The organism is Lactococcus sp. LG1267, assembly GCF_017309545.1.
In the GTDB taxonomy this organism is placed as follows: Bacteria; Bacillota; Bacilli; order Lactobacillales; family Streptococcaceae; genus Lactococcus; species Lactococcus petauri.
The window spans coordinates 57,672-115,342 of sequence record NZ_CP071295.1 but is presented as its reverse complement, the minus strand read 5'-3'; the positions used below and the strand labels follow the sequence as shown (position 1 = coordinate 115,342).

At 39.3% G+C, this 57,671-nt stretch carries 49 protein-coding genes, 16 tRNA genes, 3 rRNA genes and 1 pseudogene (2 of these 69 cut by a window edge); 56 read left to right on the top strand and 13 right to left on the bottom strand.

What is annotated here, in order from left to right; translation table 11 throughout:
- Positions 1 to 262, bottom strand: the beginning of a protein-coding gene (gene proC, locus J0J33_RS00615) for a pyrroline-5-carboxylate reductase (protein ID WP_017370559.1). It extends 530 nt beyond the left edge of the window; the window shows 262 of its 792 coding nt (coding positions 1-262); its start codon is at positions 260 to 262; its stop codon lies beyond the left edge, outside the window.
- Positions 263 to 419: 157 nt separating this feature from the next.
- Between proC and glmU the strand changes: the two genes are divergently transcribed.
- From glmU to ileS, 15 genes are all read left to right on the top strand, one after another.
- The gene (gene glmU, locus J0J33_RS00610; RefSeq protein ID WP_017370560.1) at positions 420 to 1,796 is read left to right on the top strand and encodes a bifunctional UDP-N-acetylglucosamine diphosphorylase/glucosamine-1-phosphate N-acetyltransferase GlmU; all 1,377 of its coding nucleotides are present in this window, start codon (positions 420 to 422) and stop codon (positions 1,794 to 1,796) included.
- A gap of 32 nt (positions 1,797 to 1,828) precedes the next feature.
- On the top strand, positions 1,829 to 2,413 hold the full coding sequence (locus J0J33_RS00605) for an NUDIX hydrolase (protein ID WP_017370561.1): 585 nt from the start codon (positions 1,829 to 1,831) through the stop codon (positions 2,411 to 2,413).
- Positions 2,406 to 2,684, top strand: a complete 279-nt coding sequence (gene macP / locus J0J33_RS00600; RefSeq protein ID WP_003133453.1) for a cell wall synthase accessory phosphoprotein MacP — start codon at positions 2,406 to 2,408, stop codon at positions 2,682 to 2,684. Before J0J33_RS00605 ends, macP begins: the two co-directional genes overlap by 8 nt.
- Positions 2,685 to 2,778: 94 nt before the next feature.
- A complete protein-coding gene (locus J0J33_RS00595; protein ID WP_206921738.1) occupies positions 2,779 to 3,459 on the top strand; it encodes a 5'-methylthioadenosine/adenosylhomocysteine nucleosidase in 681 nt (226 codons plus the stop codon).
- Positions 3,460 to 3,534: 75 nt separating this feature from the next.
- Positions 3,535 to 4,845 (top strand): aminopeptidase C, encoded by a 1,311-nt coding sequence (gene pepC / locus J0J33_RS00590; RefSeq protein WP_019294088.1) that lies wholly within the window; start codon positions 3,535 to 3,537, stop codon positions 4,843 to 4,845.
- A 49-nt stretch (positions 4,846 to 4,894) separates the two neighbouring features.
- Positions 4,895 to 5,623: a 23S rRNA (guanosine(2251)-2'-O)-methyltransferase RlmB gene (rlmB, locus tag J0J33_RS00585; protein WP_017370564.1), complete on the top strand. Its 729-nt coding sequence runs from the start codon at positions 4,895 to 4,897 to the stop codon at positions 5,621 to 5,623.
- Positions 5,624 to 5,633: 10 nt separating this feature from the next.
- Positions 5,634 to 6,506 (top strand): DegV family protein, encoded by an 873-nt coding sequence (locus tag J0J33_RS00580; RefSeq protein WP_206887933.1) that lies wholly within the window; start codon positions 5,634 to 5,636, stop codon positions 6,504 to 6,506.
- Between the two features lie 119 nt (positions 6,507 to 6,625).
- A complete protein-coding gene (gene ftsA, locus J0J33_RS00575; protein ID WP_017370566.1) occupies positions 6,626 to 7,987 on the top strand; it encodes a cell division protein FtsA in 1,362 nt (453 codons plus the stop codon).
- Positions 7,988 to 8,014: 27 nt separating this feature from the next.
- A complete protein-coding gene (gene ftsZ / locus J0J33_RS00570; RefSeq protein ID WP_019294090.1) occupies positions 8,015 to 9,289 on the top strand; it encodes a cell division protein FtsZ in 1,275 nt (424 codons plus the stop codon).
- Positions 9,289 to 9,960 (top strand): YggS family pyridoxal phosphate-dependent enzyme, encoded by a 672-nt coding sequence (locus J0J33_RS00565; RefSeq protein WP_017370568.1) that lies wholly within the window; start codon positions 9,289 to 9,291, stop codon positions 9,958 to 9,960. The genes ftsZ and J0J33_RS00565 overlap by 1 nt, the downstream gene beginning before the upstream one ends.
- Positions 9,961 to 10,000: 40 nt before the next feature.
- Positions 10,001 to 10,573 (top strand): cell division protein SepF, encoded by a 573-nt coding sequence (locus J0J33_RS00560; protein WP_206887931.1) that lies wholly within the window; start codon positions 10,001 to 10,003, stop codon positions 10,571 to 10,573.
- A 6-nt stretch (positions 10,574 to 10,579) separates the two neighbouring features.
- Positions 10,580 to 10,825, top strand: coding sequence for a YggT family protein (locus J0J33_RS00555; RefSeq protein WP_003133468.1), 246 nt, complete (start codon positions 10,580 to 10,582; stop codon positions 10,823 to 10,825).
- Positions 10,822 to 11,619 (top strand): RNA-binding protein, encoded by a 798-nt coding sequence (locus J0J33_RS00550; protein ID WP_206887928.1) that lies wholly within the window; start codon positions 10,822 to 10,824, stop codon positions 11,617 to 11,619. The genes J0J33_RS00555 and J0J33_RS00550 overlap by 4 nt, the downstream gene beginning before the upstream one ends.
- 26 nt (positions 11,620 to 11,645) lie before the next feature.
- Positions 11,646 to 12,503: a DivIVA domain-containing protein gene (locus J0J33_RS00545; protein ID WP_165720087.1), complete on the top strand. Its 858-nt coding sequence runs from the start codon at positions 11,646 to 11,648 to the stop codon at positions 12,501 to 12,503.
- 324 nt (positions 12,504 to 12,827) lie between these two features.
- Positions 12,828 to 15,614: an isoleucine--tRNA ligase gene (gene ileS / locus J0J33_RS00540; RefSeq protein ID WP_206887925.1), complete on the top strand. Its 2,787-nt coding sequence runs from the start codon at positions 12,828 to 12,830 to the stop codon at positions 15,612 to 15,614.
- Between the two features lie 58 nt (positions 15,615 to 15,672).
- Here the strand turns inward: ileS and J0J33_RS00535 are convergent, their stop codons facing one another.
- Both J0J33_RS00535 and J0J33_RS00530 read right to left on the bottom strand, forming a co-directional pair.
- Entirely contained in the window at positions 15,673 to 15,789 is a 117-nt protein-coding gene (locus J0J33_RS00535; protein WP_206887922.1) for a DUF4044 domain-containing protein, read from the bottom strand.
- Between the two features lie 61 nt (positions 15,790 to 15,850).
- Complete coding sequence (locus J0J33_RS00530) at positions 15,851 to 16,033, bottom strand: SPJ_0845 family protein (RefSeq protein WP_198494230.1); 183 nt, start codon at positions 16,031 to 16,033, stop codon at positions 15,851 to 15,853.
- A 181-nt stretch (positions 16,034 to 16,214) separates the two neighbouring features.
- Here J0J33_RS00530 and tuf point away from each other — a divergent pair, with 181 nt between their 5' ends.
- Positions 16,215 to 17,402: an elongation factor Tu gene (gene tuf, locus J0J33_RS00525; protein WP_003133474.1), complete on the top strand. Its 1,188-nt coding sequence runs from the start codon at positions 16,215 to 16,217 to the stop codon at positions 17,400 to 17,402.
- 116 nt (positions 17,403 to 17,518) lie between these two features.
- On the opposite strand, the gene J0J33_RS00520 is transcribed toward tuf, so the two are convergent.
- Both J0J33_RS00520 and J0J33_RS00515 read right to left on the bottom strand, forming a co-directional pair.
- Positions 17,519 to 17,863 (bottom strand): DUF1831 domain-containing protein, encoded by a 345-nt coding sequence (locus J0J33_RS00520; RefSeq protein ID WP_019294354.1) that lies wholly within the window; start codon positions 17,861 to 17,863, stop codon positions 17,519 to 17,521.
- Between the two features lie 3 nt (positions 17,864 to 17,866).
- Entirely contained in the window at positions 17,867 to 18,985 is a 1,119-nt protein-coding gene (locus J0J33_RS00515; RefSeq protein WP_206889263.1) for a cysteine desulfurase family protein, read from the bottom strand.
- A gap of 453 nt (positions 18,986 to 19,438) precedes the next feature.
- Here J0J33_RS00515 and J0J33_RS00510 point away from each other — a divergent pair, with 453 nt between their 5' ends.
- On the top strand, positions 19,439 to 19,801 hold the full coding sequence (locus tag J0J33_RS00510) for a holin (protein ID WP_165720089.1): 363 nt from the start codon (positions 19,439 to 19,441) through the stop codon (positions 19,799 to 19,801).
- Positions 19,802 to 19,992: 191 nt separating this feature from the next.
- On the opposite strand, the gene J0J33_RS00505 is transcribed toward J0J33_RS00510, so the two are convergent.
- Complete coding sequence (locus J0J33_RS00505; RefSeq protein ID WP_017370577.1) at positions 19,993 to 20,958, bottom strand: ribose-phosphate diphosphokinase; 966 nt, start codon at positions 20,956 to 20,958, stop codon at positions 19,993 to 19,995.
- A 428-nt stretch (positions 20,959 to 21,386) separates the two neighbouring features.
- Between J0J33_RS00505 and J0J33_RS00500 the strand changes: the two genes are divergently transcribed.
- The 33 genes and pseudogenes from J0J33_RS00500 (at position 21,387) to J0J33_RS00340 (ending at position 45,557) form a co-directional block, all read left to right on the top strand.
- Positions 21,387 to 22,328, top strand: a complete 942-nt coding sequence (locus J0J33_RS00500; RefSeq protein ID WP_206887919.1) for an ABC transporter substrate-binding protein — start codon at positions 21,387 to 21,389, stop codon at positions 22,326 to 22,328.
- Complete coding sequence (locus tag J0J33_RS00495; protein ID WP_206887916.1) at positions 22,306 to 23,325, top strand: iron ABC transporter permease; 1,020 nt, start codon at positions 22,306 to 22,308, stop codon at positions 23,323 to 23,325. Before J0J33_RS00500 ends, J0J33_RS00495 begins: the two co-directional genes overlap by 23 nt.
- A 1-nt stretch (position 23,326) precedes the next feature.
- Complete coding sequence (locus tag J0J33_RS00490; protein WP_206887913.1) at positions 23,327 to 24,103, top strand: ABC transporter ATP-binding protein; 777 nt, start codon at positions 23,327 to 23,329, stop codon at positions 24,101 to 24,103.
- A gap of 354 nt (positions 24,104 to 24,457) precedes the next feature.
- Positions 24,458 to 26,737, top strand: a complete 2,280-nt coding sequence (gene pnp, locus J0J33_RS00485; protein ID WP_206887910.1) for a polyribonucleotide nucleotidyltransferase — start codon at positions 24,458 to 24,460, stop codon at positions 26,735 to 26,737.
- A 63-nt stretch (positions 26,738 to 26,800) separates the two neighbouring features.
- Positions 26,801 to 27,400 carry a serine O-acetyltransferase gene (cysE, locus tag J0J33_RS00480; protein WP_003133482.1) on the top strand — a complete coding sequence of 200 codons (600 nt, stop codon included), beginning with the start codon at positions 26,801 to 26,803 and terminating at the stop codon, positions 27,398 to 27,400.
- The gene (cysS, locus tag J0J33_RS00475) at positions 27,384 to 28,736 is read left to right on the top strand and encodes a cysteine--tRNA ligase (RefSeq protein ID WP_206887908.1); all 1,353 of its coding nucleotides are present in this window, start codon (positions 27,384 to 27,386) and stop codon (positions 28,734 to 28,736) included. Before cysE ends, cysS begins: the two co-directional genes overlap by 17 nt.
- A complete protein-coding gene (locus tag J0J33_RS00470; RefSeq protein WP_017370584.1) occupies positions 28,729 to 29,130 on the top strand; it encodes a Mini-ribonuclease 3 in 402 nt (133 codons plus the stop codon). Before cysS ends, J0J33_RS00470 begins: the two co-directional genes overlap by 8 nt.
- A gap of 85 nt (positions 29,131 to 29,215) precedes the next feature.
- A complete protein-coding gene (locus J0J33_RS00465; RefSeq protein ID WP_017370355.1) occupies positions 29,216 to 29,587 on the top strand; it encodes a DUF1033 family protein in 372 nt (123 codons plus the stop codon).
- Between the two features lie 142 nt (positions 29,588 to 29,729).
- The gene (locus J0J33_RS00460; RefSeq protein WP_206887905.1) at positions 29,730 to 30,278 is read left to right on the top strand and encodes a hypothetical protein; all 549 of its coding nucleotides are present in this window, start codon (positions 29,730 to 29,732) and stop codon (positions 30,276 to 30,278) included.
- A gap of 154 nt (positions 30,279 to 30,432) precedes the next feature.
- The gene (gene mnmG / locus J0J33_RS00455; protein WP_206887902.1) at positions 30,433 to 32,307 is read left to right on the top strand and encodes a tRNA uridine-5-carboxymethylaminomethyl(34) synthesis enzyme MnmG; all 1,875 of its coding nucleotides are present in this window, start codon (positions 30,433 to 30,435) and stop codon (positions 32,305 to 32,307) included.
- A 304-nt stretch (positions 32,308 to 32,611) separates the two neighbouring features.
- Positions 32,612 to 34,160 (top strand): 16S ribosomal RNA (locus tag J0J33_RS00450).
- Positions 34,161 to 34,270: 110 nt separating this feature from the next.
- Positions 34,271 to 34,343, top strand: a tRNA-Ala gene (locus J0J33_RS00445).
- A 166-nt stretch (positions 34,344 to 34,509) separates the two neighbouring features.
- Positions 34,510 to 37,409 (top strand): 23S ribosomal RNA (locus J0J33_RS00440).
- A 198-nt stretch (positions 37,410 to 37,607) separates the two neighbouring features.
- A 5S ribosomal RNA gene (rrf, locus tag J0J33_RS00435) occupies positions 37,608 to 37,723 on the top strand.
- Together the 16S, 23S and 5S rRNA genes with 16 tRNA genes alongside form the textbook arrangement of a ribosomal RNA operon.
- A 4-nt stretch (positions 37,724 to 37,727) precedes the next feature.
- Positions 37,728 to 37,800, top strand: a tRNA-Val gene (locus tag J0J33_RS00430).
- Between the two features lie 2 nt (positions 37,801 to 37,802).
- Positions 37,803 to 37,875 (top strand) — tRNA-Asp (locus tag J0J33_RS00425).
- 38 nt (positions 37,876 to 37,913) lie between these two features.
- A tRNA-Lys gene (locus J0J33_RS00420) sits at positions 37,914 to 37,986 on the top strand.
- A 46-nt stretch (positions 37,987 to 38,032) separates the two neighbouring features.
- Positions 38,033 to 38,114, top strand: a tRNA-Leu gene (locus J0J33_RS00415).
- A gap of 11 nt (positions 38,115 to 38,125) precedes the next feature.
- A tRNA-Thr gene (locus J0J33_RS00410) sits at positions 38,126 to 38,198 on the top strand.
- A 70-nt stretch (positions 38,199 to 38,268) separates the two neighbouring features.
- Positions 38,269 to 38,340: transfer RNA gene (locus tag J0J33_RS00405), tRNA-Gly, on the top strand.
- Between the two features lie 17 nt (positions 38,341 to 38,357).
- Positions 38,358 to 38,431, top strand: a tRNA-Arg gene (locus J0J33_RS00400).
- Positions 38,432 to 38,472: 41 nt separating this feature from the next.
- A tRNA-Pro gene (locus J0J33_RS00395) sits at positions 38,473 to 38,546 on the top strand.
- A gap of 28 nt (positions 38,547 to 38,574) precedes the next feature.
- Positions 38,575 to 38,648, top strand: a tRNA-Met gene (locus tag J0J33_RS00390).
- Positions 38,649 to 38,663: 15 nt separating this feature from the next.
- Positions 38,664 to 38,737 (top strand) — tRNA-Ile (locus J0J33_RS00385).
- A gap of 6 nt (positions 38,738 to 38,743) precedes the next feature.
- A tRNA-Ser gene (locus tag J0J33_RS00380) sits at positions 38,744 to 38,833 on the top strand.
- 7 nt (positions 38,834 to 38,840) lie between these two features.
- Positions 38,841 to 38,913: transfer RNA gene (locus J0J33_RS00375), tRNA-Phe, on the top strand.
- Positions 38,914 to 38,916: 3 nt separating this feature from the next.
- Positions 38,917 to 38,987: transfer RNA gene (locus J0J33_RS00370), tRNA-Gly, on the top strand.
- 39 nt (positions 38,988 to 39,026) lie between these two features.
- Positions 39,027 to 39,100, top strand: a tRNA-Ile gene (locus tag J0J33_RS00365).
- Between the two features lie 38 nt (positions 39,101 to 39,138).
- Positions 39,139 to 39,226 (top strand) — tRNA-Ser (locus tag J0J33_RS00360).
- A gap of 73 nt (positions 39,227 to 39,299) precedes the next feature.
- Positions 39,300 to 41,186, top strand: a complete 1,887-nt coding sequence (gene dnaG, locus J0J33_RS00355) for a DNA primase (protein WP_206887898.1) — start codon at positions 39,300 to 39,302, stop codon at positions 41,184 to 41,186.
- Positions 41,187 to 41,221: 35 nt separating this feature from the next.
- Positions 41,222 to 42,604: an RNA polymerase sigma factor RpoD gene (rpoD, locus tag J0J33_RS00350; protein ID WP_017370526.1), complete on the top strand. Its 1,383-nt coding sequence runs from the start codon at positions 41,222 to 41,224 to the stop codon at positions 42,602 to 42,604.
- A gap of 217 nt (positions 42,605 to 42,821) precedes the next feature.
- A complete protein-coding gene (locus J0J33_RS00345; protein ID WP_206887895.1) occupies positions 42,822 to 45,068 on the top strand; it encodes an ATP-dependent Clp protease ATP-binding subunit in 2,247 nt (748 codons plus the stop codon).
- Positions 45,069 to 45,123: 55 nt separating this feature from the next.
- Positions 45,124 to 45,557, top strand: a pseudogene (locus J0J33_RS00340) (HD domain-containing protein).
- Positions 45,558 to 45,930: 373 nt separating this feature from the next.
- Here the strand turns inward: J0J33_RS00340 and def are convergent.
- Entirely contained in the window at positions 45,931 to 46,557 is a 627-nt protein-coding gene (gene def, locus J0J33_RS00335) for a peptide deformylase (RefSeq protein WP_017370260.1), read from the bottom strand.
- Positions 46,558 to 46,661: 104 nt separating this feature from the next.
- On the opposite strand from def, the gene J0J33_RS00330 reads away from it, so the two are divergent.
- Positions 46,662 to 47,117, top strand: coding sequence for an RNA pyrophosphohydrolase (locus J0J33_RS00330; RefSeq protein WP_019292956.1), 456 nt, complete (start codon positions 46,662 to 46,664; stop codon positions 47,115 to 47,117).
- Positions 47,114 to 49,102 (top strand): excinuclease ABC subunit UvrB, encoded by a 1,989-nt coding sequence (gene uvrB / locus J0J33_RS00325; protein WP_206887891.1) that lies wholly within the window; start codon positions 47,114 to 47,116, stop codon positions 49,100 to 49,102. Before J0J33_RS00330 ends, uvrB begins: the two co-directional genes overlap by 4 nt.
- A 26-nt stretch (positions 49,103 to 49,128) precedes the next feature.
- On the opposite strand, the gene fabZ is transcribed toward uvrB, so the two are convergent.
- Positions 49,129 to 49,587 (bottom strand): 3-hydroxyacyl-ACP dehydratase FabZ, encoded by a 459-nt coding sequence (gene fabZ, locus J0J33_RS00320; protein WP_003134189.1) that lies wholly within the window; start codon positions 49,585 to 49,587, stop codon positions 49,129 to 49,131.
- Positions 49,588 to 49,864: 277 nt separating this feature from the next.
- Positions 49,865 to 50,563, bottom strand: a complete 699-nt coding sequence (locus J0J33_RS00315; protein ID WP_117517677.1) for an N-acetylmannosamine-6-phosphate 2-epimerase — start codon at positions 50,561 to 50,563, stop codon at positions 49,865 to 49,867.
- A gap of 214 nt (positions 50,564 to 50,777) precedes the next feature.
- Here J0J33_RS00315 and fabI point away from each other — a divergent pair, with 214 nt between their 5' ends.
- The 4 genes from fabI (at position 50,778) to J0J33_RS00295 (ending at position 53,894) form a co-directional block, all read left to right on the top strand.
- Positions 50,778 to 51,530 (top strand): enoyl-ACP reductase FabI, encoded by a 753-nt coding sequence (fabI, locus tag J0J33_RS00310; protein ID WP_117517679.1) that lies wholly within the window; start codon positions 50,778 to 50,780, stop codon positions 51,528 to 51,530.
- Between the two features lie 217 nt (positions 51,531 to 51,747).
- On the top strand, positions 51,748 to 51,951 hold the full coding sequence (locus J0J33_RS00305) for a hypothetical protein (RefSeq protein ID WP_003134184.1): 204 nt from the start codon (positions 51,748 to 51,750) through the stop codon (positions 51,949 to 51,951).
- Positions 51,952 to 52,005: 54 nt separating this feature from the next.
- The gene (locus tag J0J33_RS00300) at positions 52,006 to 53,229 is read left to right on the top strand and encodes an MFS transporter (RefSeq protein WP_019299659.1); all 1,224 of its coding nucleotides are present in this window, start codon (positions 52,006 to 52,008) and stop codon (positions 53,227 to 53,229) included.
- Between the two features lie 8 nt (positions 53,230 to 53,237).
- Positions 53,238 to 53,894, top strand: a complete 657-nt coding sequence (locus J0J33_RS00295; RefSeq protein ID WP_165717135.1) for a Crp/Fnr family transcriptional regulator — start codon at positions 53,238 to 53,240, stop codon at positions 53,892 to 53,894.
- Between the two features lie 99 nt (positions 53,895 to 53,993).
- On the opposite strand, the gene yidC is transcribed toward J0J33_RS00295, so the two are convergent.
- The 4 genes from yidC to coaC all read right to left on the bottom strand — a co-directional run.
- Positions 53,994 to 54,947: a membrane protein insertase YidC gene (gene yidC, locus J0J33_RS00290; protein ID WP_003134180.1), complete on the bottom strand. Its 954-nt coding sequence runs from the start codon at positions 54,945 to 54,947 to the stop codon at positions 53,994 to 53,996.
- A gap of 207 nt (positions 54,948 to 55,154) precedes the next feature.
- A complete protein-coding gene (locus tag J0J33_RS00285) occupies positions 55,155 to 56,867 on the bottom strand; it encodes a phospho-sugar mutase (RefSeq protein WP_206921737.1) in 1,713 nt (570 codons plus the stop codon).
- 158 nt (positions 56,868 to 57,025) lie between these two features.
- Positions 57,026 to 57,607, bottom strand: a complete 582-nt coding sequence (locus J0J33_RS00280; RefSeq protein WP_003134176.1) for an ECF transporter S component — start codon at positions 57,605 to 57,607, stop codon at positions 57,026 to 57,028.
- Between the two features lie 4 nt (positions 57,608 to 57,611).
- A protein-coding gene (gene coaC / locus J0J33_RS00275) for a phosphopantothenoylcysteine decarboxylase (protein ID WP_019292961.1) crosses the window boundary here: on the bottom strand, positions 57,612 to 57,671 show its 3' portion. The gene runs 492 nt beyond the window's last position; 60 of the gene's 552 nt are visible here — the last part of the coding sequence; its start codon lies off the right edge, out of view — the gene reads right to left on this strand; its stop codon occupies positions 57,612 to 57,614.

Sequence of the window (57,671 nt, the reverse complement as noted above, 5' to 3'; positions counted from 1 at the left end):
GGGTTTTATCTTTCGTAAACAGAGGGGAAATTTCTTCCATGATGTCAGGCAAAATTTGAGGTTTGACAGCCATAACGATAAGATCAGATTGTTCAACGAGCTCACCATGTGAATGACTAGCAAACACACCCAATTTATCAGCTTGCTCCTGTGTCTTTCTCAAATCACGTCCCGAAATAAGCACGCGGACATTTGACTTATCAAGTCCAGTAATGATAGCAGATGCCATCTTACCGACACCTATAAAACCAATTGTTTTCATTTTATCTCCATTTTCTTTATAGTAGAACTTCCTTCATTTTAGCATATATTTTAGCATATTTATAGAAACAAAGACAATAATTAGAAATACTCTTAGAATGTGATATAATCGATGTATATTCTATTAGAAATTTAACAAGTTTTGGAGGCCATATAAAATGGAAAAATATGCAATTATACTCGCGGCTGGAAAAGGCACGCGCATGAAATCGTCTTTACCAAAAGTTCTTCACAATGTGGCAGGAAAAACAATGCTAGGTCACGTTTTACAAAGTGTGAATCAAGTGGATATGGAAAAACGTATCGTGATTGTTGGGCATGAAGCAGATAAAGTTATTGAAACTCTTCCTAAAGGAACAAACTTTGTGAAACAAGATGAGCAATTAGGAACTGGCCATGCGGTTCGTATTGCCTCAGATTTACTTGAAAATGAAGAAGGTGCAACTTTGGTTATTGCGGGAGATACACCTTTAATTACAGGCGAAACTTTAGAACAATTATTTGAGTATCATGTGGCGCAAAAAGCTACCGCAACTATTTTAACAGCTATTGCACCAAATCCTACAGGCTATGGACGTATCATCCGCGATGCTGAGGATTGTGTGGAAAAAATTGTGGAGCAAAAAGATGCTTCTGCAGAAGAACAAGCTATCCAAGAAATCAATACAGGTACTTATATCTTTGATAACAAGGCTTTGTTCTCAGCGCTTGAAAATCTTACAACGGATAACGCACAAGGGGAATACTACTTGACAGATGTTATCGAAATTTTCAAAAAGCAAGGAAAAACTGTTACGGCCCATATTTTAGAAGACTTTGATGAAAGTCTTGGTGTAAACGATCGTGTTGCTTTAGCACAAGCAGAAAAAATTATGCGTCGTCGCATCAACCATCAACATATGGTCAATGGTGTGACACTTATTGATCCAGAAACAACTTATATTGATGCAGATATCGAAATCGGTGAAGAAACGGTCATTGAACCAAATGTACAAATTATGGGTAATACCGTTATTGGTAAGAAAACCTTGATTACAAGTGGAAGCCGCATTGAGAATTCAGAAATTCATTCTCATTGTGAAATCCGTTCGTCATGGATTGAAAGCAGTAAAATGAACATTATGAGTAATGTTGGACCATATGCTCACTTACGCCCAGGAACGGTTCTCAGCGAAAAAGTTCATGTGGGTAACTTTGTTGAAATCAAGGGCTCAACACTCGGTAAAGGAACAAAAGCCGGTCACCTTACTTACATTGGTAATGCAACAGTTGGTGAAAAAGTGAACTTCGGTGCTGGAACAATCACTGTAAATTATGATGGTCAAAATAAATACAATACGGAAATTGATGATTTTGCCTTTATTGGTTCTAACTCAACATTAGTAGCACCACTTCGTGTGGGTAAAAACGCCTTGACTGCTGCCGGCTCAACTATTACTAAGGACGTTGCACCAGAAAGTATCGCAATTGGACGTTCACGTCAAGTTGAAAAGTCAGGTGCTGCACGTCGCTTGCCGCATTTTCGTGGTGAGTAAAATATAAGAAAATAAAGATAACGGAGATAAACATGCGAGAATTTGACGAGAAAAAGTTTGAAGAACCCACTTTGTCTCGTGAGCAAATTTTTCACGGACAAATTTTTCGAGTGGTAAAAGACTTAGTAAGTTTACCAGATGAAACAATGGCAACAAGAGAGCTAGTTTTTCATAATGGGGGTGTTGCTGTTGCACCAATAAGTGGAGATAAGCTTGTATTGGTAGGACAATATCGTAAAGCTTTTGAAAAATTTATTTATGAAGTGCCTGCGGGGAAACTAGAAGCCGATGAGTTGGATGACCCGAAAGCCGCCGCTTTACGTGAATTAGAAGAAGAGACGGGCTACACAGCAGAACAACTTGTCGAAATTACGAGCTTTTATGGTACACCTGGTTTTTCTTCTGAAAAAACATATCTTTATTTCCCTATTGGACTCACGAAGGTTGAAAACCCTCGTCCGAAAGACGAAGGAGAATTTCTTGAAATGATTGAAGTGACGCTCCCGGAAGCTAAGACAATGATTGAAGAAGGGCAAATCTGTGATGCTAAGACAATCATGGCTGTTTGGTACTGGGAGCTGAAAAATCTGAAAAAACAAGGAGATTTAGATGCCTAAACCACTTTTGACAGATGATATCATTGAGGATGCAGAGCGAAAAAGAAGGCGTTTAGAGAGAAGTCTCAAAGAAGAATTAGAGCAAGATCGAGAAATATCAGAGAAATACGATAAACTTGAACGTGATTTATCAAAAAATGCGGTTTATAAAAGTCGTCGCATTGAAAATGCCAAGCAGAAAAAACGAAGTAGTCGTGTAAACAAATGGCTCCTTATTACTTCGCTTGTTGTAATTGGGATAGGAATTTTGTTTTTCTGGTACTATTTCTAAATGATATCTATACCTCACATATATGTGGGGTTTTATTTTAAACTTTTATACTATATAATGTACTTACCACAATGAAAGAAAAAGGAGAATAAAAATGAAATTAGGAATTATTTGTGCAATGGAAGAAGAGCTACGTACTCTTGTAGAAAATCTTGACAATGCAAGTAAGATTACACGTCACGGTTATGTCTTTCATACCGGCTCAATAGGTCGTCATGAGGTTGTACTGGTCCAATCAGGAATAGGTAAAGTGATGTCTGCAATGGCAGTTACTTTGTTGGTTGAAGTTTTTTCCGTTGATGGGATTATTAATACAGGTTCTGCTGGTGCGGTTAATCACGAATTAAAAATAGGCGATGTTGTTGTTGCTGACAAGCTTGCTTATCATGATGTTGATGTTACAGCTTTTGGCTATGCTTTTGGGCAAATGGCGCAACAGCCGCTTTATTTTGAGAGCAGTAAATATTTCGTTTCGGAGCTTAAAAAAGCGATTGAGGATCCTGTTGTTGGTCTGATTACAAGCTCTGACAGCTTTATTTCTAGCGACGGTCGCATTGCTGAAATTAAAAAACACTTTCCAGATGTTTTGGCCGTTGAAATGGAAGGGGCTTCGATTGCCCAAGCAGCAACAGCCTTGAAAAAACCGTTTGTCATTATTCGTGCGATGTCGGATACAGCAAGCCACGATGCAAATGTGAAATTTGATGAATTTATTATTGAAGCTGGTCGCAAATCTGCGCAAACATTAATGAATTTTCTGAACAATATGGAATAAACGATAATTAGCTGACTTTTTCACCAGAAAAAGTTATAATAATAAAATCAATACATGGAAGTGGAGAAGAATGAAATGACTATTACTCAAGATTTCACACAAAAACTTTATGACAACTTTGCGGAAAACCCTAAATTTCGTGCTGTAGAGAATGCAGCGACGAAAAATGGGCTCCTGAATGCTTTGGAAGTTCGTAGCTCACATGCCAACAATATTCCAGAGTTTTCAATTGACCTTACCAAAGATAAAGTAACGAATCAAAAACAATCAGGTCGTTGTTGGATGTTTGCTGCTCTGAATACTTTCCGTCATAAAATGATTGGACAATTTAAGTTAGAAAACTTTGAACTGTCACAGGCTTACACTTTCTTTTGGGATAAATACGAAAAGTCAAATTGGTTTATGGAACAAATTATTAACCATGTAGATATGGACGATCGTCGCTTGAAATTTTTACTCCAAACACCACAACAAGATGGTGGACAATGGGATATGGTTGTGGCGCTTTTTGAAAAATACGGTGTTGTTCCTAAGGATATTTATCCTGAATCAGCAGCATCTTCTAATTCGCGTGAACTCAACCAGTATTTAGACAAACTGTTGCGCCAAGATGCTCAATTATTGAGAGAAGCACTGGCAAAGGGCGAAGATGTACAAGTTCTTAAAGAAGATTTGTTACAAGAAATTTTTAACTTTTTAGCAGCAACTCTTGGACTTCCTCCGCAACATTTTGAGTATGCATTCCGTGACAAAGAAAGCAAATTAGAAAAATTCTCAGGCACAGCCCAAGAATTTTATGCTCAATATGTGGATATCAAACTTGATGACTATGTTTCAGTCATTAATGCACCAACAGAAGATAAACCTTACAACAAATCATACACAGTTGAATTTCTGGGAAATGTGGTTGGAGCTCGTGATGTTAAGCACTTGAATCTTGACATGGATCGTTTCAAAAAACTCGCCATTGCACAAATGCAAGCAGGTGAAACAGTTTGGTTTGGTTGTGATGTTGGACAAGTTTCAAATCGTAAGGATGGTTTGTTGACTCTTGATGCATATGATTTTGAGACAGCGCTTGATATTCACTTTACACAGGATAAAGCCTCACGCTTAGATTATGCTGAATCTTTGATGACACATGCTATGGTTTTAACAGGTGTAGATTTGGATGAAAATGGAGCACCTACGAAATGGAAAGTTGAAAACTCTTGGGGGAAAGATGTTGGTAAGGAAGGCTATTTTGTGGCCTCTGATGCGTGGATGGATGAATATACCTACCAAATCGTAGTACGTAAAGATTTGCTCACTCCTGAAGAACTTGCAGCCTACAATGCTGAACCTCAGATCCTCTTACCTTGGGATCCTATGGGAGCTTTGGCTTAAAAGAAGAGAAGATGTCCCATATGGACATCTTTTTTGCTATAATAATATTATGGAAAATACGGATATCATATACGGCTTACATGCTGTAACAGAGTCACTCAATGCAGGAGTAGTCAATAAACTCTATGTCGAGGAAAAATTACGGGGTAAGAACGTTGAGAAAATCAAGGAACTTGCGCGTGAAAAAAAAGTAAACATCTCTTGGACACCCAAAACTGAATTAAATAAAATATCAGAAAATGGAGTTCATCAAGGTTTTGTTGCCCGTGTGGCAGAATTTGCTTATGCAGAATTGGCAACAATTTTAGCGCAAGTTTCGGACAAAGAAACTGCGACAATTTTAATTTTAGATGAGCTGACAGACCCCCACAATTTAGGATCAATTGCCCGAACAGCAGATGCAACAGGAGTAGATGCGATTATTATTCCAAAACACCGTGCGGTAGGCATCACGCCAACAGCAGTAAAAGCAAGTACAGGTGCTTTGCAACATGTGCCCGTGGTACGTGTTACTAATCTTTCTCAAACGTTAGATAAACTAAAAGAAGCTGGATTTTGGACTTTTGGAACCGACATGGACGGTACCACTTATTCTAAATGGAATACCTCAGGTAAAGTTGCCTTGGTGATTGGAAATGAAGGAAAAGGTATTGGTCAAAATCTGAAAAAACAAGTGGACGAGATGATTACTATTCCGATGGTTGGCCATGTTCAAAGTTTGAATGCAAGTGTTGCTGCCAGTATTTTGATGTACGAAATTTTTAGAAATAAGATGTAAGGGGGAAAAGATGACTTTTCGCATTGTTACCGATTCAACAGCGGATTTGAGTGAAGATTATTTACAAAAATACGACATAGCTGTATTAGGAATGACTGTCACTATTGGTGAGCAAACCTATCCAACTATTGGCGAAAATAGCCTGAGTAATGAACACCTTCTCCGAGAAATTAAAGCAGGCAAAACTGTTCAAACATCACAAATTAATTCTGGCCAGTTTTCCGAGTTATTCAAAAAATTTATAAGCCAAAATCCAGAAGAAGAAATTGTGTATCTGGCCTTTTCATCAGGCTTATCAGGGACTTATCAATCTGCCGTTATTGCTCGAGAGATGATTCTAGAAGAATATCCGAAAGCTAAAATTACGGTAGTGGATACATTGGCCGCAGCTTCTGGAGAGGGTTTCTTGGTCCAAGAAATGGTGAATCTACGAGAATCTGGGAAGAGTTTGACAGAAGCGTTGCCTATTTTTGAAGCACTTATTTTACGCCTCAAGAGTCTTTTCATGGTTGACGACTTGAATCACCTTGCACGAGGAGGACGTATTCCCAAAGCTGTTGCTATGGTTGGAACGATGGCCAACATCAAACCTCTCCTTACCGTAGATGCAGAAGGCAAGTTGACACAACTGACTAAAGTACGTGGCAAGAAGAAAGCAATAAAAAGTTTAGTTGACATGACACTTGAAGAGATGGACCCGGCTTATTCACGTGTAATTGTGGCATATTCTGGGAGCGAAGCCACTGCTCAAGAAGTGAAACAACTCTTCTTGGAACAACATGTTGACAAGGTTGACATCCGTCCTCTGAGTCCAACGATTGTCACTCATACAGGTTCTGGTACTTTGGCGATTTTTTCAATTACTAAAAAAAATAGAAAATAATATAAAAAATCACAGTTGAACTCTTGTTTTACTGTGATTTTGTGTTAAAATATAGAGTGAGTGTAAACTCGATAAATTGAAAATATGAATTGTGATATGTGAGGAAAGGGGTCGCTTTTATGCTAAAAAGTGGACTTTATACGGGCGTTGACATCGGTACAAATACTATTAAAGTGTTGGTTGCGGAGTACGTCTCAGACGAAATGAATATAATTGGCGTCGGTAATGCAAAATCTGACGGTCTAAAAAACGGAATTATTGTAGATATTGAAAAGGTGGCAACAGCATTACGCAAGGCTGTTAACGCTGCTGAAGAACGTGCGGGAATTACGATTGACAAAATTAATGTCAGTATTCCTGCCAATCAACTCGAAATGGAAAACTGCCAAGGCATGGTTCCAATTATCGGGACTTCAAAAGAAATTACAGAAGATGATGTAATGCAAACTGTGCAAAATGCATTGATGCGCGGTGTAGTTCCTGAACGTGAAATAATTTCTGTAGAGACAACTGAGTTTACAGTTGATGATTTCACAGGAATATCTGACCCTCGTGGGATGTTTGGTGTGCGTTTAGGTATGCGTGGTATCATTTATACTGGTCCAAAAACATTAGTACACAACATTCGTAAAGTTGTGGAACGTGCTGGCTTGATTGTGGATAATCTCGTGATTGCTCCGCTGGCTATGAGTCACTACGTACTTTCAGAAGGAGAACGTGAGTTTGGTACAGTAATGATTGATCTTGGTGCAGGCCAAACAACAGTTTCCGCTGTTCGTGATCAACAGCTGAAGTTTGCACATACAAGCCCAGAAGGTGGCGATTATGTGACACGTGACATTTCTACTGTACTCAATACTTCATTGAGTGAAGCAGAAGATTTGAAACTAAATTATGGTGAAGCAAGCACCGAGCGCGCCAGTCAAGAGGAATACTTCCCGGTTGACGTTGTTGGACAAACAGACCCAGAAGAAATCACAGAATATTACCTTTCACAAATTATTGAAGCACGTTTAACACAAATTTTTAACCGTGTGAAATCAGATTTGGAAAACACTCGTTCATTAGACTATCCTGGTGGAATTGTGGTGCTTGGTGGAGCTGCGGCAATGCCTGGCACAGTGAATCTTGCAACAAAAGTTATTGGGATGAACGCACGTCTTTTCGTACCAAGCGAAATGGGCTTACGTAACCCAGCTTTCGCACAAGTAATCAGTGTTGTCAACTACGTTGGTGAACGCACAGACATTGATCGACTTGTATCACAAGCCATTGCTTCTGACAGCACATATGTTGCTCCTGTTGCGCAATATGAAGAACCTGTTCTTCCGGCAACAGATACAATGGATTATGAAGAAAATAACTTCTACCAAACAGAAGCTCCAACTCGTCCAGTTGCTCAACCAGCAGCTGAACCTGAAGAAGAAAAAGAAGGTGTTGTGGATCGTATGCGCAACATGTTCTCAAACCTTTTTGACTAAAACGACTTAATAACGGAGAAATAAAACATGGAATTTTCATTTGATACAGAAATCGCTCAAGGCGCTGTAATTAAAGTTATCGGTGTTGGTGGCGGCGGTGGTAACGCAGTTAACCGCATGATTGAAGAAGGCGTTTCTGGCGTTGACTTTATCGTAGCTAATACAGATGTACAAGCTTTGCGCAGTTCAAAAGCAGATACAGTAATTCAACTTGGCCCAAAATTGACACGAGGACTTGGTGCAGGTGCACAGCCTGAGGTTGGTCGCCGTGCCGCAGAAGAATCTGCAGAAACAATTGCCCAATCTTTTGAAGGCGCAGATATGGTCTTCATCACTGCTGGTATGGGTGGTGGAACAGGAACAGGTGCTGCTCCGGTAATCGCTCAAATCGCAAAAGAAATTGGTGCTTTGACAGTTGCAGTTGTAACTCGTCCATTTGGTTTTGAAGGCTCAAAACGTAGCTACTTTGCAACAGAAGGTATTGAAGATCTTCGTGCAAATGTAGACACATTACTTATCATCTCAAACAACAACTTGCTTGAAATCGTTGATAAGAAAACTCCTTTGACAGAGGCATTGCGTGAAGCAGATAATGTTCTCCGCCAAGGTGTTCAAGGTGTTACTGACTTGATTACAAATCCAGGTATGATTAACCTTGACTTCGCCGATGTGAAAACAGTTATGGCGAACAAAGGAGATGCCCTCATGGGTATCGGTGTTGCAACTGGTGAAGATCGTGTCATCGAAGCAACACGTAAAGCGATTTACTCACCATTGCTTGAAACAACAATTGAAGGTGCTGAAAATGTACTCCTTAATGTTACAGGTGGTATGGATATGAGCCTTATTGAAGCTCAAGATGCTTCAGAAATTGTTATTCAAGCTGCAGGTAACGATGTGAACATCTTGTTGGGTACATCTATTGATGACTCACTCAGTGATGAAATTCGTGTTACTGTTGTAGCAACAGGTGTTTCACAAGATGCAACTGATGAATATTTAGGAACATCTACAGCTCCAGTTGTAGATGAACCACGTCGTCAACCTAACTTTCAACATACTTCGATGAAACAAGCCTCAACGCCAACTTCACGACCAGCACAAGCTTCACAGCCTTCACAAGCACAACAAGCTCCTACACAAAAATCAGGATCTGCTTTTGGCGATTGGGATCTTCGTCGTGATGCTTCACCGCGTCAAAACGGAAATCAAAACCGTGAAAACTCATCGAATGTTACAAGCTTCTCAGGTATCCCATCTACAGATGAAGATATCGATACTCCACCATTTTTCCGTAAATAATGAGTATAGCAGAAAATGTTAAAAATATTTTGAACAAGGTAGATGTGGCAAAAGCTACATCTCCTTATTCAAATCAAGACGTTCAGGTGATTGCCGTAACCAAGTATGTCGATACTGCAAAAGCAGCACAAGTAGTTGAAGCAGGTATTCATCATTTAGCAGAAAATCGTACAGATTTATTTCTTGAAAAATATAAGGCTCTTGAAAACAAAGATATTACTTGGCATCTCATCGGAAATTTGCAACGTCGTAAAGTAAAAGATGTCATTAATTTAGTTGATTACTTTCATGCTTTAGATTCGGTCAAGCTTGCCAAAGAAATTGAAAAACGTGCGGAACATATGATAAAATGTTTCCTCGAAGTCAATATCTCAGGTGAAGAGACAAAACATGGATTTGCGCCAGAAGACATAGATCAAGCTTTAGCAGAAATTTCACAGTTAGATAATGTGGAAATTGTGGGCTTGATGACGATGGCGCCGATTGATGCTGATAATGAGCAGTTGGATAACATTTTCGCTTCGATGAAGCAATTGCAAATCGAAATTGCGGCTAAAGAAATTACTAATATTCCTTGTACTGAATTGAGTATGGGAATGAGCCGTGATTATACAAGAGCAATTCAACAAGGAGCGACCTTTGTTCGAATTGGTACAGCATTTTTTGAATAAAATTTGTATAGAATCTTAAGCATTGAAAACGGAGGGAAGTATGGCCTTAAAAGATCAATTTGATAAATTAAAAAAATTTTTCGAAGAGGACGACGATGAGTATGATGAACCCGTTGTAGCGGCACAAAAGCCACAACCGCAAAAGTCTTCAACAGTAAACACAGAAAAGAAAGCCACAGGTATGAATCGTCCGGTTCAACCTCAAAGACAAGCGCAAGCAAAATCAACTGCTAAACGCCCAGTACCCTTTTCTTCAACAACAAATAACACTAAAACAACAGAGAAAAAAGTTCAAAAACCTATGATGAATCAAGCCACAACAAATGCAGGACAAGTTATTGCCATCAAAGAGCCACGTGCCTATTCTGATATTATGGAATCTGCGCGCATCGTTAAAAATGGAGAGTCGGTTTTGGTTAACTTCAAGTTTATGCCAGATAACCAAGCACGACGTTCAATTGACTTCTTGACTGGTGTTGTATTCACACTTGATGGTGATGTTCAAAATGTTGGCGGACAAATTTTCTTACTTACACCGGCGAATATCACAGTTGATGCTTCCCAAGAATTAAGTATCTTGGCAGGGCAAAACTTTGAGAACTTCGATATTTAATAAACTATGATTATATATATTTTAATTCGACTGATTGGTCTTTATACCTGGGTTTTGGTAGCTTATGCTCTGATGAGTTGGATACCAAGCCTTTATGATACAGCTGTAGGCCGTTTTATTGTCAAAATTTCAAGACCTTATCTGAGCTTATTTGAAGGTATTCCATTACGTTTTGCAGGATTAGATTTCACAATCGTGCTTGGTGTAATTGCTTTACAAGTTATTCAACAACTTCTTTTACGCTTCTTATGAGTCATGAAAATATATATCAACACTTTCATCCTGATGAAAAGCAATTTATTGATCGCGTCTTAGACTGGATGGATCGTGTGGAAAACAATTATTCTGTAGTTACTACTTATTTTCTAAATCCTAGAGAAGTTGAAATTCTCGAATCTTTAGCAAATAAGCGGGAACTTCAGATTTTTTCTACTCAGGATATTGCCCAGACCGAACTCACTAAGATTATTATTGCGCCTGAATTTTATCAGTTAGATGTCGCAGACTTTGACATAGCGTTGTTAGAAATTTTATACGCTAAGAAATTTTATCAACTCAAGCATTCCCAAATTTTAGGGAGTTTCTTAGGTCAAACGGGAATTAGGCGTTCAGAGCTTGGCGATATTATTTTAAGCGAAGGAAGGGCACAAGTTTTTGTTTCCAAACATCTTCTTGAAATCTTTCAGAATAATATCAAAAAAATTGGTTCTGCCTCCGTACAATTTGTTGAAAAACCATTTGAAGAGCTGATAGAAACAGAAGCTGCCTCAGTTATGAAAGTAGTCTTAGTTTCGAGTATGCGTATTGACAAAATTATTGCAAGCACTTTCGAGATTTCTCGCAATCTTGCCGTAAATATGTTACAATCAAGAAAGGTAAAATTAAATTACCTTGAAATTGAAAAGAAAGATTTTACTGTCGAACAAGGAGATTTAATCAGTGTTCGTGGCCTAGGTCGTATTAAGATTCTAAGAATTTTAGGTGAAACCAAAAAAGGTAAACAGAAAATCGAATGTGAAATTACTAAGAATCATAAGAAAAGTTAGAGTCTCTTGGGAGATTGGAGGTACTTATGGCATTAAATAGTTTAGATGTTCAAAATAAAACATTTAATACACAAATGCGTGGTTACAACAAACATGAAATTGAAGAATTTTTAGATATCGTTGTTCGTGATTACGATGAATTTGCACAAAAAATTAAAGATCAAGAGCGTGAGCTTAAGGCTTTACGTGAACGCGTAAAATATTTCGATGATATGAAAGATTCCTTGAATAAATCTATTGTCGTTGCACAAGATGCGGCCGACAATTTACGTGTTCAAGCACAGAGTGAATCAAACAGCATTATTGCTGAAGCTAGTCAAAAAGGTCAGCTCATTATTGAAGCCGCTAAAAAAGAAGCAGGAACAATCCTTAATCAAGCTTCGGATGATGCACGTCGTTTGGTTCGTGATACAGATGATTTGAAACGTAAAATGCGTCTTTATCACCAACGTATGACTTCAATTATTGAGGCTCAGTTGGCAAGTATTCATTCAGAAGATTGGCAAGATACTCTAGAAGCAACATCTTCACATATCACAAATCCTGAAGAAAAGCTTCAAGAAATTGTAGATATGCAGTTGAGTGATACATCTTTACAAGGAAATATCGCTAAAGATCAACTTTCTAAGGCTGAAGAAAACACTGTTGTAGAACCTACAGTTAAGGAAGAAACTGAAAAAATAGTTGAAGTTGAAGTTGAAGAAACTGAAATTCCACAGACTGTGAAAGAAGTTTTGGCTCCCGCTCTTGAAGAGGAAACTGAAAAATTACCCTCTGAAGACGGAAAAGTTGCAGAAACTGAAAAAAATGAAGAAACTTCTTATCCAGTTTTTCCAGAAATGCAAACAGAAGTTCCAGAAGTAGAAGCACCTGAACATAAATAATTTAATTTTAGGACAAGAAAAGAAAAATATATTTACAGCAAGTGAGAGTTGATGGAAGTCTCATATTCCCTGTTTTTCGGATTATCACCTAAATTATTCTAAGCCCAAGTCAAGTAAGTTTAGACGCTGTACACGTTACGTACGTAAGAGTTCTCACTTTTTGTGAGAAAAATTAAGGTGGTACCACGGTCTTTCGTCCTTTTTCGAAAGACCGTTTTTTATTATCATTCTTTCCGCTTTAGCGGATTAGAATGATAATACGCAAGAAACAGAGAGTTTAGAGATACTGGTAAACAGATAAAGTTTAAAAGAAAGGTAAAAATTATGAAAATTAAAGATACATTGAATTTAGGAAAAACGGCTTTCCCGATGCGAGCAGGCTTGCCAAATAAAGAAGCTGGCTGGCAAAAAAGCTGGGAAGAAGCTAAACTTTATGAAGCACGTCAAGAACTGAATGAAGGTAAACCATCGTTTATGTTGCACGATGGACCTCCCTATGCAAATGGAAATATCCACGTTGGACATGCTCTAAATAAAATTTCGAAAGATATTATTGTACGCTATAAATCCATGTCTGGTTTCCGTGCACCATATGTACCAGGATGGGATACTCACGGTTTACCTATCGAACAACAACTTTCAAAAGCGGGTATGAACCGTAAAGAAATGGACATGTTAGACTATCTTGAGGAGTGTCGCAAATATGCGCTTAAGCAAGTAGATATGCAGCGTTCAGACTTTAAGTCTTTAGGAGTTTTAGCAGATTGGGAACGTCCATATATGACACTTCTCCCAGAATATGAGGCTGCACAAATTCGTGTCTTCGGTAAAATGGCGGAAAAAGGCTATATCTACAAAGGTCAAAAACCAATTTACTGGTCTCCTTCATCAGAAAGTTCATTGGCAGAAGCGGAAATTGAATACCAAGATGTCCGTTCGGCATCAATCTTTGTGGCTTTCAAAGCAAAAGATGTTAAGGGCTTGTTACCAGAAGATGCAGAATTTGTTATCTGGACAACGACACCTTGGACATTGCCAGCAAATATGGGGATTTTTGTACATCCAGACTACGAATATTCAGTTGTAGAAGTAGGAAATCGTAAATTTGTTGTTGCTTCAGAAATGCTTAGCAAGGTGGCAGAGACTTTAGAGTGGGAAAACCCAACGGTAATTCAAACACTTAAAGGTTCTGAAATGGATATGATGACGGCTTATCACCCATTTTATGATCGTGAATCATTGATTATGAATGGGGATTATGTCACACTTGATTCTGGTACTGGACTCGTTCATAGCGCACCGGGTCATGGTGAAGATGACTACTTCTTTAGCCGTAAATATAAACTTGAAGTTCTATCACCTGTGGACAACCGTGGTTACTATACGGATGAAGCACCTGGTTTAGAAGGTATCTTCTACGATGAAGGAAACAAAATTGTAAGTAAATGGTTAGAAGAAAAAGGAGCTTTGCTGAAGCTTGACTTCTTTACACACAGTTATCCACATGATTGGCGTACGAAGAAACCCGTTATTTTCCGTGCAACACCACAATGGTTTGCATCGATTGATGACTTCCGTGAAAATATCCTAAGTGAAATTGAACAAGTGGATTGGATTATCCCTTGGGGGAAAACACGTCTCTATAATATGGTTCGTGACCGTGGAGATTGGGTCATTTCTCGTCAACGCGCTTGGGGTGTTCCACTGCCAATCTTCTATGCGGAAAATGGAGAGGCAATCATTACGCCGGAAACAACAGAACATGTTGCCCAGCTTTTTGCGGAACACGGTTCAAAAGTTTGGGTTGAACGTGAAGCTAAAGAGTTGTTACCAGAAGGCTTCACTCATCCTGGTTCTCCAAACGGTAAATTCACAAAAGAAAAAGACATCATGGATGTCTGGTTTGATTCAGGTTCATCATGGAATGGTGTTCTGAACGAACGTGATTACCTATCTTATCCTGCCGATCTTTATCTTGAAGGTTCAGATCAATATCGTGGTTGGTTTAACTCTTCAATCACAACTTCAGTTGCTGTTAACGGTGTTTCTCCATACAAAGCAGTTCTGTCACAAGGCTTTGTTCTTGATGGAAAAGGACGTAAAATGTCTAAATCTATTGGTAATACAATTTTACCTTCAGATGTGACAGGAAAATTAGGGGCAGATATTCTTCGTCTGTGGGTAGCTTCTGTCGATACTGAAGCCGATGTTCGTGTTTCTATGGAGATTCTTAATCAAGTTTCAGAAGTTTATCGTAAAATCCGTAACACAATGCGTTTCCTAATTGCAAATACTACCGATTTTGATAAAAACACAAATGCGGTTTCTTATGAAAACTTACGTAGTGTTGATAAATATATGCTTGTCAAATTCAATACACTAGTAGAATCAGTACGTGAAGCTTATGATTCATACAATTTCATGAGTGTTTATAAGCAAGTGATTAACTTCTTGACCAATGATTTGTCTGCTTTCTATCTTGATTTTGCTAAGGATGTGGTATACATCGAGGCAGCCAATGCTGCAGATCGTCGTTCAATGCAAACCGTGATGTATACAATGCTTGCAGATTTGACAAAACTTTTAGTTCCGATTCTGCCGCACACAGCAGAAGAAATCTGGTCATACCTTGAAGCAGAAACGGAAGAGTTCGCTTATCTTGCTGAAATGCCTGAAGTTAAAGACTTCACTGGCTCAGAAGAGTTACTCGGTGAATGGGAAGCATTCCTTGATTTCCGAAATAAAGTACTTAAAGCGCTTGAAGAAGCACGCGAAGCAAAATTAATTGGTAAATCACTTGAAGCAAAAGTTACTGTATATCCTAATGAAGTGGTTTCAAGTCTTCTTGTAAGTCTTGATGAAAATGTTGCTCAACTTCTCATTGTTTCAGAATTCTCTGTATCAAATGAAGGAGCACCAGAAGAAGCTCTTAAATTTGATGATGTAGCTATTCTTGTGGAACAAGCAGCAGGTCAAGTATGTGACCGTTGCCGCCGTACAGATGTGACCGTTGGGACTGATGAAAATGAACATTTACATGCCCTTTGCTCAAGCTGTGCTACCATTGTAAGAAATGAATTTCCTCAAGTATTAACTGATGGGTTTGAATAAAATAAAAAGCTTGGATATCCAAGCTTTTTATAATATAAAAAACTGCTTCAAGCAGTTTTTAAAATGCAGACAGAGCCATAGCTAGGGAGCTAAAGACAATAAGTAGCAGCATCGCAACGACAACAACCATCGTCACTTTTTGAAAAGTAGATTTTTGTTTCTTTTTGTAAGTCATAGTTTCCTCAATATTTATTATTCTCAGTTCTATTCTAGCAATAAATTAGTAAAATGTCACACTATTTACCAGAATCGTCCGTTTCCGATTTTGAAGACTCTTTTGGTTCTAAGAATTTCGCAAATGGATCTTCTTGCTTCTCAGTTTTTGCTGTTGCTTTATCAGTGTCTAAATTACCGGTTGAGACGCCTAAATCATCCATCATTTTATCGAAATCATCACGTTTTCTAAAAGTTAATCCCATATCGATATTACTCCTTATCATTTTTTATATATTTTACTACGAAAAGTCAAAAAAAGCCAGATAAATAGCAATAAAGTTTGCATTTAAAGCGAAAATCCAGTATAATGTTATGGAACGGTAGTTTGTGCAAAGCACTTCTACCTATAAAAAATATATTTTTTCTCAAAGGAGACATTTTAAAATGGCTAAAGAAGTTTACGACCGTAGCAAACCGCACGTAAATATTGGTACTATCGGACACGTTGACCATGGTAAAACTACCCTCTCAGCTGCAATCTCTAAAGTATTGTCTGACAAAGGTTACTCTAAAGCGACTGATTTCGCATCTATCGATGCTGCGCCAGAAGAACGCGAACGTGGAATCACTATCAACACTGCTCACATCGAGTACGAAACTGATAAACGTCACTATGCCCACATCGACGCCCCAGGTCACGCGGACTACGTTAAAAACATGATCACTGGTGCTGCCCAAATGGACGGTGCGATCCTTGTAGTTGCTGCAACTGATGGACCAATGCCACAAACACGTGAACACATCTTGCTTTCACGTCAAGTTGGTGTTAAATACCTTATCGTATTCCTTAACAAAGCTGACCTCGTTGATGACGAAGAACTTATGGAACTTGTTGAAATGGAAGTACGTGACCTCTTGTCAGAATACGACTTCCCAGGTGACGATACTCCAGTAATCGCTGGTTCAGCTCTTGGTGCTTTGAACGGTGAACCTCAATGGGTTGCTAAAGTTGAAGAACTTATGGACATCGTTGATGAATACATCCCAACTCCAGAACGTGACACTGACAAACCATTGTTGCTTCCAGTCGAAGACGTATTCTCAATCACTGGTCGTGGTACAGTTGCTTCAGGTCGTATCGAACGTGGTACTGTTAAAGTCAACGACGAAATCGAAATCGTTGGTATCAAAGAAGACACTAAAAAAGCTGTCGTTACTGGTATCGAAATGTTCCGTAAAACACTTGACGAAGGTCTTGCCGGCGATAACGTTGGTGTACTTCTCCGTGGTGTTCAACGTGACGAAATCGAACGTGGTCAAGTTATCGCTAAACCAGGTTCAATCACTCCACATACTAAATTCGAAGGTGAAGTTTACGTATTGAGCAAAGAAGAAGGCGGACGTCACACTCCATTCTTCGACAACTACCGTCCTCAATTCTACTTCCACACAACTGACGTTACTGGTTCAGTTAAACTTCCAGAAGGTACTGAAATGGTAATGCCTGGTGATAACGTTCACATCGACGTTGAACTTATCCACCCAGTTGCCATCGAACAAGGAACTACTTTCTCTATCCGTGAAGGTGGACGTACTGTTGGTTCAGGTATCGTAGCTGAAATCAAAGCATAATTCGTTAAGAATTATTGAAGTGGACTCACTTCTTAAAAAAACCTCACATTTTGTGAGGTTTTTTTGATGAATGTTTTTGAAATTAGGAAATAAAAAGCTCCCATTTGGGAGTTTTTTTAGACTTCATTTTTAATAAAGATTTCACGATCAACAAAAGTATCCATTTGGAAATAAAATTTTTCTTGGATAATTTCGCTAGCATTTTTAAAGATATTCACATTACGTAATCCTGATTTATCAGTAACTGATAGTTTAAAACCTGTTAAATCAGGATTAATAATAATTTTAAGGAGAAAACCTTGACCAGAATTTGGAACCTCTTCAAGTATACGTTTAAATTCAAAGTTTCCAATATTATTTTGAGAAAAAGTTGTGTCTTTGAGAGTAAATTTCTTAACTTTCGGTGATAATGAGTAGCTGTATTTGCAGCCCTCAAGTTTTTTTTCAGTAATAAAAGCCATCTTTTATAGTGCCCTTTCTTTTAGTGTTTGAACAAAATTGTGAATTTCTTCTTCAGTATTGAGTTCTGAAAAAGAAACACGAATATTTTCTTTAAGTTTTGGTGATTCACTACCATATACAGCTTCGAGAACATGGGAAGGATCAACTGTTCCAGCGGTGCAGGCGGAACCAGTTGAAATTGCCACACCAGCAAGATCAAGTTTTGCGAGTAATAAATCATGATTTTTCCCTGGGAACCCGATATTTACAACATGTGGCATACTCGGACCAAATTCGTGTGTATAATATTCAATTTCTGCAAGATCATCTAGAAGTGAAGCTTTGAGTTTTTCAACATGGGCATAATTAGCATTCATGTTATCTGTTGCAATTTGTAGTGCTTTTGCCATGCCCAAAAGAGAATGAAGATTTTCCGTACCTGCACGGCGTTTTTCTTCTTGTTCACCACCGTGGATAATACTGTCAAATTTTAGTCCAGAACGGTGATAAAGAAAGCCGACACCTTTTGGACCGTGGAATTTGTGAGCGCTAGCTGATAGAAAATCTATTTTTAGCTCCTCAGGATGTACGGGGATTTTACCCATTGTTTGTACTGAATCAACATGAAAAACAGCTTGATGATTTTCTAAAAGTTGCCCCACTTCTTTGATGGGAAGTAGTTGCCCAGTTTCATTATTGGCCATCATCATTGAAACAAGAATTGTCTCTTCCCGCAATTCATTTTCAATCAATTGGGTGGGGAAAGAGCCATCAGCTTGGGGTTGAACAAAAGTAACATCAAAGCCATGACGTGTTTTCAAGTAGTCAAGGGCATTAAGTACTGATGGATGCTCTAAGGCAGTGGTGATAATATGATTACCATTTTGACGGTTGGCTAAAGCGTAACCGACCAAAGCGGTGGAGTTGGATTCACTTCCGCCGGAAGTAAAAGTAATTGTTCCAGGCGAAACTTGAAGTGCCTTAGCTACTGTTTCTCGTGCCTGACGTACGAGTTGGCTCGCTTGGCGACCAAAATTGTGCGTACTGGACGGATTGCCAAAATTGTTAGCAAGAACTTCCGTCATGACATCAACAACTTCAGGAAGTATCGGTGTTGTTGCGGCATTATCTAGATATATAATTGTTCTTTCCTCTCTTTCGAGTTTCTATTAAAAGTCTTATTTCAAGGACATGTAAGGTTCTATTAACTTAACCTTTTTAATAAATGTGTGTATTTCATTTATGTACTCTATACGAAAGCTTAATGACAATCGTAAGTTTCCATTATCTCTATATTACCATGTTTTATATTTTTTTTCTGAAATTCGAACGCTTCCGCTAATTTTTTAGATAAATGAAGTTATGAGAGGAGAAAGAAGTGACTAAAGTAAGTACAGGTTATGAAAAAAGCCACCTAGGCAGAGAGGTGACCTTTGAAAGATGTATTAATTATATTATTGTAATCTGCCTATACCAATTATAACACTGACAAAGGCTAAAGTATAATTTTTTAAACGAAGTGGAACAATCTAAAAATGAAGGATATAATAAATTTAAGCTGGTAAGCAGTCTTATAGGAAAGGAAGAGCAGACAAATGGAATATAACTTATTAGGTATCTCGGCATTAATTGTAATTATTTTAGGATTAACATGGCTCAAGGATGGCGAAAAAATGGATCCGCCTTTGAAGAAAAGAATAGTGATTGATGGTGTAACGATAGCAATCTTTTGGGGTGTTTTCGAGTTTTATAAGTTTTCAAATGTAAAAATGTACAACCATGAAATAGAATTTGTTATCAATAGTTCTTTACTTTTTTTCTTTGCACGAATGCTTCAACTCATTTGTCAAATCAATCCATTATTTCAAGAACTCTTTCTCTATCTCAAATCAAAAGGATTTACTCTTGAGGACAAAAAAATAAAGGAAGAAAAGAATGATAAAAAAAGAGATAGCTAACCGTTTTTAGCTCTGTTAACAAAAGGTAACGTTATTGATAAGCAGAAATGATATATTGGATATGGCAAATCAAAATATCGATTAAAATTTCCTGAACATGAAGTCTCGTTTTGCCAGCGTGGCTTTTTTTCATATAAAAAACCAGCGAAAAGCTGGTGGTGAATGAACTTAAATATTGTTCAGAATAGACTTTAGTCTTGATTTTTATCAAATTTGAAGAGCGGAGATACAGGACGTCCTTCATGAATACGAAGAATTGCATCTGCCATATGTTTATCGACACTAAGGTATTTTACATTGTTAGGTTTACGATTTTTAGTAGCTACAGAGTCTGTGACGAGAACTTCACAAATTCCAGACTTTTCAAGTAAGTCAGCTGCCGTTTTAGTGAAGAGACCGTGACTTGCTACGGCATAAACGTCTCCAGCACCTGCTTCGCGCACGACAGAAGCAGCATTTGAGAATGTTACACCTGAGTTGAGGATATCATCAATAAGAATAACTTTTTTCCCTTCAACATTACCAATGATATAACCATTTTCACGTTTTGCATCGTCATCTTCATAGTCAACGATGGCAATAGGAGCTTCTAAATATTCCGCAAGACTACGCGCGCGTTTGATACCAGAGTTTTTAGGTGCAACAACAACAACGTCATCGCCAGACAATCCTTTATTCATGTAGTACTCAGCAAAAAGCGGTACAGTAAAGAGATTATCGACAGGAATATCAAAGAAACCTTGAACTTGAACTGCATGGATGTCTAAAGTGAGTACACGATCTGCTCCAGCTTTGACGAGCATATCAGCTACAAGCTTAGCTGTGATTGGTTCACGGCTTGAAGCAGTTCGGTCTTGACGCGCATAACCAAAGTATGGCATAACGATATTGACTGAATGTGCAGATGCACGGACGCAAGCATCAATCATAATCAACAATTCCCAAATGTTGTCATTGACTGGCCAACTTGTTGACTGGATAATATACACATCATGATTACGAACACTTTCTTCCATGTTAATCATGATTTCTCCGTCAGAAAATTGTTTTGAAGTTACTTTCCCCAAAGGAACATCCATAATTTTGCTAATTTTTTCAGCTAATTCAGGATTCGAGTTCAGTGAAAAAAGTTTAAGTTGTGCGTCAGAATAAGTCACAGTTTTTCTCCTATAATATTATGATATGTCTATTCTATCAAATTTGAGGGGGATTTCATAGCGCTATTTACGTGAAAGGTTTCACGTTATATAGGTAAGGGTTAAAATAAAAAAATTTTTAATGGAAGATGTTTGATATTTAGAGTTATCTCATTATCTTATATCCTCTGTAGTAAGCCAAGTGTTTTAGTTACCGAAGTTAAGTGTAGACATGGTAAAATAAGAGGAATATTATGTCTCAAGATGAGATAAATAAAAATAATACAAGAACAGCGGCAAGTATGGAAAGAGGGTAACTTCTTAGCAGCACTTAAATGACTGTGAGGGACCAGACTAAGTCATATTTGTGGGTGACACTGTTAGCAAGGGCCTTGGTTTCAAAAATAAGGGCTTTACATGATGAGAGCTTTTTTAGTGAGGGAGAACAAATGAAAAAGAAAACACTAACGATAATTGGTTTGCTGTTTATGGTGGTTAGTCTATCAGCATGTACAAAAAATAAACACGTGACTCAGGAAGCAAACTCATCTAAAGTTGAAATTACGACACCACAAGGTGAGAGAGTAAAAATTCCCAACAATATTCAGAGAGTTGTGTCACTCTCACCTGCGGTGACACAAGTGATTAACGATCTGGGGCAAAAAGATAAACTCATTGCTGTAGATACGCAAAGCCCCAAGTATGTTAAGGGTTTGGAAAATGTGCAGCAGACAGACCTTATGAACTTGGATCTTGAAAAAATAATGGCGCTCCAGCCAGAACTTTTATTTGTGAGTGATTTGACCCTGTTCCAATCGGAAGATAAAATTAAGAAGCTACAAGATAAAGGAACGAGTGTTGTCGTCCTACCTACTGAAAAGAACTTTAAAGAAATTGAAAACAATATTCGTCTCGTGGCGACAGTTTTAAACCAAAAAGAAAAAGGAGAACAACTTACTGGTCAGATGGAGAAGGATATCTCTGCTTTTAAAGAACAAGCTGCAAAAATAAATCATAAGAAAAGGGTTCTGTTTGAAATCGCGGCTTCCCCAGAAATTTATAGTATGGGAAAGGACACTTATATCAATGAAATGATTGAAACAATTGGAGCTGAGAATGTGATGGCCAAAGAAACAGGAGCCATCAAAGTTTCAGAAGAGGCAGCAATTATGGCTAATCCAGATGTAATATTAACAAATGTTGAATATGTTCCGGATCCTATTAACGACATTTTAAAATTGAAAGGTTGGGAAGAAGTGAAGGCAGTAAAAAATAAAGCCGTTTATTCTATTGATAACGAAAGAAGCTCGCTTCCTAATCAACATGTAATAAAAGCAATGACAGAAATGGCAAAAGCGGTATATCCTGATGTATTCAAAAACTTCAAATAAGAATAGAATAAGCATTATTGTGATGCTTTTGGCCCTGTCTTTACTGGCAATGCTTTTAAGCCTTCAAATAGGAAGTGCTCCGATATCAGTCGGTGATTTAATGAATATGATATTGGGCAGAGGGAAAGATTCTGCTCCTCTTTTGCAAAGTATTCTTCTTGAAGTTCGCATGCCTCGGATTTTGCTCAGCTTTCTTGTCGGCTTAGCCTTGGGTGCTAGTGGAACAGTGATGCAATCACTTTTACAAAATCCTTTAGCCTCTTCCTATACCTTAGGCGTATCATCAGGTGCTTCATTAGGCGCTTCGACTGTGATGTTACTCGGTATTAATTTTATGAGCACTTCGATTTCGATGAGCCTTGCGGGCTTTGCTTTTGGACTTGTAACTGTTTTTATCGTTTTACTCTTTGCTCAACAACTTTCCCAATCATTAGATAATCAAACTATCATTTTGGTGGGAATGATATTTTCTTTGTTTGTTAATTCTTTTTTAACCTTAATGATGACCTTTTCGCCGGATTATATGCAACGTATCATTTTCTGGCAATTGGGGAGTTTTTCAGGAGCTTCGTGGGAAAACGTACAGCTCCTCGCTTTGCTCTTTGTCTTTAGTTTCATCTGCTTACTTTACTTTCACCAAGAAATGGATATTTTGAGTTTTGGTGATACCTTTGCTTTGAGTCAAGGAGTAGAAGTCAAACGGACGAAAGTTATTTTAATTAGCTTATCGACTTTGCTCACAGGAGCCAGCGTAGCAATGACGGGAGTGATTGGTTTTGTCGATTTGATTGCACCCCATATCGCTCGTCGTTTGTTTGGTGCGACACATAAGTGGGTTCTTCCAAGCTCAGCACTTATAGGCGGCTTGCTCTGTGTTCTTGCAGATACTGTAGCAAGAAGTGTTTTCCAAACAAGAGAATTACCAATTGGAGCAGTAACAGCCCTCATTGGTGCGCCATTTTTCTGCTATATTTTCTTTAGAAAAGGACAAGTATGAGATGTTAAAAGTTGAAAATATGAAGGTTGAGTATTCGGGAAAAGAGATTCTTTCTGATATTAATTTTTCTGTCAAGGCAGGGGAAAGGTTAGCAATTTTAGGACCAAACGGTAGTGGGAAATCAACGCTTTTAAAGGGTCTAGCTGGTTTGCTAAAATATCAAGGAAAAATTGAACTAAACGAACAATCATTGACCACATTAAAAAGAATTGAATTAGCAGAAAAAGTGGCTCTTCTCTCTCAAAACCCAGCTGTATATTTTTCTTATTCCGTCTATGAAACTTTGATGATGGGACTCTACACCCAGCTGAGAAAACGATTTATGGCAGTGGCAAGTGCCCAAGATAAAGCACGTGTAGCAGAAGTGATAGCCGCATTTGATTTGGATACGATAAAAGATCAACAACTGTCAACACTTTCTGGCGGCCAGCTGCAGCGTGTCTTTTTAGCCCGGACTTTATTACAGAACCCTCAGATTGTTTTATTGGATGAACCCAATAATCATTTGGATATTTATTATCAACTAGAAATGTTGCGCAATATTGATGAGTATTTTGCTCAAAATCAAATCATCATTGCTGTTTTTCATGATATTAATTTAGCTCTGTCTTTTTCAGAAAATGTTCTAGTTTTACATGAGGGAAAAATAGTAAAACAAGGAAAAGCAAACGAAGTACTTTCTAGAAGTTTTTTGGAGCAAGTTTACCAAACCGATGTTCTTGCTTATATGCTTGAAAAACATAAATTTTGGTATGAAATGGATAAAAAGCGAGAATAGTTATCTGCTTAGCTGATACAATGGAAAAATGTATTGAGATACTTAAAGTAAAAATATACCTTTACCAAAAAGCAACGTACAGTTGCTTTTTTTGTATGAAGAGAATGATTATTTTTTTACAATCCTTTTTATCAGAGAAGTTAAAAATTTCATTGGAAAGTGAGCGTTTTCTTTTGTGGCGTCCGAATGCCTAAAACCGTTATAGATTGCTCTTACAAAGCTTTTTTTATCCTCAAAAATATAGTATAATGGGCACAGTGCTGTTCTATACAAAAATGAGTTTACTTTTGAGAAAGCAAATTGATTTTTGGATAGAAATGAGAAGCACTGAAATCTCGAAAAGTGGGAGAAAACATGAAAAAAGAAACTTTCAGAATGAATTTTGCAGGACGCGAGCTTGTTGTTGAAACAGGTCAAGTTGCCAAGCAAGCCAATGGCGCAGTTATTGTTCGCTATGGAGACACAACCGTGCTAACTGCAGCGACCATGTCGAAAAAAATGGCAAACGGTGACTTTTTCCCTTTGCAAGTTAATTATGAAGAAAAAATGTATGCCGCAGGAAAATTTCCTGGAGGTTTTAATAAGCGTGAAGCACGACCATCCACTTATGCTACTCTGACTGCCCGGTTGATTGATCGCCCTATACGCCCAATGTTTGCTGACGGTTTTCGAAATGAAGTACAAGTAATCAATACTGTACTCTCTTATGATGAAAATGCAAGTGGGCGTATGGCAGCGATGTTTGGAAGTTCCTTGGCATTAGCCATTTCAGATATTCCTTTTGACGGACCGATTGCGGGTGTTGAAGTGGGCTATATCAATGGTGAAATTGTCATTAATCCCGATGTTGCACAGATGCAAAAGTCTGATTTGGATCTTGCTGTCGCTGGGAATATTGATGCGATCAATATGGTAGAGTCAGGTGCAAAGGAACTATCAGAAACAATCATGCTCGATGCCCTCCTTGCAGGACACGAAGCGATTAAAGAACTTATTGCTTTCCAAAATGAGATTGTAGCCAAAGTTGGTAAGAACAAGGCAGAAGTTGAACTTTTGCGTGTTGATGAAACATTGAAAGCCCAAATTATTGCAGACTATAATAAAGACTTGCAAGCTGCTGTACAAGTAGAAGAAAAGCTTGCGCGTGAAGCGGCTACTCAAGCCGTTAAAGATCGTGTCAAAGCAGAATATGAAACAGCTTATGCCGAACATGAAGAGTTTGAGCGCATTATGCGTGATGTTTCTGAGATTCTGGAGGGAATGGAACATACAGAAGTCCGTCGCCTCATAACAGAGGATAAAATTCGCCCTGATGGTCGTAAAGTCGATGAGATTCGTCCTTTAGAAGCAGAAATAGACTTTACACCGAATACAATTACACACGGATCAGCTCTCTTTACACGTGGGCAAACGCAAGCCTTGTCAACTTTGACTCTGGCTCCGATGGGGGAAGCACAAGTCATTGATGGCTTGGATCTGGAATATAAAAAACGTTTCATGCACCACTATAATTTCCCGCAGTATTCAGTGGGAGAAATTGGACGTTATGGTGCACCTGGTCGCCGCGAAATAGGGCATGGTGCACTTGGTGAGCGTGCGCTTGAGCAAGTTATGCCGTCACTTGAAGAATTTCCTTATGCTGTACGTTTAGTTGCGGAAGTACTAGAGTCGAATGGTTCTTCATCACAAGCTTCGATTTGTGCAGGAACATTAGCCTTGATGGCTGGAGGAGTACCAATCAAGGCGCCGGTAGCTGGAATTGCTATGGGCTTAATCTCAGACGGCTCCAACTATACTATTTTGACAGATATTCAAGGTTTGGAAGATCACTTTGGTGATATGGATTTCAAAGTTGCTGGTACACGCGAGGGGATTACTGCTTTACAAATGGACATCAAAATTTCAGGAATTACTGCCGAAATTTTGGCAGAAGCACTCGCACAAGCAAAACGCGCTCGTTTTGAAATATTAGATGTGATTGAAGCAACAATTTCGGAACCACGTCCAAATCTTGCACCATCCGCACCTAAAATTGATACGATTAAAATTAATGCGGATAAAATTAAGATTGTTATTGGTAAGGGCGGCGAAACGATTGACAAAATCATCGAAGAAACAGGAGTTAAAATTGACATCGATGAAGATGGACTTTGTTCTATCTTTTCTCCTGATCAGACAGCGATTAACCGTGCGAAAGAAATCATTACAGAATTGGTCCGCGAAGCCAAAGTCGGCGATGTGTATGAAGCAAAGGTTGTAAGAATCGAAAAATTCGGTGCATTTGTTCATCTTTTTGGCCATACTGATGCGATGGTACATATTTCAGAACTTGCATGGAATCGCACGAACAAAGTAGAAGATGCTTTGAAGCTTGGAGATGTTGTTAAAGTTAAGATTACAAAAGTTGATGATAAAGGTCGTGTTGATGCCTCAGTACGTGCTTTGCTAGAAAAACCAGAAGGTTATGAAGAACCTGAACATAAGCCACGCGAACGTCGTAATGGGAATAACGGTAATGGTCACCGTGGATCTCATAAAGAAAAAACATCTGGTCCTAAATTTGAGCGCCGTGAACGCAAAGCGTCAGTCATAGATGAAGAGTTTCCAGAATTATCAACAACTCGACCAGAGTGATAAAAAGGAGGAAGGCGCAGTGTAATGCGCTTTTCCTATAGATTTTTGCTATAATAAATGAATATGAAAAATAAAAAGAGAGGCTTTTGGCAGGAAGCCATCCGTGTCACTAAAGAAAATGATCCTGCTGCACGAACTGGGCTAGAAGTTCTCTTGACTTATCCGGGAGTAAAAGCTTTAGCAGCACATCGTTTTAGTCATTGGCTGTGGACACATAACTTTAAACTTTGGGCGCGTATGAATTCACAGTTTTGGCGTTTTTGGACACAAATCGAAATTCATCCAGGAGCAACGATTGCCCACGGAGTTTTTATCGATCACGGTTCTGGATTGGTTATCGGTGAGACAGCGATAGTAGAAACAGATGTTAAACTTTATCACGGAGTAACCCTTGGAGGAACAGGGAAAGATAAAGGAAAACGTCACCCTACGGTGCGTAAGGGGGCCTTAATATCAGCACACTCACAGCTGCTTGGTCCTATCGAAATTGGCGAAAATGCCAAAGTTGGTGCTGGTGCTGTTGTCGTAAGTGATGTCCCACCTGAAGTTACAGTAGTAGGTATTCCAGCAAAAGTTGTTCGAGTTAAGGGACAAAAAGACTCAGAGAAAATTTCGTCCATAGAAGAAAAAAGGGAGGCGAGCTACCATGCTTCACATCTATAATACAATGACAAGAAAAATCGAGGAGTTCCATCCTCTCGAAGAAAATAAGATAAAGATGTATGTTTGTGGTCCAACAGTCTATAACTACATCCATATCGGGAATGCACGATCTGTTGTTGCTTTCGATTTAATCCGTAGATATATGGAATACCGAGGCTTTGAAGTGATTTACGTCTCTAACTTTACAGATGTTGATGATAAAATTATCAAAGGAGCCTCTCAGGAACATCTTACACCACTTGAATTATCCGACAAATATATTGCCGCATTTTATCAAGATACAGATGCTCTCAATGTTAAACGTGCAACGGTAAATCCAAGAGCAACTAACTATATCGACAAGATGATTACCTTTATTCAAGATTTAATGGATAAAGGGTTCGCTTACGAAGCCGAAGGCGACGTCTATTTTCGTGTTGCAAAATCAAAAGGTTATGCTAAGCTCGCAAATAAAAATTTAGAAGAACTGCTGCAAGGCGCTTCTGGTCGAACAGATGAAGAAACAGTACGTAAAGAAAGCCCAGCGGATTTTGCCTTATGGAAATCCGCGAAAAAAGACGAAATTTCTTGGTCAAGCCCTTGGGGTGAAGGACGTCCAGGGTGGCACATCGAATGTTCAGTGATGAGCAGTGATCTTTTAGGGGATACTTTAGATATACATGCGGGAGGAGCTGATCTGGAGTTCCCTCATCATACCAATGAAATTGCGCAATCAGAAGCTAAAACAGGTAAAAAATTTGTGAACTACTGGATGCACAATGGATTTGTAAATGTCAGCGGTGAAAAAATGTCTAAGTCTTTAGGAAACTTTAAAACCGTGCATGAAATGCTCGACGTAGTAAGTCCAACAATTCTCCGCTTTTTCTTGGCTACGACTCATTATCGCCGACCTGTTAACTTTACAGATGAAGCCGTACAAGATGCAGAAAATAATGTCAAGAAGATTGAAAATGCTTACCGCAATCTTGAAGTAGAAGGTCAGGCTGACTTAGAAGTTCTTGCTAAATTCAAAGCAGAGTTTGAAACAGCAATGGATGAGGACTTTAATATTGCGAATGGTTTAACTGTTTTTTATAACTTTATCACTTGGGTAAATAAGGGAAATGGTGGATTAGAAGTTAAAGCCTTCTTTGAGGATGTTCTCTTAATTCTCGGTTTGCGTTTTGAAAATCAAGATACAAGATTAGATGCTGAAATTGAAGACTTAATCGAAGCAAGGCAAGCGGCAAGAGCAGCACGAGATTTTGCTCAAGCAGATAAGATTCGTGATGAATTAAAGGCACAAGGGATTGTGCTTGAAGATACTGCTCAAGGTGTGAGGTGGCATCGTGAATAAAAAAGATGCAGAGTTATTAAATGGTGTAGCACTCGCCTATATCGGAGATGCTGTTTATGAAGTTTTCGTTAGAGATTATCTCCTCGATAAAGGATTAACTAAACCAGGAGAACTTCAGCGACAAGCCACGCAATATGTTTCCGCTAAAGCACAGGCTGCCTTAATTCGTAAAATGGAAGACGTTGACTTTCTAACAGAAGAGGAACTTCTTTATTTCAAACGTGGGCGAAATGCGCACTCTAAAACAACAGCGAAAAATACAGATGTTGTGACTTATCGTATATCTACAGGCTTCGAAGCAGTCGTAGGTTTCTTACACTTGACTAAAAAGACCGAACGTTTAGAGGAGTTTGCTGCGTTTTGCATTAAGAATATTGACATATCTGTAAAATAGTGCAAAATATTTCTCAAAAGCATATTTTTTCGTTACAATACATAACAAGAGATGTATATTAAAGAAAAGAAGCTGGACAAGAAATATGTATAGAGTAATCACAATGTCAGGCTATGATGAACCATGGTGGTTTTTTGAAGACTGGCAAAAAGATATTCAATCAGTAGATGAATATGAAGACTTCTATCAAGCTTTGAAAAAGTACAAAAGTGAATGGCTAAAAATGGCAAAAAGCTATAAAGAATTTAAAAGCCAAGATGACCTTTTAGCTGCATTCTGGAGAAGTGGAGATGAGATCTGGTGTGAAGAATGCGCAGGATATCTCCAACGCTATCAAAGTTTGATGCTTTTAGAAGATTGGCATGTACTTCCAGTAGAGAAAAAACGCTGGGCGTATGGAAAATCTTCTGGAGAATTACCTCCTAAATTTTGTAATAAATTTTGGGATAAAAAATAATCAAGTATAAAAGACTTTTAGCCATTAAGCTAGAAGTCTTTTAATATCAAAAAGTCTCCAAGTAAAACGTTATTGAAGATTAAGTTATTTTGTTATAATTATTTTATAATCAAATTCTAATCGAAATGGAAAGGAGTTGTCCTTGAAAAAACTGCTTGTTATCACAGACGTTACATTAGTTCTTACTGCTGTTCTTTTAATTTTTGCTGTGAAACAGGATGAACATTCTGTTGTCGCGCCAACAATAGAGTTTGCGAAAGCAGACCAATACAGCCCAGCAAAAACAGTTAATATTGAGCAAATAAAGCTGGGGAATTTTGAAACTATTCATGGGGATTGGGTTAATTATGAAAGTGATATTGATGGCAGAAGAGCACGTGTTTTGGATTCAAAAGTGACGAAGCAGAAACGGGATTTTTATCTCCAATATGGAGGTATAAATGAACAAACAGGACAGATTTATTTGTGGATGTATTTGGAAGGTATTGCTCCTGAAAATGGTTCCCGGTTCGAAATATATCCTAAAGGTACACCTATTCCGGTCAAATTAAGGAACGGCACGATTGTTTATTCTGGCAAATATGATCCGACATCTCGAGAAAAAGACAGAATACTACCAGAAGGTTCAGCACGAACAGTAGAGGAACTTGCTTCGTTGGTCTTGTATCGTGATGGTGAAGCAATATCTTAAAAATAAACAGGAAAATACTCTTGAAAAAAATTTTGAAAAGAGTTAAAATAGTCCTATCATAAAAACTCGATGGTCAAGGCTCGGGAAGATATGTGCTTTTTAGCATGTATTTTTCACTGGCTTTGGCTTTTTGTTTTGTAAAAATGGAGAAATTATGGAATTTCAAGAAAAATATGATGTTATAGTGATCGGCGCGGGACATGCTGGTGTAGAAGCAGCTCTCGCTTCAGCTCGTATGGGCACCAAAACCCTTTTATTAACAATTAATCTCGACATGGTTGCTTTCATGCCCTGTAATCCTTCAATCGGAGGTTCTGCCAAAGGAATAGTTGTTCGTGAAATTGATGCCTTAGGTGGCGAAATGGGGCGAAATATTGACAAGACCTATATTCAGATGAAGATGTTGAATACCGGTAAAGGGCCTGCTGTCCGTGCCTTACGTGCACAAGCAGACAAGGCACTATATTCGCAAGAAATGAAGCATACAGTAGAAAATCAAGAAAATCTAACCTTACGTCAAGCTATGGTTGAAGAAATTTTGGTTGATGATGGAAAAGTAACAGGCGTAAAAGTTACAACGGGGGCGAAGTATGCTGCCCAAGCAGTTATTGTTACTACAGGAACTGCTTTACGCGGTGAAATTATCATCGGTGAGCTTAAATATTCCTCAGGACCAAACAATTCGCTAGCCTCTGTCGGCTTGGCTGATAACTTACGCAATTTGGGCTTTGAAATTGGACGCTTTAAAACAGGAACGCCGCCACGTGTACTCTCATCAAGTATTAATTACGATGCGACAGAGATTCAACCAGGGGATGAAAAGCCTAATCACTTTAGCTTTTTGTCAAAAGATGAAGATTACCTTACAGAGCAAATTCCTTGTTGGCTGACGTATACAAGTAAGACAACACATGAGATTATACAAGAAAATTTGCACCGTGCTCCAATGTTTTCAGGAATTGTCAAAGGTGTCGGCCCACGTTATTGTCCTTCTATAGAAGATAAAGTTGTACGCTTTGCAGATAAGCCCCGTCACCAACTTTTCTTAGAACCAGAAGGGCGGAATACAGAAGAAGTATACATCCAAGGTTTATCCACAAGTTTACCGGAAGATGTTCAGTTTGATTTGGTCCGTTCTATTCCTGGTTTAGAAGATGCAAAAATGATGCGTACTGGCTATGCTATCGAATATGATGTGGTATTACCTCACCAGCTCCGTCCAACACTGGAAACGAAACTAGTTTCAGGACTTTTCACTGCAGGACAAACAAATGGTACATCTGGCTATGAAGAAGCGGCTGGACAAGGTTTGGTTGCAGGAATCAATGCAAGTCTTAAAGTTCAAGGTAAAGAAGAGCTCATCCTTAAACGAAGTGATGCATATATCGGTGTAATGATTGATGATCTTGTGACTAAAGGAACTTTAGAACCCTACCGTTTACTGACTTCTCGTGCTGAATATCGTTTGATTTTACGCCATGACAATGCAGATATGCGTTTGACATCTATTGGACGAGAAATTGGCTTAGTTGGTGACGAACGCTGGGATGCTTTCCAAGATAAACTAACTTCTTACCAAACAGAGATTGCTCGTCTCAATAAAGAAAAACTTAAACCACTTGCCGATACGCAAGAAAAACTTGGGATGATGGGATTTGGGCCAATCAAAGATGCTTTGACGGGTATTGAATTTTTAAAACGTCCTGAAGTGAAGTATTCTGATGTAGTTAGATTTGTCGGTGAATCTTCTGAGAAACTTGATCGAACTGTTATTGAACTTATTGAAACAGAAGTTACCTATGAGGGATACATCAAAAAAGCAAAAGAACAAGTTGAAAAGATGCACCGTTTAGAAGCTAAACGCATTCCTAAAAATATGAATTGGGATGCATTAGACAGTATCGCAACGGAAGCACGCCAAAAATTCAAGAAAATAAATCCTGAAACTTTAGGCCAAGCGAGTCGTATTTCAGGAGTAAATCCTGCCGATATTTCCATTTTGATGGTTTATCTTGAAGGCAAAAGATAAAAAAACAGGAAACCAGACACAATGGTGTCTGTTTTTTTATAGTCTTTAAACGTGACAACGGCGGGGTTTTCCGAACGAGTGTAAAAAAAAGGGAGAAAAAGCACAGTTTATTCTTGACAGAACAAATTGAGTTTGATAGAATATAATAGTTGTCGCGAGAGAGCGTATCTCTTACGAGAGCGATAGACCTTTGAAAACTGAATAAAGTAGAATGACTATATGCGAGAAGTTAACTTCTTGTATACCAACTGTCAATTCAATAATGAAAGACAAAACAACAGCCAGTTCATTTGATGAACTAAATTTAAATGAGAGTTTGATCCTGGCTCAGGACGAACGCTGGCGGCGTGCCTAATACATGCAAGTCGAGCGATGATTAAAGATAGCTTGCTATTTTTATGAAGAGCGGCGAACGGGTGAGTAACGCGTGGGAAATCTGCCGAGTAGCGGGGGACAACGTTTGGAAACGAACGCTAATACCGCATAACAATGAGAATCGCATGATTCTTATTTGAAAGAAGCAATTGCTTCACTACTTGATGATCCCGCGTTGTATTAGCTAGTTGGTAGTGTAAAGGACTACCAAGGCGATGATACATAGCCGACCTGAGAGGGTGATCGGCCACACTGGGACTGAGACACGGCCCAGACTCCTACGGGAGGCAGCAGTAGGGAATCTTCGGCAATGGGGGCAACCCTGACCGAGCAACGCCGCGTGAGTGAAGAAGGTTTTCGGATCGTAAAACTCTGTTGTTAGAGAAGAACGTTAAGTAGAGTGGAAAATTACTTAAGTGACGGTATCTAACCAGAAAGGGACGGCTAACTACGTGCCAGCAGCCGCGGTAATACGTAGGTCCCAAGCGTTGTCCGGATTTATTGGGCGTAAAGCGAGCGCAGGTGGTTTCTTAAGTCTGATGTAAAAGGCAGTGGCTCAACCATTGTGTGCATTGGAAACTGGGAGACTTGAGTGCAGGAGAGGAGAGTGGAATTCCATGTGTAGCGGTGAAATGCGTAGATATATGGAGGAACACCGGAGGCGAAAGCGGCTCTCTGGCCTGTAACTGACACTGAGGCTCGAAAGCGTGGGGAGCAAACAGGATTAGATACCCTGGTAGTCCACGCCGTAAACGATGAGTGCTAGCTGTAGGGAGCTATAAGTTCTCTGTAGCGCAGCTAACGCATTAAGCACTCCGCCTGGGGAGTACGACCGCAAGGTTGAAACTCAAAGGAATTGACGGGGGCCCGCACAAGCGGTGGAGCATGTGGTTTAATTCGAAGCAACGCGAAGAACCTTACCAGGTCTTGACATACTCGTGCTATCCTTAGAGATAAGGAGTTCCTTCGGGACACGGGATACAGGTGGTGCATGGTTGTCGTCAGCTCGTGTCGTGAGATGTTGGGTTAAGTCCCGCAACGAGCGCAACCCTTATTACTAGTTGCCATCATTAAGTTGGGCACTCTAGTGAGACTGCCGGTGATAAACCGGAGGAAGGTGGGGATGACGTCAAATCATCATGCCCCTTATGACCTGGGCTACACACGTGCTACAATGGATGGTACAACGAGTCGCCAACCCGCGAGGGTGCGCTAATCTCTTAAAACCATTCTCAGTTCGGATTGCAGGCTGCAACTCGCCTGCATGAAGTCGGAATCGCTAGTAATCGCGGATCAGCACGCCGCGGTGAATACGTTCCCGGGCCTTGTACACACCGCCCGTCACACCACGGAAGTTGGGAGTACCCAAAGTAGGTTGCCTAACCGCAAGGAGGGCGCTTCCTAAGGTAAGACCGATGACTGGGGTGAAGTCGTAACAAGGTAGCCGTATCGGAAGGTGCGGCTGGATCACCTCCTTTCTAAGGAATATAAAAAAAGATGTTGTTCTACTTTATTCAGTTTTGAGGGGTCTATAAAGACCAAACAAGCAGTCTTTTGATGCAAGATAGAGAAGATTGCGTTGAGAGAAGGGGCCTTAGCTCAGCTGGGAGAGCGCCTGCTTTGCACGCAGGAGGTCAGCGGTTCGATCCCGCTAGGCTCCATAAGATACGAAAGTGTCTTGTCAACGAAGACGTTAAAATAGGAATTGATCATTGAAAACTAAATAACAATATCTTATAACGATAAATAAACCGAGAAATGGTAAAACATTTCTGTAAAGCTGCGAATTATTTTAAATAGTTCGAAAAAACTTATACTTGTTTTAATGGCAAAGTTAATAAGGGCGCACGGTGGATGCCTTGGCATTAAGAGCCGAAGAAGGACGTGACTAACGACGATATTCTAGGGGGAGCAGTAAGTACGCATTGATCCCTAGGTCTCCGAATGGGGAAACCCACTATGTTATGCATAGTATCCGTAAGTGAATACATAGCTTACGAGAAGGTAACGCAGAGAACTGAAACATCTAAGTACCTGCAGGAAGAGAAAGTAAAAACGATTTCCTAAGTAGCGGCGAGCGAACGGGAAACAGGCCAAACCAAGAAGCTTGCTTCTTGGGGTTGTAGGACTGCAACGTGGACTTAAAGTCTATAGAAGAATTACCTGGGAAGGTAAGCCAAAGAGAGTAATAGCCTCGTATTTTAAATAGACTTTATACCTAGCAGTATCCTGAGTAGGGCTGGACACGCGAAATCCAGTTTGAATCCGGGAGGACCATCTCCCAAGCCTAAATACTCCTTAATGACCGATAGTGAACCAGTACCGTGAGGGAAAGGTGAAAAGAACCCCGGGAGGGGAGTGAAATAGCACCTGAAACCGTGTGCCTACAAGAAGTTCGAGCCCGTCAATGGGTGAGAGCGTGCCTTTTGTAGAATGAACCGGCGAGTTACGTTATGATGCGAGGTTAAGCTGAAGAGGCGGAGCCGTAGCGAAAGCGAGTCTGAATAGGGCGCTTTAGTATCATGATGTAGACCCGAAACCTAGTGACCTATCCATGAGCAGGTTGAAGGTGCGGTAAGACGCACTGGAGGACCGAACCAGGACACGTTGAAAAGTGTTTGGATGACTTGTGGATAGCGGAGAAATTCCAAACGAACTGGGAGATAGCTGGTTCTCTCCGAAATAGCTTTAGGGCTAGCGTCGCAATTTAAGTGTATTGGAGGTAGAGCACTGTTTGGATGAGGGGCCCATCTCGGGTTACCAATTTCAGATAAACTCCGAATGCTAATACACATGTGCGGCAGTCAGACTGCGAGTGCTAAGATCCGTAGTCGAAAGGGAAACAGCCCAGACCACCAGCTAAGGTCCCAAAATATATGTTAAGTGGAAAAGGATGTGGGGTTGCACAGACAACTAGGATGTTAGCTCAGAAGCAGCTATCATTCAAAGAGTGCGTAATAGCTCACTAGTCGAGTGACCCTGCGCCGAAAATGTACCGGGGCTAAACATATTACCGAAGCTGTGGATTTAATATTAATTAAATGGTAGGAGAGCGTTGTAATCAGCGATGAAGGTATACCGTGAGGGGTGCTGGAGCGATTACAAGTGAGAATGCCGGTATGAGTAGCGCAAGATAAGTGAGAATCTTATCCACCGTAAGACTAAGGTTTCCAGGGGAAGGCTCGTCCGCCCTGGGTTAGTCGGGACCTAAGGCGAGGCCGAAAGGCGTAGTCGATGGACAACAGGTTGATATTCCTGTACTAGTATTGTTAGTGATGGAGGGACGCAGTAGGCTAAAGGGAGCCAGTTAATGGATTCTGGTCTAAGCAGTGAGGTGTGGAATGTGTCAAATGCATTTTCCTTTAACATTGAGCTGTGATGGGGAAGCAACTACGGTTGCGAAGCCCTTGATGTCACACTGCCAAGAAAATCTTCTAGCGTTTAATTCAATACTACCCGTACCGCAAACCGACACAGGTAGTCGAGGCGAGTAGCCTCAGGTGATCGAGAGAACTCTCGTTAAGGAACTCGGCAAAATGACCCCGTAACTTCGGGAGAAGGGGTGCTGTAGAAATACAGCCGCAGTGAAAAGATCCAAGCAACTGTTTATCAAAAACACAGCTCTCTGCTAAACCGCAAGGTGATGTATAGGGGGTGACGCCTGCCCGGTGCTGGAAGGTTAAGAGGAGGGGTTAGCTTAGGCGAAGCTCTGAATTGAAGCCCCAGTAAACGGCGGCCGTAACTATAACGGTCCTAAGGTAGCGAAATTCCTTGTCGGGTAAGTTCCGACCCGCACGAAAGGCGTAATGATTTGGATACTGTCTCAACGAGAGACTCGGTGAAATTTTAGTACCTGTGAAGATGCAGGTTACCCGCGACAGGACGGAAAGACCCCATGGAGCTTTACTGCAGATTGATATTGAGTACCTGTGAAGCATGTACAGGATAGGTAGGAGACTTTGACCTTGGGACGCTAGTTTCAAGTGAGTCGCTGTTGGGATACTACCCTTGCTTCATGGTTGCTCTAACCCACACGCATAATCGGCGTGGGAGACAGTGTCTGTCGGGCAGTTTGACTGGGGCGGTCGCCTCCTAAAGAGTAACGGAGGCGCCCAAAGGTTCCCTCAACATGGTTGGAAATCATGTGTAGAGTGTAAAGGTATAAGGGAGCTTGACTGCGAGAGCTACAACTCGAGCAGGTAGGAAACTAGGGCTTAGTGATCCGGTGGTACCGCATGGAAGGGCCATCGCTCAACGGATAAAAGCTACCCTGGGGATAACAGGCTTATCTCCCCCAAGAGTTCACATCGACGGGGAGGTTTGGCACCTCGATGTCGGCTCGTCGCATCCTGGGGCTGTAGTCGGTCCCAAGGGTTGGGCTGTTCGCCCATTAAAGCGGCACGCGAGCTGGGTTCAGAACGTCGTGAGACAGTTCGGTCCCTATCCGTCGCGGGCGTAGGAAATTTGAGAGGATCTGCCCTTAGTACGAGAGGACCGGGGTGGACTTACCGCTGGTGTACCAGTTGTTCCGCCAGGAGCACCGCTGGGTAGCTATGTAGGGAAGGGATAAGCGCTGAAAGCATCTAAGTGCGAAGCCCACCTCAAGATGAGATTTCCCATTCTTTATGAATTAAGAGCCCTGAGAGATGATCAGGTTGATAGGCTGGAAGTGGAAGTCCTGCGAGGGATGGAGCGGACCAGTACTAATAGCTCGAGGACTTTACCAAGTAATAGAACATATGAGTTCAGCTTTACTTATTTATCAAGAGATTGTTATTTAGTTTTGAGTGTTCAATACATTCAACTTTAGGCTTTTAGAGCCTGACCTTATGAAAATAGATAAGTTGAGAACCTGCGTGTGACGCAGAACCACAACTTCCTAATTTTCTACAGGTCAAAACGTCTCTAAAAGCACTAGACCATGATTTGGTATTCATTGCATAGGAGATACACCTGTTCCCATGTCGAACACAGAAGTTAAGTCCTATTACGCCGGAAGTAGTTGGGGGTTGCCCCCTGCGAGATAGGGTAAATGCCAAGTGATTGGGAGTTTAGCTCAGCTGGGAGAGCATCTGCCTTACAAGCAGAGGGTCAGCGGTTCGATCCCGTTAACTCCCATAGGTTCCGTAGTGTAGCGGTTATCACGTCGCCCTGTCACGGCGAAGATCGCGGGTTCGATTCCCGTCGGAACCGTTTCAAGTAGATAGACTTGAAAGGTAATAAAAGAAATAGACTCGTTAGCTCAGTTGGTAGAGCATTTGACTTTTAATCAAAGGGTCGCTGGTTCGAGCCCAGCACGGGTCATACTTTAACAATAGGTTGAGGTATAAAGCGTAAAAGAACTTGTCAAGCGGATGTGGTGAAATTGGCAGACACGCTAGATTTAGGTTCTAGTGCTTTAGGGCGTGGGGGTTCAAGTCCCTTCATCCGCATTTCTTTTATAGCCGACTTAGCTCAGTTGGTAGAGCATCTGATTTGTAATCAGAGGGTCGCGTGTTCGAATCATGTAGTCGGCATTCCTTTAACTGTTGGACCTAGTGTAGTGCAGCTAGAGGTATTTAGAAAGTTTTTCTTTCTTTAAGCGTTGCGAACGTAGTTCAGGGGTAGAACACAACCTTGCCATGGTTGGGGTCGCGAGTTCGAATCTCGTCGTTCGCTTTAAAATTAAATATTATGCACCCGTGGCTCAACTGGATAGAGTACCTGACTACGAATCAGGCGGTTGCAGGTTCGAATCCTGCCGGGTGCATTGATTTCTGAATGAAATCATGATGATAATGAACTTTATCTCGGGAAGTAGCTCAGCTTGGTAGAGTACTTGGTTTGGGACCAAGGTGTCGCAGGTTCGAATCCTGTCTTCCCGATTGATAGATTATTCTATCAGAAATTTTTGGCGGTGTAGCTCAGCTGGCTAGAGCGTTCGGTTCATACCCGAGAGGTCGGGGGTTCGATCCCCTTCGCCGCTATTATATTTTACAGCTGGATCTTTAGCTCAGTTGGTTAGAGCTCTCGGCTCATAACCGAGCGGTCGTTGGTTCGAATCCAACAAGATCCACTTTTTGGAGGATTACCCAAGTCCGGCTGAAGGGAACGGTCTTGAAAACCGTCAGGCGGGTAAAACCGTGCGTGGGTTCGAATCCCACATCCTCCTTTCCTTTGGCTCGGTAGCTCAGTTGGTAGAGCAATGGATTGAAGCTCCATGTGTCGGCGGTTCGATTCCGTCTCGCGCCATTTGCGGGTGTAGTTTAGTGGTAAAACCTCAGCCTTCCAAGCTGATGTTGTGAGTTCGATTCTCATCACCCGCTTAAAAATTTTCTGGGATATAGAAGATTTTTTAATAATTTGGGAGCATAGCTCAGTTGGTTAGAGCACTGTGTTGATAACGCAGGGGTCCGAGGTTCAAATCCTCGTGTTCCCATAGATGTTTATAATATCTATATATTGTGAATAACTGGTGGGGAGTTACTCAAGAGGCTGAAGAGGACGGTTTGCTAAATCGTTAGGTCGGGAAACCGGCGCGAGGGTTCGAATCCCTTACTCCCCTTCCGTACAACGACTATTGTTGAATAGTCGTTTTTTATGCTTTATGTAGAATGTTTAAGATGAGAGGGGGTTATATGGCTTTTCTTACGAACGAAGAAGTAACCGAGTTAAAAAATCAGGTAAATATTGCTGATTTAATTTCACAATATGTGCCTCTCACTAAGTCTGGAAAGAATTATTTAGGGCTATGTCCTTTTCATGGGGAAAAAACACCAAGCTTTAATGTCAATGCTGATAAAGGGTTTTATCACTGTTTTGGTTGCGGAAAATCTGGCGATGTTATTGATTTTATAAAAGATTATAAACAAGTTGGTTTTGTGGATGCAGTAAAAGATGTTGCGAGTTTTGCTGGAATTACCTTAAATATTGATAATGATTCTACTGCAGAAAAAGATAATCCTCATGCAATGCTTTATGATATAAACAATCAAGCTGCACGGCTTTATAACATTGTTTTGACTTCGACAGAAATTGGTGAAAAAGCTCGGCTTTATTTAGAAAAACGTGGGATTACTTCTGAGATTATCAAGCAGTTTAATATCGGCTTAGCACCAGACGAAAACGATTTTATTTTTAAAAATCTCTCTGGAAAATTTGATGAAGGTGTTCAAGCGAATTCCGGGCTTTTCAACTTTTCAAGTAACAAGGTTTTTGATGCTTTTCAAAACAGAATTATGTTTCCACTCAAAAATGAGTACGGGCATGTTGTGGGATTTTCAGGCCGAAAATGGCAAGAAAATGATACAAGTAAGGCAAAGTATATTAATACAAGTGCAACAAAAATCTTTGATAAATCTTACGAGCTTTATAATTTGGATAGAGCAAAACCAGTTATTTCCAAAACACGTGAAGTTTACTTGATGGAAGGTTTCATGGATGTTATTGCAGCTTATAAAGCGGGTGTATATAATGTTGTGGCGACCATGGGAACTGCCTTAACTGATAAACACGTAAAGCGTTTAAAAAAAATAGCTAAAAATTATGTTCTTATCTATGATGGCGATCAGGCAGGTCAAAATGCAATATATAAAGCAATTGATTTGATTGGTGAAGAGAAGACACAGATTGTTCGTGTTCCAGAAGGCTTGGATCCAGATGATTACAGTAAAAAATATTCTTTAGAATCATTAGCTGGTCTGATGGAAAACAGCAGGATACAACCGACAGAATTTCTGATTGATTATTTGAAACCTGAAAACCTTTCAAATCTGCAAAATCAATTGGATTTTATTGAGCAAATGGCGCCTGTTATTGCAAGGGTTTCGTCAATTACAGCACAGGATGCTTTTATAAGAAAATTAGTTGAGATTTTACCTGATTTCGAGTATAATCAAGTAGAGCAATCTGTCAATTTAAAGCGTGAAAACGTCCTTAAATCAAGGGCAGAAGCGGGAAATTTTGAAGAGAGTTTTGGGAGCTTTTCGGAAGAAGATTTTTCGAATTATCCTGATTCTGGTTTTATTGCAACGGAGCAAGATTATTATGGTGATTTTCCTTCTGGTCAAGAGGCTGCTAAAACTGTACAACAGCCGCAACTTCCAAGTTTATCACGAAGTGAACGGGCAGAGGAACAACTGTTGAATCGCATGATTTATCATCAAAGTATTCTTCAAAAATTTGCGGAGGATGAAACTTTTCGCTTTGTCCATCAGCGTTACCAGAAGCTTTTTGATAAAATCATACTTGAGGTTATGAGTTTTGAAGAAATTGATCCTTCTCACTTTGGCACCTCATTAGATGCCGATGAGAAAAATTTATTTTATCAAATCCTAAGTCTTGATTTGCCAGATGAGACAAGTAGTCAGGAGCTCGAAGATTTGGTGGCCGTTTTTGCAAAGGAAATGGAGCAAATAAAGTTTAGTGAATTGCAAAAACAACTAGAGAATGCCCAAAAAGTAGGCAACAAGGAACGTGAGCTGGAACTCACAATCCAAATCATTAATCAGAAGAAAAAAATATAAGCTATTGCTTATATTGTTCATTGGGGAGGATTAAATTGGCAAGTAATAATAAAAAAAGAATCAGTCAAATTGCAAAAGAAACTGGAATCACTAACAAAGCTTTAATCGCAAAAGCACAAGAGCTTGGTATGGCGGTTAAATCGCATTCAAGTTCTATTTTTGAAGCTGAAGAAGCAAAACTCCTTGCGGCAATGGATTTTAAACCAATTATTGTTGAAAAAGTTGATGTGGAAGAGTTAAAAGAAAAAGGTTCTAAACATGTAACTTCTGTTAAAGAAAAAGCGGCCAAGAAAATCGATATTAAAGATTCGGATACTTTTGACAATAAGGCTTTTGATAAAGCAGTAGCAGCTTATATTACAAAACGTAAACCTCTCGAAGAAGCTTTAGATGATGAAATTACAGATGAGCTTGTGGTGAAGTTTGGTTTGGAAGCCGAAGCTATCGAAGATTTGCTTCAACAAATCCAAGATGCAGGTATTTCTATTGTTGATAAAGAAGGAAATCCTAGTCCGTTAGCTTTACAAGCCGAAGAAGAAGAAAAGCTTGATGATAATGCAATGGATGAAATCGTGACAAATGTCCGTATTGATGATCCTGTCCGTATGTATCTTAAGGAAATCGGACGTTATCCATTGATTTCGCTTGAAGAAGAAACAAAACTTGCGGAAGCTATCGTGGCAGGTGGTGATGAAGCAGAATTTGCCAAACAAATGCTTGCGGAAGCCAATTTACGTTTGGTTGTTTCAATTGCAAAGCGTTATTCTGGACGAGGGATGCAATTCCTGGATTTGATCCAAGAAGGAAACATGGGACTTATGAAAGCTGTGGACAAATTTGACCATACGAAAGGTTTCAAATTCTCAACTTATGCGACCTGGTGGATTCGTCAAGCAATCACACGTGCGATTGCTGACCAAGCACGTACAATTCGTATTCCTGTCCACATGGTCGAAACAATCAATAAGTTAATCCGTGTACAACGTAATCTTTTACAAGAATTAGGTCGTGATCCTTTACCAGAAGAAATTGGTAAAGAATTGCACATGACACCTGATAAAGTTCGTGAAGTCTTAAAAATTGCGCAGGAACCTGTATCATTGGAAACACCTATTGGTGAGGAAGACGATTCACACCTTGGAGATTTCATTGAAGATGATGTGATTGAAAGTCCGGTAGACTATACCAACCGTATCTTGCTTCGTGAACAGCTTGATGAAGTTATGGATACCTTAACGGACCGCGAAGAAAACGTATTGCGTATGCGTTTTGGACTTGATGATGGACGTATGCACACACTTGAAGATGTTGGTAAACAATTTAAAGTGACACGTGAACGTATTCGTCAAATTGAAGCGAAAGCGATTAAAAAGTTACGTCATCCTCGTCGTAGCAAACCATTGCGTGACTTTATGTAATATAAAAAACTCTCTCGACAGATGTCGAAGAGTTTTTTCTTATAATTGAAAAAGAATATAGTACAAAAGATTTGATAAATTTGAGAGAAGTGATATAATAAAAATTATTAAAGGTCAAAAAAGGTCAAACTTTAAATAAAAGAAGCCAGACATGATTCTTTAATTCTAAAAAAATAAGTTAAAATAAAGAAAAGACGTAACCACAAAGGAGGAAGAGATGCTCTGCCAAAATTGTAAAATAAACGAAGCGACAATTCACCTTTATACAAATGTGAATGGCCAGCGTAAGCAAGTGGATCTATGCCAAAATTGTTATCAAATTATGAAATCAGGTGGTCAAGAAAGCTTGTTTGCTGGAGCTACAAATATTTCGAATAATGATGATCCCTTTAATCCATTTCCAGATATTTTCCAAGCCTTACATGGTAATGATCAAGGTCGGACAATGACACCTCCAACACAAGCGGGTGGTCGAGGTCCAGGAGGTCCACAAAACCCTCGGGGAAGTCAAGCACCTAAAGGACTTCTTGAAGAATTCGGAGTCAACATTACTGATGCTGCACGTCGTGGAGAAATAGATCCTGTTATTGGACGAGATTCTGAAATTACACGTGTTATCGAAATTTTGAATCGTCGAACAAAAAATAATCCTGTTCTTATTGGTGAACCTGGTGTTGGTAAAACAGCAGTTGTTGAAGGCTTAGCCCAAAAAATAGTTGATGGTGATGTACCACAAAAACTACAAAATAAAGAAGTTATTCGTCTTGATGTTGTCAGTCTCGTCCAAGGTACTGGTGTGCGCGGGCAATTTGAAGAGCGTATGCAAAAACTGATGGAAGAGATTCGTAAACGTGATGACGTTATCCTCTTCATTGATGAAATTCATGAGATTGTGGGCGCAGGCTCTGCTGGGGAAGGAAATATGGATGCTGGAAATATCCTTAAACCGGCTTTAGCGCGTGGAGAACTCCAACTTGTTGGAGCAACAACCCTCAATGAATATCGAATTATTGAAAAAGATGCAGCGCTTGAGCGCCGGATGCAACCTGTTAAAGTTGATGAACCTTCTGTAGATGAGACTATCACAATCTTACGTGGTATTCAAAAACGTTATGAAGATTATCATCATGTAAAATACTCAGATGAAGCAATCTTAGCTGCTGCAAATCTGTCTAACCGTTATATTCAGGACCGTTTCCTTCCCGATAAAGCAATTGACTTGCTGGACGAAGCGGGTTCGAAAAAGAATCTGACACTCAAATTTGTTGATCCTGAGGACATAAAGAAACGTATTGAGCAAGCAGAGGTGCAAAAAAACGAAGCCATGCAACGTGAAGATTTTGAGAAAGCGGCCCATTTCCGTGATCAAATCGCTAAGCTTCGTGAGCTTCAAAGTCATGAAATCTCAGATACTGACATGCCAAATATCACAGAAAAAGATATTGAAGCAATTGTTGAAGAAAAGACACATATACCTGTAGGTGATTTGAAAGAAAAAGAACAAACACAGCTCATTAATCTAGCTGAAGACTTGAAAGAACATGTTATCGGGCAAGATGAAGCGATTGATAAAATTTCTAAAGCTGTGCGTCGTTCGCGTGTCGGACTTGGAAAGCCTAATCGTCCTATCGGTTCATTCCTCTTTGTTGGACCTACTGGTGTAGGGAAGACCGAACTTGCAAAACAATTGGCTTATGAGCTTTTTGGCTCAAGAGATAGCATGATTCGCTTTGACATGTCGGAATACATGGAAAAACATAGTGTGGCTAAGTTGATTGGTGCTCCTCCAGGATATGTGGGGTATGAAGAAGCAGGTCAGTTGACAGAACGTGTGCGCCGTAACCCATACAGCTTAATTTTATTGGATGAGATTGAGAAAGCTCACCCGGATGTAATGCATATGTTCTTGCAAATTCTTGATGACGGGCGTTTGACAGATGCGCAAGGTCGTACAGTTTCCTTCAAAGATGCCATCATCATTATGACATCGAATGCTGGTACAGGTAAGGTTGAAGCAAGTGTTGGTTTTGGCGCTGCACGTGAAGGACGTACGAATTCAGTGCTTGGAGAGTTGGGTAATTTCTTCAGTCCAGAATTCATGAACCGTTTTGATGCTATCATTGAATTCTCAGCATTGAGCAAAGAAAACTTGCTTAAGATTGTAGATTTAATGTTGGATGAAGTAAATGCTCAAATCGCTCAAAATGATATTCATCTTGACGTCACACAGGCGGTTAAAGAAAAACTCGTTGATCTGGGCTACGATCCGAAAATGGGAGCACGCCCATTACGTCGTACCATCCAGGATAATATCGAGGATGCTATTGCTGATTTTTATATCGAGCATCCTGAGTATAAAGAATTACTTGCAGACTTGGTTGATGATAAGATTGTTATTGTGAATAAGCCTGAAGAAGTAAAAGACACAGCGGATACATCTGATAATGAAGATGAAGAGAAATAAAAACAAGATAAGACCGGTTGATGGTCTTATCTTGTTTTGTTAAAGTAAGGTAAATATGAAAAATACAAATCAACTTAAACAAGAGATAAAAACTTTTTTATTAGAAAAGGAATGTTATGCAACATATAACCATTGCATAACTGTTGGTGACAATGCTGAAGAAATAGGGCATGCATTTCTAAAAGAAGCAGAAAGAGAGCAAGTAAAAATAGCAGGATACTTACATGATATTTCTGCTATTTGTCCCACCATACTACCTTGAAGAAAAAATTTTCAAAGGTTGATTTAGTTTTATTTGTGGCTGACAAAATAAGATGGGATCAAGAAGGACAACCTCCTTATCCAAAGGAAATCACTCAGGCGCTAAATTATTCTTTTGAAGCAGCAGCCTTTGCTTATATTGATTATATTTTGAAACACGATATAAAAGTTATTCATCCTTGGCTTTTAGAAGCTTATGAATTTTTAAATCTGAGAAGAATTGGTTAATGAAAAAACTTTATCTTTGGTGCATATTCCTTATATTTTTCGTGCTAATAAATAACTAAAAATACTTTTAGGGGGAATATTTATGCTCTGGAGAATTTTAAATGAAGAAGATATGGCTCGGAAATATGATCAAGAAACGTCTTCAAAATACACAGCCTTTAATCAAGTCAATAATTATTTTATTGGAGCAATTAGTGGATTTGTGATAATAATCGCTCTCCCCCTCATATATTTTCCTTTTTTACCCTGTTTACCTCATAATAACAATTATCCTTAATGTTCAAGACTATAGGATAAGAAAAAGGAAACTTGAAAAATTATTAAAATAAAAAAGAATAAGCTTTTTAGACTTATTCTTTTTTATTGGGGGAAATTATTGGACAATCAGAAGTCCATCTTTGACAGCCCAAGGTTCTTTTTCATTGATGTGATCGTAGAACATTATACCATTTGTATGGTCGATCTCATGTTGGACACACATTGAAGGGAAATCTTTCAGACGAATCTTGTGTTTCTCACCATTTTTGTCATAGTATTCTACAGTTACACGCGCGTGACGGATAACCAGACCAGGGACTTCACGATCGACAGAAAGACAACCTTCACCAGACTCAATAGCTGCATCTTGAACAGAGTGACTTACAATTTTAGCATTATACATGATTTCTGCCAACTTATAAGCTTCTTTAGGTGCAACTTCATTACCATTTTCATCTACTTCTGGATCGTTAGGGATAAGGACAGCGATAATTTTTTTGGCAATATCGAGTTGATTGGCTGCTAAACCAACACCTGGACGGAGCTGCATTTTTTCCGCCATTGCTGGATTTTGTGAATTACGGAGAAATTCCATCATTTTTTCGCCTAGAATGATATCTTCATCAGACAAGGGTAAGCTTACTTCATCAGCAACAGTACGTAGCGTTTCGTTTCCTTCACGGACAATATCGTCCATGCTAATCATATGACTTGCTTTGATTAATTTTTCTTGTACAGACATTTTTTTACTTCCTTGATATATTATTACTATTAGTTAATTATATCATAAATTTTCAGTCAAAAATGTTAAAATTGATTAAAGAGAAGGTTTATAAGGGGGCAGAAATGAAAACTTATAGAAAAAATACAGCAGCAATCATTTTGAATGCAGAAAATGAAATTTTACTCTTTCAACGTGCAGATTTGCCACAAATTTGGGGTTTCCCACAAGGAGGAATTGAGACAAGTGAAACCCCTGAACAAGCCGTGGTAAGAGAACTTGAAGAAGAGATTGGTACGCAAGATTTTGAAATTATAGGGAAATATCCAGAACTTTTACGTTATGACTTTCCAGAAGGTATGACTTTTCCTGATTGGAGATATGATGGGCAAGAACAACAGTATTTTCTTATCCGACTTTATCCCGAGGCTTCTATAAATGTAAAAACTGGTCATCCTGAGTTTATCAGCTATAAGGCTGTGCCTTTTGCAGATATTGATTTTAATACATTTAGTTTCAAAGCCGATGTATACCGAAAGGCCCTCGCTTATTTTAAAAAAGAATTTAAGGAAATAAAATGATAGAACGTATAACAGATAATAAATTTGATCTGGTCAGCAAGTATGAACCAGCTGGAGATCAAGGACAAGCTATTGAGACGCTTGTAGAAAATATTGAAAATGGTGAAAAAGCGCAAATTTTACGGGGGGCTACTGGTACAGGTAAAACATATACCATGAGCCAAGTTATTGCGCGGACAAATAAACCTACCTTAGTTATGGCACATAATAAGACACTTGCGGGTCAGCTTTACAGTGAATTCAAAGAGTTTTTCCCTAATAATGCTGTCGAATATTTTGTCAGTTACTATGATTATTACCAACCTGAAGCTTATGTGCCTTCTTCAGATACTTATATTGAAAAAGACAGTTCTGTCAATGATGAGATTGATAAACTACGTCATAGTGCAACAAGTTCCCTTTTAGAGCGTAATGATGTCATTGTCGTTGCTTCTGTTTCATGTATTTATGGTTTGGGTTCTCCTAAGGAATATCAAGATAGCGTCGTCAGCTTACGTCCTGGACTGGAAATTTCTCGTGATAAATTACTCAACGATTTAGTGGGCATCCAGTTTGAACGTAATGATATCGATTTTCAACGTGGTCGTTTTCGTGTACGTGGTGATGTTGTGGAAGTATTCCCAGCATCACGAGATGAGCATGCTTTTCGTGTTGAATTTTTTGGTGATGAAATTGACCGGATCCGTGAAATAGAAGCCCTGACAGGACAAGTTTTAGGCGAAGTAGACCATCTTGCTATATTCCCGGCTACTCACTTTATGACTAATGACGACCGTATGGAAGAGTCCATTGCCAAGATTGAAGCAGAACTTCAACAGCAATTAAAGGTCTTCCGTAGTGAAGGGAAGCTCCTTGAAGCGCAACGTTTGGAACAAAGAACCAACTACGATATTGAAATGCTACGTGAGATGGGCTATTGTAATGGTGTCGAAAACTACTCGCGTCATATGGACGGCCGTACCGAAGGGGAACCACCTTTCACTTTACTTGATTTCTTCCCTGATGATTTCATGATTATGATTGACGAAAGCCACATGACGATGGGACAAGTAAAGGGAATGTATAATGGTGACCGGGCGCGTAAAGATATGCTGGTTAATTATGGTTTCCGTCTGCCTTCAGCCTTGGATAACCGTCCGCTTCGTCGGGAAGAGTTTGAAAGTCATGTGCATCAAATTGTCTATGTTTCTGCCACACCTGGTGACTATGAAATGGAGCAAACAGAGACAATCGTGGAGCAAATTATACGTCCTACAGGTCTTCTCGATCCTATCGTGGAAGTTCGGCCAATGATGGGGCAAATTGACGATCTCTTAGGAGAAATCAATGCGCGTGTTGAAAAAGATGAACGTGTTTTTGTAACAACCTTGACGAAAAAGATGGCTGAAGATTTAACTTCCTATTTCAAAGAAATGGGTGTAAAAGTTAAGTACATGCACAGTGATATCAAAACTTTGGAGCGAACAGAAATTATTCGTGACTTGAGATTGGGTGTTTTTGATGTATTAGTGGGTATTAATCTTTTACGTGAGGGGATTGATGTGCCAGAAGTTTCTCTGGTTGCTATTTTGGATGCGGATAAGGAAGGTTTCTTACGTAATGAGCGTGGCTTGATTCAAACCATCGGACGTGCTGCACGTAATTCTAATGGACGTGTCATCATGTATGGTGATAATATTACACAGTCTATGCAACGTGCAATGGATGAAACGAGTCGTCGTCGTGAAGTTCAAATGGCATATAATGAAAAACATGGGATTGTGCCACAAACCATTAAGAAAGAAATTCGTGATCTGATTTCAATTACGAAACGTACCGAAAGTGGAGAAGTTGAAGAAATTTCAGCTGAAGCAATGACGAAAAAAGAACGTAAAGCATTACTTAAAAAGCTGGAGAAAGAAATGGCGGAAGCTGCAGGAGCGCTTGACTTTGAATCAGCTGCGCAGTTACGAGACATGATTTTGGAAATTAAGGCTTTAGATTAAATAAAAAAAGAGCACCTGCTCTTTTTTTATTTTTCTTGTTCAGCGGCTTCATCCACGATGAAGGTAAACTCACAAGTTGTTACTTTCTTGCCATCAACATATGCGGCAGCATCAGCCTTACCTACTTTGCCGCGGAATTTAGTGATTTCAAATTCGAGTTTCATTACATCACCAGGAACAACTTTTTGACGGAATTTAGCTTTGTCGATGCCACCAATATAGGCCATTTTTCCTTGAAATTCTTCTTTTTTAAGAATCAAGATAGAACCGGCTTGAGCTAAACTTTCCAAAATCAAAACGCCTGGGAAAGTTGGGTTGCCAGGGAAATGCCCATTAAAAACTTCTTCGTTAATTGTAACGTTTTTTGTTGCAAGAATCTTATTTTCTGAGATTTCGTCAACATAATCGATAAACATAATAGGATAACGGTTAGGAATAACTTCCATAACTTCTGTCGCTGTCATAGCATACTTTGAATTTGTCATATTAATAGTACCTCATATTTTATTTGTACTATCTCATTATATCACTATTTTTATTGTTTTATGTATAAAAACATTAAAATGCTCCTTGGATTGCTACTATAGACCATGGAGAAATTCGATAGAGGTATAACTAGAGCCAAGCATGGCAAATTTTTAGAATATTAAACTTAGATGTTTATTACTAGAAAAATTGAAGACACTAGTGCTATACTATTTGAGTAAAGATTACTTTAACATAAGCTCTATCTCTCAGCCACCCTTGGTTTGAGAGATTTTTTTATTCAGCTTGCTTTATAGCTTTGATAAAGCGGGCAGTAATCTCATGAGGACGTGTAATTGCTCCACCAACAACTTGAGCGAGCACACCAAGTTCCTGAATTTTTTTAGCCTGCTCGGGAATATGGATACCACCTTCAGCAATCACCGGAATATTGCTGTCCAAGAGTGACTGAATAAGCTCAATATCAGGTTGAGGTCGTTCTTTTGTTGCCTCAGTATAACCAGAAAGTGTGGTTCCGACAAAGTCACAACCAGCTTCATAGGCCGCTTTTCCAGCAGCAAAAGTATCAATATCCGCCATGAGCAATTGATGAGGATATTTTTCCTTCACCTGATGAATAAAATCTGCCATACTCAACCCATCATGACGTTCACGCAGTGTACAATCTAAGGCAATTACGGCGATATTAAGGCTAGCTAACTCATCAACTTCCTGCATAGTTGCAGTAATATAGGGTTCTTGTGGAGGATAATCACGCTTGATGAGGCCGATAATGGGCACATCAACAACCTCTTTAATTTCTTCAATGTCTCGTACAGAATTTGCTCGAATACCTACAGCGCCCGCATTTTGGACACCTAAAGCGATAAGAGGCATAATTCCACCATCAATAGTATAAAGTGGTTCGCCTGGCAACGCTTGACAGGAAACAATCAGTCCACCGCGGACTTTTTCAATAAATTCTTGCTTATTCATAAAACCTCTCTTTCATTCTTAATTTTATTGTATCATCAAATTTAGGATTTTTAAAGCGTTTTCTTTTAGATTGAAGAGGGAAACTTGACAATTACAGGCTTTTACATTACAATGTTTTATGTAGTAAGTATTTTGATATACTAAACTATTTACTTATATTTTTTAACTTATATTTTCTGAAATATATTTTTTTATTTTAAGGGGACTTATTTATATGTTTTTAGAAGGAAAAAAAATCGTCATTATGGGTGTGGCTAACAACAAGTCTATCGCTTGGGGTTGCGCTAAAGCTATGAAAGATCAAGGAGCTACCTTGATTTACACTTATCAAAATGAACGTATGGAAAAACAGCTTGCGAAGCTTGCTGGGCCAGAAGATCTACTTATTGAGTGTGATGTTGTATCGGATGAATCTATTCGTCGCGCGTTTTCAACGATTGAAAGTCGCGTGGGTAAAATAGATGGTTTAGTACATGCCATTGCTTATTCTAAAAAAGAAGAACTTGATGGTAATGTATCTGATATCTCACGTGATGGCTATGCCCTTGCACAAGATATCTCAGCTTACTCATTGCTTGCTGTAGCAAAAGCTGCAAAACCTTTATTCAATGAAGGCTCTGGTATTGTTACTTTGAGCTATATGGGCTCTGTTCGTGCAATTCCTAACTACAATGTAATGGGAATTGCTAAAGCAGCTCTAGAAGCAACTGTACGTTACTTGGCAGCAGAAATGGCACACGTTGGTGTTCATGTTAATGCTATTTCAGCGGGTGCTATCAAAACGCTTGCCGTATCTGGTGTGGCCGGCTACAAAGATTTGATTAAAGAATCAAACAGCCGTACAGCTGACGGTAAGGGAGTAACGATCGAAGAAGTTGGACAAACTGCTGCCTTCCTCGTTAGTCCATTAGCTACAGGCGTCATTGGAGATGTGGTTTATGTGGATAAAGGTGTTCACTTGACATAAGCAAAAACAGAGAAATACTTGATAGGGTTTTGGCCTTATCAAGTATTTTTTTATTTTTACAAATAAGAGTTGTTAACATATGTTGTTCATATTTTGCAGTATAAATTGTTGTAGCGATGTTACGCTTTTTCTTATATTATATTTCTTGTACATAAAATGTCGAAATGAAAGTGGCCACTAAATTTTTGACGAGAATAAAGAAAAGGAAAATTTAACAATGAAATTTGAATTTAAAAGTTTATCTACATATGAAGAAGATGCAACCCCTAACTTTATGGGCGGAGTAAACTACCACAGTCTAATCGAAGAATTTGACTCCATGGCCGAAGCTGTAAAATATGTGACTGATCATCACGGTTATTTGATTACAGATAATGGAAAATTTGCTTTTGAAGTAAGAAACATCTCCCTTATCAAATAACAAACAAAAAAGTATCTTCATAAGATACACATCAGTCGAGGAATAGAAAAAATCATGAAAAAAGAAAGTCTTTTTACAGCTACTTTCATTATTAATACACTTATTAGCTTTTTATTTTATATTGTTTTTTACGTTTTAACGTCATCTATAGGGACGTATGCGATGGAAGAACTCCATCAATCTACAGTAGTGAGCTTATCATTATCAAGTATCTTTGTTATCGGGGCGCTTATAGGGCGTGTATGGACCGGTATCGTTGTAACACGGATTGGGATGAAAAAGCTCCTTTATGTAGGTGGAATTATCTTTTTAGTTTTAACCTTGGGGTATTATGCAACGACTAATATACCTTTGCTCTTTATTATACGTGTAATTCAAGGTATGGGATTTGGGATTGGAGCAACAGCTTCAGGAACGATTGCTGGACATATTGTTCCAGCTTCAAGACGAGGCGAAGGGATTGGCTATTATGCTTTGTCCGTTACGCTGGCTGCAGCTGTGGGACCTGCTTTAAGTATTTCCATTTATTCTTCTTCGTTAGGTTTTAATGGGCTTCTTGCTTTGGCACTTATCTTACTTATTTTAACTTTTGTTTTGATATTCTTTGTCCATGTAAAAGAGCTCTCCGAAGAAGAAGTGCAGGAAGCATTACTTCACAGTCCAAAAGGCTTAGATAAATACATCGAAAAATCAGCCTTACCTATTTCTTTTGTGGCCTTTTTGGCAGGATTTATTGACTCCGCTATTTTAACAGGAATGGGGCCATTTACATCCTTCTTACATATTTCGACTGCTGGTTCATTATTCTTTACTTTATATGCTGTCTTGATTTTCTTATCACGCCCATTAACAGGACGCATGTTTGATACTAAAGGAGACAATTGGGTATTCCATCCTGTCTTTATCTTCTTTGCAATTTCAATGCTCTTCGTTGGTTTAGCAGGTTTCATGAGTCCAGGTGCTGGCTTTATCATGTTGCTTATTGCTGGAGGGACATTTGGTCTCGGTTATGGAGGAGTTGCACCTTTTGGTCAAGCTATTGCGATTCGTGAAGCACGTAAAGATCGTATAGGTGTTGCAACTTCAACTTTCTTTGGCTTTTTAGATTTGGGCGTTGGCGGCGGTCCAATTATCCTCGGAGCTATCATTCCAATGCTTGGAAAAGGTATGGTTGGATTCCGTAACCTGTATCTTTACAGTGCGCCAGCGGTTGTCATCGTATGGATTATCTATTATCTTGTGCATGGGAAAAAACAACACCAGACAAATGTTGCTTAAAAAATGGTATGAATGACATAGAATACGTAGTAGAGCTTTTAGAAGAAAAAAATGTGAGTGTAGTTAGTCGTAGGAAACACAGCTATATCATGTATCAAGGCATTGAATCAGAGTATCTTTATGTTCTTAAAGAAGGTGTAGTAAAGCTGAGCAGTATTTTGCGAAATGGTCGTGAATTTAATATTACTTATGTTTGTGAACCAGATTTTGTTTCATTGCTTGAAGAAGAACAACTGGATGGAGTTTCAGCTCTCTTTAATGTGAGAATAGAGTCGGATGAGGCAACTTTTTATCGGGTGCCACGTAAAGTTTTTTGGGAATGGATTGATAAAGATATCAAGCTGTTTCATATTGTGGATAATTTCTATCGTAAAAGATTAGTCATGATCTTAGAAGCATTGCAAAAAATGACTGTAAACGGTAAAAAAGGCGCTGTATGCGCGTGTTTATATAATTTCATTGATTGCTTTGGTAAACAAAAAGCGGAAGGGATATTAATTGATTTTCCCGTAACCAATGAAGACATAGCAGGATTTTGTGGAATCTCAACACGAACCAGTGTTAACAGAATACTTCGTGAACTCCGGGAAGAAAAAATTATTGATATTGTTCAGCATAAGATTATGATTTGTGATCAATACAGCTTACAAAACTATATCAGCTAGAGTGAAGAACAGAGTTCAAAACCTCCAGAATCTTAAGGTTCTGGAGGTTTTTTTGGCTAGAATAAAAGAAGCAACATAAACTTGCTTCTTTAGAGTGTATTATTTACGCTTTTGCTTACCAGCATTACGTCCGTTATTGTTCTTCTTACGTGGTGCATCCAAATCTTTTAATCCTTGTTGTGTTGCAGATTTAGGAGTGACATCTTTTGGAAGATCAGCCATTTTTGGAGGATTATTTTTAAATTCTTCGTCAATTTTCTTACGCATGCGTGGTTTCATAACGTAAGTAATGATAATTTGTTGAATAACCATCACGATACCACCAACAGCCCAATAAAGAGCTACACCTGCAGGGGACATAAAACTGAAAACAATAATCATCACAGGACTCATAATGAGCATAGTCATACCTGTTTTCTTTTGTTCAGGTGTCATACTCTTGGTTGAAATCCAAGTTTGCAGGAAGTAGAAAACACCCGCAATCAGAGTGATTACAATACTTGAACGTCCGAGGTCAATTCCAAAGAAAGTTGCTGTTGAAATACCAGGAGTATAGGCTGCAGCATTATAGAGGGCAATGAAGAAAGGCCATTGGATAAGTAGGGGGAGACAACCCAATGAAGATAACATATTGATACCATTATCTTTTTGTGCTTTCATCAAAGCTTGTTGGGCAGCCATACGTTCTTCAGGTGTCGTTGCAGCTTTCAATCTTGCATTAAGTGGTTCAAACACTGGAGCCAAGTAAGCTGTTTTTTCTTGCATATAAGTGGACTTATAGGCTTGGTTGAGTCCCAATGGAAGGATAAGGAAACGGATAATCAGAGTGACTAAGACGATACCCCAACCATAACCAAGGTTCATGTTATTCGCAAACACATCGACAAAGGCTGACATTGGTTTAACAAGAATTTGGTAAGTCATACCATGTGTTGCAGCTTCGGTAGGGACACGCACACCATCAACAATATGGGTTTGGACACAGCCAGAGAGCAAGAGCAAACCAGCACTTGCTACACCCAAGAGGGACAATTTTTTGTTCAAATTTTTCAAAATAAATTCGCTTTCTATAAATAAACGGTCTGTTACCATTTTACAGGAAATTGCTTTATTTTTCAATAGGTCTATAGTCTGAAATAACCTATTTTAAAGGTTTGCAGCAGCTTATTTTTCTTGCTTGAAGATTAAAAAAGATTGAGTTTTTTATTATGTTGGTGATAAATAAAAAAGCTGTCTGTGACAGACAGCTTTTAGGACAATTTATCCGATAAATGTTGTGATTTCTTTTTCAAAATGATCAATTTTACTTTGTGCTTGTGCTTCTGTATCTGCTACAGCAGCCATATAGAATTTTATCTTAGGCTCTGTACCAGAAGGGCGAACAGCAATCCAGCTACCATCTTCTAAATGATATTTTAAAACATCAGAAGGAGGAGTTGTTAATTTTTCAACTTTGCCACTGTGTGATGTTGCAGTAAGTTCTTTGAAGTCTTCAGTCAAAAGAATTTCAAGACCGTCAAATTTTTCTGGTGCATTGTCACGGAATTTACCCATGATTTCAGCGATTTGTTCTTTCCCAGTACTACCTTCAAGCGTAACTGAAAGTGTCTTTTCAACAAAGAAACCATATTCAGCATAGAGATCTTGAATACCATCATAGAGTGTTTTACCTAAAGAACGGTAGTAAGCGGCAACTTCACAGATAAGGAGCATTGCTTGGATAGCATCTTTATCACGGACAAAAGGCTTGATGAGATAGCCAAAGCTTTCTTCAAAACCAAACATGTAAGTGTGTTCACCTGTAGTTTCCCAAGCATGAATTTTTTCGCCAATGAATTTGAACCCTGTGAGTACATTAAACATTTCCACGTTATAGCTTTCAGCAATATGACTGACTAACTCAGTAGAGACGATAGATTTAGCCATAGCCGCATTAGCCGGTAATGTGCCAGCTGTTTTGTGTGCTTCGAGGATATATTTAGCTAAGACGGCGCCGATTTGGTTACCTGTCAAAGGCTGGTAGCTTCCATCTGGTAAGCGGACTTCGACACCGATACGGTCGGCATCCGGGTCAGTAGCAACCAACATGTCAGCTCCAACTTTACGGCCAAGTTCTTCAGACATAGCAAAAGCTGCTTGACTTTCTGGGTTAGGTGATTTTACAGTTGAAAAGTCGGGATCGGGGATAGCTTGCTCTTCTACAACAGCAATTTTTTCAAAACCAGCTGTGGCAAGAGCTCGACGTCCCAACATTTCACCAGTCCCGTGGAGAGGTGTGTAAACGATGTTAAGATCACGACCGTATTCGTTAATTAAATCATGATTGATTGTAACAGTTTCGATATTTTTAAGATATTTTGCATCAATATCTTCACCGATAATTTTGATCATACCATCCGCAATATATTTTTCTGTATCACCTAAAGTGATAGAGAAAATGTCGTCAATTTGTCGAATATATTCGGTCAAGGCTGCAGCATCTTCAGGTGGCATTTGACCACCGTCTTCGCCGTAAACCTTGTAGCCGTTATAAGGAGCAGGATTGTGGCTGGCTGTAATCATAACACCTGTGAGAGTATTCAATTCACGAATTGTAAAGCTCAAGGCTGGAGTGGGACGAAGACTTTCATAGACATAGCTTGGAATCCCATGGTCTGCTAGGATCGTTGCCGTTTCCATAGCGAATTCTTTAGAAAAGTGACGACTATCATAAGCAATAGCTACACCTCGTTTTTTCGCATCACCTTTGCTGTCCATCAGACGTGCAAGTCCTTCAGTTGTTAAGCGAACTGTGTAAATATTCATACGGTTTGTTCCAGCACCTAAAAGCCCACGTTGACCAGCTGTACCGAACTCAAGATATGTATAGAATGCATCTTCCTTTGTTTTTTCGTCCATTGCAAGCAATTCTTTATGCAAGTCAGGCGTTAAGTCAGCATTTAACCATTGTTCGTAAATTTCATTGTATGACATTGTTATCCTCCAAAGCCTTTGTTTTCAAGGCTTCAATTAGTTATTGTTTATTTTAAATCCTAATCAAAAATGAATTCGGTTTCAGATGTATTATATCATTTTTCATTTCTATTTTCCAAAAAATAAAAAAACAGACCATGTGAAGCCTGCTTTGTAATTTATCTTGATTTTTCTAAAGAAGGAACAATCGCTGCTGTTAAAATGACGGCAATAACAACTTCAGCAATGGAATTACTTGTAATAATCAGCTGAATAAGCCCTGCGAAAGTCATCCCTGTGTACTGACCAAAAAATAAAGTAATGAAACTTAAGACAAGTACTGTATTTGTAGCTGTACCTACAAAAGCAGCAATACCTGCACCTGTACGTGTTTTCATGGCTTTATAGATAAAATAAGGAAATACACCAATGAGGATTCGAGGGACAATAGCAACCACTAAAGCCCAGAGGGAACCATGATTTGTACCAGGAATGGGTTGAAGTGGGCTAAACACATAACTCAAAGGTGTAGTAAGGATTGTGGAATTAATAACGCTGATAATTCCCATTACAAGCCCTAAGAAAGCACCTTTCCGTGCACCTAAGACAATGGAACCGATGATTACAGGAATATGCAAGAGTGTAGGCACAATAGGCAATGGCCACACGCTATAGACGATTTGGCTCAAAACTTGCACGACAACCATGATAGCAATAAAGATTGCAAGGATGGCAATATCGGATGCTTTTGATTTTTTCATGTTTTTAAATTTCCTCAATTTTAGTAGCTTGATCCAGCGTATCAACAATGGTATCAATATTTGC

Bases quoted from the DNA above. Each gene is read 5' to 3' on its own strand.
- J0J33_RS00530 (WP_198494230.1), bottom strand. From the start codon at position 16,033: ATGGGATTAACTTTTAGAAAACGTGATGATTTCGATAAAATGATGGAT.
- pepC (WP_019294088.1), top strand. From the start codon at position 3,535: ATGACTATTACTCAAGATTTCACACAAAAACTTTATGACAACTTTGCG.
- J0J33_RS00520 (WP_019294354.1), bottom strand. From the start codon at position 17,863: ATGGCTTTTATTACTGAAAAAAAACTTGAGGGCTGCAAATACAGCTAC.
- def (WP_017370260.1), bottom strand. From the start codon at position 46,557: ATGTCTGTACAAGAAAAATTAATCAAAGCAAGTCATATGATTAGCATG.
- J0J33_RS00560 (WP_206887931.1), top strand. From the start codon at position 10,001: ATGGCCTTAAAAGATCAATTTGATAAATTAAAAAAATTTTTCGAAGAG.
- J0J33_RS00330 (WP_019292956.1), top strand. From the start codon at position 46,662: ATGAAAACTTATAGAAAAAATACAGCAGCAATCATTTTGAATGCAGAA.
- J0J33_RS00280 (WP_003134176.1), bottom strand. From the start codon at position 57,607: ATGAAAAAATCAAAAGCATCCGATATTGCCATCCTTGCAATCTTTATT.
- J0J33_RS00495 (WP_206887916.1), top strand. From the start codon at position 22,306: ATGTATTCAAAAACTTCAAATAAGAATAGAATAAGCATTATTGTGATG.
- macP (WP_003133453.1), top strand. From the start codon at position 2,406: ATGCCTAAACCACTTTTGACAGATGATATCATTGAGGATGCAGAGCGA.
- J0J33_RS00490 (WP_206887913.1), top strand. From the start codon at position 23,327: ATGTTAAAAGTTGAAAATATGAAGGTTGAGTATTCGGGAAAAGAGATT.
- fabI (WP_117517679.1), top strand. From the start codon at position 50,778: ATGTTTTTAGAAGGAAAAAAAATCGTCATTATGGGTGTGGCTAACAAC.
- ileS (WP_206887925.1), top strand. From the start codon at position 12,828: ATGAAAATTAAAGATACATTGAATTTAGGAAAAACGGCTTTCCCGATG.
- tuf (WP_003133474.1), top strand. From the start codon at position 16,215: ATGGCTAAAGAAGTTTACGACCGTAGCAAACCGCACGTAAATATTGGT.
- fabZ (WP_003134189.1), bottom strand. From the start codon at position 49,587: ATGACAAATTCAAAGTATGCTATGACAGCGACAGAAGTTATGGAAGTT.
- J0J33_RS00555 (WP_003133468.1), top strand. From the start codon at position 10,580: ATGATTATATATATTTTAATTCGACTGATTGGTCTTTATACCTGGGTT.
- J0J33_RS00550 (WP_206887928.1), top strand. From the start codon at position 10,822: ATGAGTCATGAAAATATATATCAACACTTTCATCCTGATGAAAAGCAA.
- ftsZ (WP_019294090.1), top strand. From the start codon at position 8,015: ATGGAATTTTCATTTGATACAGAAATCGCTCAAGGCGCTGTAATTAAA.
- J0J33_RS00605 (WP_017370561.1), top strand. From the start codon at position 1,829: ATGCGAGAATTTGACGAGAAAAAGTTTGAAGAACCCACTTTGTCTCGT.
- J0J33_RS00465 (WP_017370355.1), top strand. From the start codon at position 29,216: ATGTATAGAGTAATCACAATGTCAGGCTATGATGAACCATGGTGGTTT.
- ftsA (WP_017370566.1), top strand. From the start codon at position 6,626: ATGCTAAAAAGTGGACTTTATACGGGCGTTGACATCGGTACAAATACT.
- J0J33_RS00285 (WP_206921737.1), bottom strand. From the start codon at position 56,867: ATGTCATACAATGAAATTTACGAACAATGGTTAAATGCTGACTTAACG.
- rlmB (WP_017370564.1), top strand. From the start codon at position 4,895: ATGGAAAATACGGATATCATATACGGCTTACATGCTGTAACAGAGTCA.
- J0J33_RS00500 (WP_206887919.1), top strand. From the start codon at position 21,387: ATGAAAAAGAAAACACTAACGATAATTGGTTTGCTGTTTATGGTGGTT.
- J0J33_RS00580 (WP_206887933.1), top strand. From the start codon at position 5,634: ATGACTTTTCGCATTGTTACCGATTCAACAGCGGATTTGAGTGAAGAT.
- dnaG (WP_206887898.1), top strand. From the start codon at position 39,300: ATGGCTTTTCTTACGAACGAAGAAGTAACCGAGTTAAAAAATCAGGTA.
- J0J33_RS00510 (WP_165720089.1), top strand. From the start codon at position 19,439: ATGGAATATAACTTATTAGGTATCTCGGCATTAATTGTAATTATTTTA.
- J0J33_RS00535 (WP_206887922.1), bottom strand. From the start codon at position 15,789: ATGACTTACAAAAAGAAACAAAAATCTACTTTTCAAAAAGTGACGATG.
- cysE (WP_003133482.1), top strand. From the start codon at position 26,801: ATGAAAAATAAAAAGAGAGGCTTTTGGCAGGAAGCCATCCGTGTCACT.
- J0J33_RS00315 (WP_117517677.1), bottom strand. From the start codon at position 50,563: ATGAATAAGCAAGAATTTATTGAAAAAGTCCGCGGTGGACTGATTGTT.
- J0J33_RS00300 (WP_019299659.1), top strand. From the start codon at position 52,006: ATGAAAAAAGAAAGTCTTTTTACAGCTACTTTCATTATTAATACACTT.
- J0J33_RS00345 (WP_206887895.1), top strand. From the start codon at position 42,822: ATGCTCTGCCAAAATTGTAAAATAAACGAAGCGACAATTCACCTTTAT.
- J0J33_RS00545 (WP_165720087.1), top strand. From the start codon at position 11,646: ATGGCATTAAATAGTTTAGATGTTCAAAATAAAACATTTAATACACAA.
- J0J33_RS00295 (WP_165717135.1), top strand. From the start codon at position 53,238: ATGAATGACATAGAATACGTAGTAGAGCTTTTAGAAGAAAAAAATGTG.
- J0J33_RS00305 (WP_003134184.1), top strand. From the start codon at position 51,748: ATGAAATTTGAATTTAAAAGTTTATCTACATATGAAGAAGATGCAACC.
- mnmG (WP_206887902.1), top strand. From the start codon at position 30,433: ATGGAATTTCAAGAAAAATATGATGTTATAGTGATCGGCGCGGGACAT.
- J0J33_RS00595 (WP_206921738.1), top strand. From the start codon at position 2,779: ATGAAATTAGGAATTATTTGTGCAATGGAAGAAGAGCTACGTACTCTT.
- pnp (WP_206887910.1), top strand. From the start codon at position 24,458: ATGAAAAAAGAAACTTTCAGAATGAATTTTGCAGGACGCGAGCTTGTT.
- uvrB (WP_206887891.1), top strand. From the start codon at position 47,114: ATGATAGAACGTATAACAGATAATAAATTTGATCTGGTCAGCAAGTAT.
- J0J33_RS00565 (WP_017370568.1), top strand. From the start codon at position 9,289: ATGAGTATAGCAGAAAATGTTAAAAATATTTTGAACAAGGTAGATGTG.
- cysS (WP_206887908.1), top strand. From the start codon at position 27,384: ATGCTTCACATCTATAATACAATGACAAGAAAAATCGAGGAGTTCCAT.
- glmU (WP_017370560.1), top strand. From the start codon at position 420: ATGGAAAAATATGCAATTATACTCGCGGCTGGAAAAGGCACGCGCATG.